The 57,671-nt window shown below is 72.2% G+C and carries 46 protein-coding genes (1 of these 46 running past the window's edge); 20 read left to right on the plus strand and 26 right to left on the minus strand.

Features of this window, described 5'->3' with window-relative positions:
* The 5 genes from IE107_RS30480 to IE107_RS30500 all read right to left on the minus strand — a co-directional run.
* Positions 1–2,797, minus strand: a 2,797-nt coding sequence (locus tag IE107_RS30480; protein WP_189547597.1) for a non-ribosomal peptide synthetase, incomplete at its 3' end; no start/stop codon positions are given.
* Positions 2,798–2,911: 114 nt separating this feature from the next.
* Complete coding sequence (locus tag IE107_RS30485) at positions 2,912–4,180, minus strand: glutamate synthase-related protein (protein ID WP_189547598.1); 1,269 nt, start codon at positions 4,178–4,180, stop codon at positions 2,912–2,914.
* Complete coding sequence (locus tag IE107_RS30490; RefSeq protein WP_189547599.1) at positions 4,177–5,193, minus strand: asparagine synthetase A; 1,017 nt, start codon at positions 5,191–5,193, stop codon at positions 4,177–4,179. The genes IE107_RS30485 and IE107_RS30490 overlap by 4 nt, the downstream gene beginning before the upstream one ends.
* Positions 5,190–6,596 carry a methylaspartate mutase gene (locus IE107_RS30495; protein WP_189547600.1) on the minus strand — a complete coding sequence of 469 codons (1,407 nt, stop codon included), beginning with the start codon at positions 6,594–6,596 and terminating at the stop codon, positions 5,190–5,192. Before IE107_RS30495 ends, IE107_RS30490 begins: the two co-directional genes overlap by 4 nt.
* On the minus strand, positions 6,593–7,045 hold the full coding sequence (locus IE107_RS30500; RefSeq protein ID WP_189547601.1) for a cobalamin B12-binding domain-containing protein: 453 nt from the start codon (positions 7,043–7,045) through the stop codon (positions 6,593–6,595). Before IE107_RS30500 ends, IE107_RS30495 begins: the two co-directional genes overlap by 4 nt.
* Before the next feature lie 261 nt (positions 7,046–7,306).
* On the opposite strand from IE107_RS30500, the gene IE107_RS30505 reads away from it, so the two are divergent.
* Positions 7,307–7,588, plus strand: a complete 282-nt coding sequence (locus tag IE107_RS30505) for a hypothetical protein (protein ID WP_189547602.1) — start codon at positions 7,307–7,309, stop codon at positions 7,586–7,588.
* Between the two features lie 142 nt (positions 7,589–7,730).
* Positions 7,731–7,943: an MbtH family protein gene (locus IE107_RS30510; RefSeq protein WP_093549323.1), complete on the plus strand. Its 213-nt coding sequence runs from the start codon at positions 7,731–7,733 to the stop codon at positions 7,941–7,943.
* Positions 7,944–8,197: 254 nt separating this feature from the next.
* Here the strand turns inward: IE107_RS30510 and IE107_RS30515 are convergent, their stop codons facing one another.
* Both IE107_RS30515 and IE107_RS30520 read right to left on the minus strand, forming a co-directional pair.
* A complete protein-coding gene (locus IE107_RS30515) occupies positions 8,198–9,124 on the minus strand; it encodes an ornithine carbamoyltransferase (protein WP_189547603.1) in 927 nt (308 codons plus the stop codon).
* A gap of 162 nt (positions 9,125–9,286) precedes the next feature.
* Positions 9,287–10,651 (minus strand): helix-turn-helix domain-containing protein, encoded by a 1,365-nt coding sequence (locus tag IE107_RS30520; RefSeq protein WP_308434266.1) that lies wholly within the window; start codon positions 10,649–10,651, stop codon positions 9,287–9,289.
* Positions 10,652–11,247: 596 nt separating this feature from the next.
* Between IE107_RS30520 and IE107_RS30525 the strand changes: the two genes are divergently transcribed.
* Complete coding sequence (locus tag IE107_RS30525; RefSeq protein ID WP_308434267.1) at positions 11,248–13,941, plus strand: BTAD domain-containing putative transcriptional regulator; 2,694 nt, start codon at positions 11,248–11,250, stop codon at positions 13,939–13,941.
* Positions 13,942–14,078: 137 nt separating this feature from the next.
* Here IE107_RS30525 and IE107_RS30530 read toward each other — a convergent pair whose 3' ends face one another.
* On the minus strand, positions 14,079–14,357 hold the full coding sequence (locus IE107_RS30530) for a hypothetical protein (RefSeq protein ID WP_189547606.1): 279 nt from the start codon (positions 14,355–14,357) through the stop codon (positions 14,079–14,081).
* Between the two features lie 139 nt (positions 14,358–14,496).
* A complete protein-coding gene (locus IE107_RS30535; protein ID WP_189547607.1) occupies positions 14,497–14,883 on the minus strand; it encodes an ATP-grasp domain-containing protein in 387 nt (128 codons plus the stop codon).
* Between the two features lie 323 nt (positions 14,884–15,206).
* Here IE107_RS30535 and IE107_RS30540 point away from each other — a divergent pair, with 323 nt between their 5' ends.
* From IE107_RS30540 to IE107_RS30570, 7 genes are read left to right on the plus strand one after another with little or no spacing between them, the layout of a single operon-like run.
* Entirely contained in the window at positions 15,207–16,553 is a 1,347-nt protein-coding gene (locus tag IE107_RS30540; RefSeq protein ID WP_189547608.1) for an MFS transporter, read from the plus strand.
* Positions 16,537–20,061: a non-ribosomal peptide synthetase gene (locus tag IE107_RS30545; protein WP_189547609.1), complete on the plus strand. Its 3,525-nt coding sequence runs from the start codon at positions 16,537–16,539 to the stop codon at positions 20,059–20,061. Before IE107_RS30540 ends, IE107_RS30545 begins: the two co-directional genes overlap by 17 nt.
* On the plus strand, positions 20,046–21,098 hold the full coding sequence (locus IE107_RS30550; RefSeq protein ID WP_189547610.1) for a MupA/Atu3671 family FMN-dependent luciferase-like monooxygenase: 1,053 nt from the start codon (positions 20,046–20,048) through the stop codon (positions 21,096–21,098). Before IE107_RS30545 ends, IE107_RS30550 begins: the two co-directional genes overlap by 16 nt.
* Before the next feature lie 53 nt (positions 21,099–21,151).
* Positions 21,152–25,804: a non-ribosomal peptide synthetase gene (locus tag IE107_RS30555; RefSeq protein WP_189547611.1), complete on the plus strand. Its 4,653-nt coding sequence runs from the start codon at positions 21,152–21,154 to the stop codon at positions 25,802–25,804.
* The gene (locus tag IE107_RS30560) at positions 25,801–29,754 is read left to right on the plus strand and encodes a non-ribosomal peptide synthetase (protein WP_189547612.1); all 3,954 of its coding nucleotides are present in this window, start codon (positions 25,801–25,803) and stop codon (positions 29,752–29,754) included. The genes IE107_RS30555 and IE107_RS30560 overlap by 4 nt, the downstream gene beginning before the upstream one ends.
* A 5-nt stretch (positions 29,755–29,759) precedes the next feature.
* Positions 29,760–33,056 carry a non-ribosomal peptide synthetase gene (locus tag IE107_RS30565; RefSeq protein WP_189547613.1) on the plus strand — a complete coding sequence of 1,099 codons (3,297 nt, stop codon included), beginning with the start codon at positions 29,760–29,762 and terminating at the stop codon, positions 33,054–33,056.
* Positions 33,053–35,095: a type I polyketide synthase gene (locus IE107_RS30570; RefSeq protein ID WP_189547614.1), complete on the plus strand. Its 2,043-nt coding sequence runs from the start codon at positions 33,053–33,055 to the stop codon at positions 35,093–35,095. The genes IE107_RS30565 and IE107_RS30570 overlap by 4 nt, the downstream gene beginning before the upstream one ends.
* Positions 35,096–35,183: 88 nt before the next feature.
* On the opposite strand, the gene IE107_RS30575 is transcribed toward IE107_RS30570, so the two are convergent.
* From IE107_RS30575 to IE107_RS30585, 3 genes are read right to left on the minus strand one after another with little or no spacing between them, the layout of a single operon-like run.
* Complete coding sequence (locus IE107_RS30575) at positions 35,184–35,936, minus strand: thioesterase II family protein (protein ID WP_189547615.1); 753 nt, start codon at positions 35,934–35,936, stop codon at positions 35,184–35,186.
* A 60-nt stretch (positions 35,937–35,996) separates the two neighbouring features.
* Positions 35,997–36,485, minus strand: coding sequence for a hypothetical protein (locus IE107_RS30580; RefSeq protein WP_189547616.1), 489 nt, complete (start codon positions 36,483–36,485; stop codon positions 35,997–35,999).
* Between the two features lie 19 nt (positions 36,486–36,504).
* A complete protein-coding gene (locus IE107_RS30585) occupies positions 36,505–36,738 on the minus strand; it encodes a hypothetical protein (protein ID WP_189547617.1) in 234 nt (77 codons plus the stop codon).
* A 52-nt stretch (positions 36,739–36,790) separates the two neighbouring features.
* Between IE107_RS30585 and IE107_RS30590 the strand changes: the two genes are divergently transcribed.
* Entirely contained in the window at positions 36,791–37,066 is a 276-nt protein-coding gene (locus tag IE107_RS30590) for a hypothetical protein (RefSeq protein WP_189547618.1), read from the plus strand.
* A gap of 9 nt (positions 37,067–37,075) precedes the next feature.
* On the plus strand, positions 37,076–37,900 hold the full coding sequence (locus IE107_RS30595; RefSeq protein ID WP_189547619.1) for a hypothetical protein: 825 nt from the start codon (positions 37,076–37,078) through the stop codon (positions 37,898–37,900).
* Between the two features lie 36 nt (positions 37,901–37,936).
* On the opposite strand, the gene IE107_RS30600 is transcribed toward IE107_RS30595, so the two are convergent.
* Positions 37,937–38,317, minus strand: a complete 381-nt coding sequence (locus IE107_RS30600) for a YunG family protein (RefSeq protein ID WP_229867370.1) — start codon at positions 38,315–38,317, stop codon at positions 37,937–37,939.
* Positions 38,318–38,544: 227 nt separating this feature from the next.
* On the opposite strand from IE107_RS30600, the gene IE107_RS30605 reads away from it, so the two are divergent.
* Positions 38,545–39,000 (plus strand): Rieske (2Fe-2S) protein, encoded by a 456-nt coding sequence (locus tag IE107_RS30605; RefSeq protein WP_189547621.1) that lies wholly within the window; start codon positions 38,545–38,547, stop codon positions 38,998–39,000.
* A gap of 175 nt (positions 39,001–39,175) precedes the next feature.
* On the opposite strand, the gene IE107_RS30610 is transcribed toward IE107_RS30605, so the two are convergent.
* Entirely contained in the window at positions 39,176–39,829 is a 654-nt protein-coding gene (locus tag IE107_RS30610) for a cysteine hydrolase family protein (RefSeq protein WP_189547622.1), read from the minus strand.
* A gap of 113 nt (positions 39,830–39,942) precedes the next feature.
* Between IE107_RS30610 and IE107_RS30615 the strand changes: the two genes are divergently transcribed.
* A complete protein-coding gene (locus IE107_RS30615; RefSeq protein WP_189547623.1) occupies positions 39,943–40,419 on the plus strand; it encodes a pyridoxamine 5'-phosphate oxidase family protein in 477 nt (158 codons plus the stop codon).
* 109 nt (positions 40,420–40,528) lie between these two features.
* Here the strand turns inward: IE107_RS30615 and IE107_RS30620 are convergent, their stop codons facing one another.
* From IE107_RS30620 to IE107_RS30635, 4 genes are all read right to left on the minus strand, one after another.
* Entirely contained in the window at positions 40,529–41,167 is a 639-nt protein-coding gene (locus tag IE107_RS30620; protein ID WP_189547624.1) for a response regulator, read from the minus strand.
* Positions 41,164–42,384 carry a sensor histidine kinase gene (locus IE107_RS30625; RefSeq protein ID WP_189547625.1) on the minus strand — a complete coding sequence of 407 codons (1,221 nt, stop codon included), beginning with the start codon at positions 42,382–42,384 and terminating at the stop codon, positions 41,164–41,166. Before IE107_RS30625 ends, IE107_RS30620 begins: the two co-directional genes overlap by 4 nt.
* Positions 42,385–42,389: 5 nt before the next feature.
* Positions 42,390–44,579, minus strand: a complete 2,190-nt coding sequence (locus IE107_RS30630; RefSeq protein ID WP_189547626.1) for an MMPL family transporter — start codon at positions 44,577–44,579, stop codon at positions 42,390–42,392.
* Between the two features lie 123 nt (positions 44,580–44,702).
* The gene (locus IE107_RS30635) at positions 44,703–45,611 is read right to left on the minus strand and encodes a LysR family transcriptional regulator (RefSeq protein WP_189547627.1); all 909 of its coding nucleotides are present in this window, start codon (positions 45,609–45,611) and stop codon (positions 44,703–44,705) included.
* Positions 45,612–45,685: 74 nt separating this feature from the next.
* Between IE107_RS30635 and IE107_RS30640 the strand changes: the two genes are divergently transcribed.
* The gene (locus IE107_RS30640; RefSeq protein ID WP_189547628.1) at positions 45,686–46,687 is read left to right on the plus strand and encodes a DMT family transporter; all 1,002 of its coding nucleotides are present in this window, start codon (positions 45,686–45,688) and stop codon (positions 46,685–46,687) included.
* Here IE107_RS30640 and IE107_RS30645 read toward each other — a convergent pair.
* On the minus strand, positions 46,678–48,009 hold the full coding sequence (locus IE107_RS30645; protein ID WP_189547629.1) for an aminotransferase class I/II-fold pyridoxal phosphate-dependent enzyme: 1,332 nt from the start codon (positions 48,007–48,009) through the stop codon (positions 46,678–46,680). The genes IE107_RS30640 and IE107_RS30645 overlap by 10 nt on opposite strands.
* Before the next feature lie 35 nt (positions 48,010–48,044).
* Here IE107_RS30645 and IE107_RS30650 point away from each other — a divergent pair, with 35 nt between their 5' ends.
* Positions 48,045–48,740 carry a pyridoxamine 5'-phosphate oxidase family protein gene (locus tag IE107_RS30650; protein ID WP_189547630.1) on the plus strand — a complete coding sequence of 232 codons (696 nt, stop codon included), beginning with the start codon at positions 48,045–48,047 and terminating at the stop codon, positions 48,738–48,740.
* A 137-nt stretch (positions 48,741–48,877) separates the two neighbouring features.
* On the opposite strand, the gene IE107_RS30655 is transcribed toward IE107_RS30650, so the two are convergent.
* Positions 48,878–49,906 (minus strand): EamA family transporter, encoded by a 1,029-nt coding sequence (locus IE107_RS30655; RefSeq protein WP_229867371.1) that lies wholly within the window; start codon positions 49,904–49,906, stop codon positions 48,878–48,880.
* Between the two features lie 134 nt (positions 49,907–50,040).
* On the minus strand, positions 50,041–50,604 hold the full coding sequence (locus tag IE107_RS30660; protein ID WP_189547631.1) for a Clp protease N-terminal domain-containing protein: 564 nt from the start codon (positions 50,602–50,604) through the stop codon (positions 50,041–50,043).
* A 244-nt stretch (positions 50,605–50,848) separates the two neighbouring features.
* Here IE107_RS30660 and IE107_RS30665 point away from each other — a divergent pair, with 244 nt between their 5' ends.
* Both IE107_RS30665 and IE107_RS30670 read left to right on the plus strand, forming a co-directional pair.
* Complete coding sequence (locus tag IE107_RS30665; protein WP_189547632.1) at positions 50,849–51,070, plus strand: hypothetical protein; 222 nt, start codon at positions 50,849–50,851, stop codon at positions 51,068–51,070.
* A gap of 61 nt (positions 51,071–51,131) precedes the next feature.
* Entirely contained in the window at positions 51,132–51,563 is a 432-nt protein-coding gene (locus IE107_RS30670; protein ID WP_189547633.1) for a type II toxin-antitoxin system Rv0910 family toxin, read from the plus strand.
* 82 nt (positions 51,564–51,645) lie between these two features.
* Here the strand turns inward: IE107_RS30670 and IE107_RS30675 are convergent, their stop codons facing one another.
* The 3 genes from IE107_RS30675 to IE107_RS30685 form a co-directional block, all read right to left on the minus strand.
* A complete protein-coding gene (locus IE107_RS30675; RefSeq protein WP_189547634.1) occupies positions 51,646–52,272 on the minus strand; it encodes a PadR family transcriptional regulator in 627 nt (208 codons plus the stop codon).
* Between the two features lie 54 nt (positions 52,273–52,326).
* On the minus strand, positions 52,327–52,590 hold the full coding sequence (locus IE107_RS30680) for a hypothetical protein (protein WP_189547635.1): 264 nt from the start codon (positions 52,588–52,590) through the stop codon (positions 52,327–52,329).
* Between the two features lie 76 nt (positions 52,591–52,666).
* Positions 52,667–53,323, minus strand: a complete 657-nt coding sequence (locus IE107_RS30685; protein WP_189547636.1) for a maleylpyruvate isomerase N-terminal domain-containing protein — start codon at positions 53,321–53,323, stop codon at positions 52,667–52,669.
* A gap of 225 nt (positions 53,324–53,548) precedes the next feature.
* Here IE107_RS30685 and IE107_RS30690 point away from each other — a divergent pair, with 225 nt between their 5' ends.
* On the plus strand, positions 53,549–54,370 hold the full coding sequence (locus IE107_RS30690; protein ID WP_189547637.1) for a PhzF family phenazine biosynthesis protein: 822 nt from the start codon (positions 53,549–53,551) through the stop codon (positions 54,368–54,370).
* Positions 54,371–54,415: 45 nt separating this feature from the next.
* Here the strand turns inward: IE107_RS30690 and IE107_RS30695 are convergent, their stop codons facing one another.
* Complete coding sequence (locus IE107_RS30695) at positions 54,416–55,195, minus strand: CPBP family intramembrane glutamic endopeptidase (protein ID WP_189547638.1); 780 nt, start codon at positions 55,193–55,195, stop codon at positions 54,416–54,418.
* Between the two features lie 184 nt (positions 55,196–55,379).
* On the opposite strand from IE107_RS30695, the gene IE107_RS30700 reads away from it, so the two are divergent.
* Complete coding sequence (locus IE107_RS30700) at positions 55,380–57,170, plus strand: substrate-binding and VWA domain-containing protein (RefSeq protein ID WP_189547639.1); 1,791 nt, start codon at positions 55,380–55,382, stop codon at positions 57,168–57,170.
* 73 nt (positions 57,171–57,243) lie between these two features.
* Here IE107_RS30700 and IE107_RS30705 read toward each other — a convergent pair whose 3' ends face one another.
* On the minus strand, positions 57,244–57,671 hold the final stretch of the coding sequence (locus IE107_RS30705; protein ID WP_189547640.1) for a glutamate-cysteine ligase family protein. The gene runs 1,078 nt beyond the window's last position; the window shows 428 of its 1,506 coding nt (coding positions 1,079–1,506); the start codon falls outside the window, past its right edge; the stop codon is at positions 57,244–57,246.

The raw sequence follows: 57,671 nt of genomic DNA on the forward strand, positions 1-57,671 counted from the left end.
GGAAACTCGGGTCACCGCTGGTGTCCGTGCGCAGGACCAGAGTGTTGACGAAGAAGCCGACGAGGTCGTCGAGCGCCTGGTCCGTTCGGCCGGCGATCGGCGAGCCCAGCGGGATGTCGTGGCCCGCACCCGAGCGGGAAAGCAGCGTGGACACCGCCGCCTGGGCCACCATGAACACCGAGGCACCCGACTCGCGCGCCAGCTCGGCGAGCGAGGAGTGCACGTCCTCGGAGAGGTGCACGGTGTGGGTGGCGCCCCGGTAGGAGGCGACGGCCGGCCGCTGCCGGACGGCGGGCAGGGTGACCTCCTCGGGAAGGCCCGCCAACGTGCTGCGCCAGTAGTCGAGTTGGCGGGCGGCGACGCTTTCCTGATCCGCCGGGTCGCCGAGCACGTCACGGTGCCAGAGCGCGTAGTCCGCGTACTGGGCGGGCAGCGGCTCCCAGGCGGGGCGCTCACCGCGCGAGCGGGTCGCGTAGGCGGTGCTCAGGTCGCGCATGAGCGGCTGGTAGGACCAGCCGTCGGAAACGATGTGGTGCATCACCACCAGAAGTACGTGGTCCTGCTCGCCCAGACCGAACAGCCTTGCGCGGAAGGGCAGATCGGCCGACAGGTCGAAGAAGCGCTCGGACTCCTCGATGAGCAGCGCGGCGACGCCTTCCTCGGTCGCCGGAGTGACCGGCAGCTCCACCCGGACGCTGTCGGCGGGCAGGATCCGCTGGTAGGTCTGCCCCTCGGCCTGGCCGAACACGGTGCGCAGGCTCTCGTGCCGCCCCGCGACATCGGTGAACGCGGACTCCAGGGCGGCGAAGTCCAATTCACCCCGAACCCGGACGGCGAGCGGGATGTTGTAAGTCGCCGACGGTCCCTCCAACTGGTCGAGGAACCAGAGGCGTTGCTGCGCGGCCGAGAGCGGCAGCGGCTCCGGGCGCTCCTGGGCGGTCAGCGCCGGACGGGCGGACTCGCCGCCGCCGGTGGCGACGTACTCGGCGAGCAGTGCGACGGTCGGGTACTCGAAGAACTGTCGCAGCGTCAACTGGATGTCGAGGACGGTGCGCACCCGGCTGACCAGCCGGGTCGCCAGCAGCGAGTGGCCGCCGGAGGTGAAGAAGTCGTCGTCGATGCCGATCGACGGCAGGCCGAGGGAGTGGGCGAACAGGCCGCAGAGGACCTCCTCGACGGGGTTGCGCGGGGCCCGGCCGCCCGGCGTCGCGCCGACCCGGGGGGCGGGCAGTGCACGCCGGTCCAGCTTGCCGTTCGGGGTCAGCGGCAGGGTTCCCATCGGGACGACCGCCGAGGGCACCATGTACTCGACGAGCTCCTCAGCCGCGTGGCGGAGGAGTTCCGCCCCGTCCAGGACGCCTTCCTCGGCGGGTACGGCATAGGCGACCAGGCGCTTGTCGCCGGGCCGGTCCTCGCGGACGATGACGGCGGCCTGGGCGACGGAGGGGTGGCGGACCAGTACGGTCTCGATCTCGCCGAGCTCGATGCGGTTGCCGCGCAGCTTGACCTGCTGGTCCGCGCGGCCCAGGAACACGATCTCGCCGTGCTCGTTCCAGGCGGCCAGGTCGCCGGTGCGGTACATGCGGCTGCCGGCCGGTCCGTACGGGTCGGCGGTGAAACGCTCCGCGGTCAGGGCGGGCAGCCGGCCGTAGCCCTGGGCGAGGTGCGGCCCCGCGACGTAGAGTTCGCCGGTCTCGCCCGGGGCGGTGTGGCGCAGCTCGGCGTCCAGGACGTACATGGCGGTGTTCGCCATCGGGATGCCGAGGTGCAGCCGGTCGAGGGTGCGCACCTCGGGGGTGAAGGCCTGGTAGCTGCAGAAGACGGTCGCCTCCGTGGGACCGTAGACGTGCACGAACGTGGTGTCCGGGCAGTGGTCCAGGGCCCGTTGGAGGGCGGTGGCGGGCAGCACGTCGCCGCCGGTCCAGATCTCGCGCAGCTGTGTGAGGGCGTCGATCGCCTCGCTGGCCATGGCGTCGAAGAGGGCGGTCGTGAAGTAGGCGGCGGTCGCCCCGTAGCGGATGATGGCGTCGGCCAGCTCGCCGATGTCGACCTTCGGGGCGGACAGCACGACGGCCAGTCCGCCGCGCAGCAGCGGCACCCACAGCTCGTAGGTGGAGGAGTCGAAGGGCAGCGGCGAGTAGGCGAGCACCCGCTCGTGGGCCGCGGCGCCGAAGCCCGGGTCCAGGGCCAGTTCGACCACGTTCCGGTGCGTGTTGACGACGCCCTTGGGGGTGCCGCTGGAGCCTGAGGTGAACATCATGTACAGCGGCTGGTCCGGGTGGACCGTGACATCGGGTGCGGTGGTGGCCGTGTCCGCCGTGGCGCTCGTGTCGTCGAGCCGCAGGGCGGGCAGCTCGCCCGCGAAGCCGGTCCCGTCGGCCGGGCGGTCGGTCACCAGGAGGGTGGCCCCGGTGTTGCCGAGGATCCAGCCGAGGCGCTCCTCGGGCTGGCGGGGGTCGAGGGGGACGTACACCCCGCCGCTCTTCATCACGGCCAGGACGGTGATGACGTAGGCGAAGGAGCGGTCGAAGAGGAGGCCGACCGCGTCGCCGGGCCGTACGCCCTCGGCGACGAGCCGGTGTGCGAGGGCGTTGGCCGCGCCGTCCAGCTCCCGATAGGTCAGACGGCGGTCCTCGCGGACGAGGGCGACGGCCTCCGGGGTGCGGGCGGCCTGCGCGGCGAAGAGAGCGTGCAGTGCGCCCACGGGCAGGTTCTCGGCCGTGTCGTTGTACGCGGCGACGTGCGCGGGAACGCCGACGCCGGGGGAGAGAACTGGATCGGTTTGCGGCTGGAACATCTCGACACCTTCTCGGTAGCTCGGATCTCGTGGTCTCGCGGCGTGCCGGGAGACCGACGGAGCCACGGTGGATGACGTGCAATGGGTGCGAAGCGGAGTGGTGGAGCGGGGGGATCAGCCGGTTCGGGAACCCGTCGCGGCGTCGGCCGGCAGCAGGACGTCGTCCGCTTCCAGGGCGTTCACGTGGTACTTGCCGACGGAGCTGATCAGCAGCCGGATTTCGAGGGCGATGGACTCGGCCAGCCGGACCAGTCCGGCCTCGGCGTCCTCGTCCACGGCGAGCAGTGCGGCCCGGCCGAGGCCGACGGCGCGGGCGCCGAGCGCCAGCGCCTTCACGGCCCTGCTGCCCTCCCAGATCCGCCCGCTGGCGAGCAAACAGTGATCGGTGCGGCCGATGCGGGTGAGGCACTCGCCGAGCGGGAGCCCGACCTGGCCCAGGAAGGCCGTCGGCGCCCAGGCGGTTCCGCCCTCCGCGCCGTCCACGGTGACGGAGTCCGCGCCGGCCGCCCAGGCGGTGGCTGCGGCAAGGGCGATGTCGCGCCCGGGGTGCAGCTTCACCCACACCTTCACACGGGGGAAGTTGTTCCGCATCAGCCGGATCTGCTGGCGCAGGATCTCCTCGGTGAAGGTTCCGGGGCTGCTGATCCGCAGCACCGAGTCGCTGTCGGCGCCGAACACCTCGTCCATGGCGTACTGTTCGGCGACCCGGTCGCCGGCCTCGCGGCCCAGGACGGTGAGACCGCCGAGCCCCGGCTTGGCACCCTGGCCGACCTTCAGCTCGAAGGCGAGCCGGCCGGTGGCCAGCAGCGGCTCGGAGACCGGGTCGCTGTAGACCAGGTTCCACACCTCGGCGTCCGCGTCCTCGGTGGACTGCTGCACCACCACACCGCCGTGCTCGTCGTCGGCGGCGGCCGTGTAGGCGGCGATGCGGCCGAGCAGTGGGGAGACCGCGGCGTCGGCGGCGGCGCGGTAGCCGTTGACCGGCACCACGTTCTCCCCGATGACCATCGGGATGCCGAGCTGTCCGGCCTGGCGTCCGGCCGCCTCGCCCAGGTCGTGGCTGGCGACCTGGGTGGAGCCGAACGCGGACACGTAGAGCGGCAGCCGGGAGGTGAACCCGCCGAGCAGTGTGTCCAGTTCGACGTCCGGGTACAGCGGTTCACGGGCCAGCTCGATGAGCTTCTTCAGCCGCTCCGGCATGAACACCGGAGGTACGATCCTGGCGCGTTCCAGCAGGTCGTACGGGTCCTGGCCGGCCGGGACCGCGCCCAGCACGCTGCTGCCGTAGGACTCCAGCGCGGGGAAGACCGCGGCCGCTCCGGCCCTGGCACGGTGCCGCACCTGTTCCTCGGGGAAGCCCGCGGCGCTCAGTACCGTGCTCATGCCGACATCACTCCGGGGAGCTTCGGGTAGGCGCTGGCCTCCCAGGCGGCGGTGCGGCCGGTGACGTACCGGGTGAAGCGCTCCAGGCCGATGCCGAAGCCGGAGCTGGCAGGGATGCCGCGGCGGGCCAGGTCGAGGTACCAGCCGTACTTCGCGGGGTTCTCGCCCGTCTCGCGCATCCGGGTGACCAGGGCCGCGTAGTCGTGCTCGCGCTCGCTGCCGCTGGCCAGTTCGCCGTAGCCCTCCGGGGCGATCAGGTCGAAGTTGCGCAGGACGCCGGGGCGGTCGGCGTCCTCCTGGTCGTAGAAGCCGCGCGAGCCCTTGGGGTAGTCGACGACGAAGAACGGGCGGCTGGTCTTCGCGGAGAGGATCTCCTCGCCCTCCCAGTCGATCTCGGCGCCCGGGTCCTGCGGGTGGCCGAGCGCCACCAGGCCGGCGGTGGCCTCCTGGTGCGTGGTGCGGTCGAACGCCCCCTGGACCACCTCCCGGAAGGCGTCCCGGTCGCGGCCCAGGAGCTCCAGGTCCCCCGGCATCTCGCGGACCACCTCGTCGACGACGTGGGCGACGAGCCGCTCGGCGAGCTCCATCGCGTCCTCGCGGCGGGCGTCGCGGATCTCCACGTCGATCTGGTGGAACTCGGCGAGATGGCGATGCGTGACGGCCGTCTCCAGTGGTTCCAGGCGGACGTTGGGCGCGATGTAGAAGATCTTGTCGAAGGCCAGCAGCGATGCCTGCTTGTAGAGGATCGCGCTGGTCATCAGCTTGTACTTGTGGCCGTAGAAATCGACGTCCACCTGTTTGGAGCCCCGGATGCCCGGGTCGGTGACCGGTCCGATGACCGGCGGCAGCAGCTCCTGGAAACCCTGCGCGGTCAGGAAGGCGCGGGTCGCCGCGAGCATACGGCTCTGCACGCGCAGTGTGGCACGGGTCGGCTCGGCGATCAGGTGCTGGTCGGGAGAGGCCGGGAACGAGGGCGCGACGCGGCCGTGGGACTCGGCGATCGTGCTGGTCATGATGCTACCTCCTGGGTGTGCTGCCGATGGGCTGCCGGGAGACGGGCCGCCGTGGGGAGCGAGGGGCGGGAAGCGGACGGGGAAACGGTGCGGTCGTGCCGGCGCTGTACGAACGACAGGGCGTCGAACAGCCCGGCGGCGGTGAGCCGCCGGCCGCGGTCGCGGACGGGCCCGAGAGGCATCGCCCCGATCTCGGACCAGGTGAGGCGGCCGGACCCGTCGATGTGGCTCCGGGTGCGGCCTGCGTTGTCGGGGTGCAGGCAGTAGGGGACGTCCAGGTATCCGCGGGCGAAGGCCTTCAGCAGGGCCTGGCCCAGGTCGTCGTCCAGGTTCAGCACGGCGTCCACCAGGGCACGGGCCTCTGCGTAGACGGCGTTGTCCGCGGGGTCGGTGTGCGGGACGGGGGCGCTCCCGGAGCGGTCGCCGATCGCCGAGCGGTGCCGGGCGGCGGCCCGCGCGGCGACCCGCAGGGCCTCGACGTTCTCCGCCACGGTCGGGATGCGGTGCGCCTCGGCCGCGGTCTTGACGATCAGCCGGGCCGCCCCGGTCTCCACGGCCAGTTCGGCCGACCGTTCCAGGAGCTCCAGCGAACCCTGCCGGGTCTGCGGGTAGAGGCCCATGTAGGTGTAGAGGACGATGTGCCAGTCGGTGTCCGGCAGGAATTCGCCGGCCAGGCGGTGCAGTGCGCGCATCGCGTCGCGGTCCTGGTCCGCGTTGGTCTGCTGGGCGTAGCTGAGCGAGATGCTGCGCAGCCCCGCCCGGTGGAAGAAGAGCGCCTCCAGCGCGCTGATGGCGACGAGCAGTCCGGGCGGGCAGAGCTGGCCGAGCATGCAGCCGCCGAAGGTCTCCAGGTGCGGTTCCGCGCCGGTGCCGCGCAGTGCGGCCAGGACCTCGCAGGCCTCCTGCCAGTTGCGTACGGAGTCCAGGAGCGGGGTGCGTCCGTAGGGCAGGCAGTAGGAGACCGGTCCGCCCTCCGTCGCGTCCAGGCCGAGCCGGGCCAGCGCGGACACGATGCGCTGGGGGCGGGCCGAGCCGTGCCGGATCTGTACCGGGAATCCGGCGTCCCGGACGCCGTCGAGGACCCAGCGCGAGGTGTGCGGGCTGTAGGAGGTGATGGGGAATCCGTTGAGCGGGACGCCGCCGTTCAGGGCGCGGGCCGCGGACGCCTCGTCGTTGACCCGGGTGTAGCTGTCGATCGTCATGGTGCCGACGACCGCGTCGGCCGCTCCCTTGGTGGCCAGCAGGCCGGCCCTCATCAGCGCGGGGTCGGAGAATCCCATGCGGGGCTGGACCACGAGTGTTCCGCGGGCCCGCGCCCCGGCGACGAAGCGGCCGAAGGAGAGCGGTCGCCGGTGCACCGTGGTGCGGCTCCCGGGGGCCGCCTCCTGGACCGGCGCGGTCATCGTTCCACCTCCTTGGGGAGCGAGTCGACGTAGGACTCGAAGGCGGCGATGTCGACGCCGTCCTGGAAGACCGCGTCGAACCCGGCCCTCATGAGGGCGTCGGCCTCTTCCTCCCCGTCTCCGGACACGCCGAGCTTGCCGCCGATGACCGCGGGCAGGCCGGCGAGCTCCCAGCGCGAACGGATGGCTCCGATCAGCGGCTCGGCGTCGTGGAAGCCGTGCCCGTTGACGCTGCTGACGACCAGCAGGTCGGGCTGGAACTTGCAGCAGGACTCGACGATCTCGTCCTCGGGCACACAGGAACCCAGATTGACGACCTTGTGCCCGAGGTCTTCGAGCAGCAGTTGGATGTAGATGAGATTCCAGGTGTGCGCATCGGATTGCAGTCCGGTGACAACAACATCCAGCGGCCCGGATCGATGACGAGCCGCCCATTCCGCAGGCTTCATTGTTCGCTTCGTCCACATCATTGGATGACAAGGGGAGAAAGAGATCCAGGCTTTCCCGGAACTCCCTTTCGGCCACAACCGTAGATTCGCTCCGGAGGCGTTTCCGGCGTGAGCGGCGGCAACTGGGCGGCAGCAGAGGAGCAGTTGACCGCGAGCCCGGTGCCGGGCGGCCGGCGGGGCGTGAGACTGGCGGCACTGCACCCGCAGAATTCAGCGCCCGGCCCCGTGTACACCGCCGGCGAACGACCGAGGAGTCATGACATGGCAGAGACCGGCCACAGCGTCCGTGCGGCGGATGTGCTCGCGGACGTCCTGGCGGAGGTACGGGAACGGGTCGACCGGCGGGAGGCGCTCGGCGAGGCCCAGGTCGCCGTGCTCGAAGCCGCGGTGAACATCGTCCGTGCGGGCCAGCCCGGGTTCGAGGTGATGCCGGTGGAGCGTTCGGAGCTGGTGCGCGAGGCGCTCGGCGCGGTGCGCGCGGCCACCGTGGCGACCGGGGTCGCCCTCACCTACGCGCACCGGACGGCCCGCGTACTCACCTGAAACCGCGGTCCGGGATGCCGCCCATCTGCCTGGACTTCTGCCCGGTGGACCGGCCCGCGGCTCCTAGCATTTGATGCAGCCGAAACACTCAGAAGCACCTGACGACATTCACGTACGACATCGTCCAACCGAGGTGGAAATCATGGCAACCAACCCGTTCGAGGACTCCCAGGGCCGCTATGTAGTGCTGGCCAACGAAGAGGGTCAGTATTCGCTGTGGCCGGCCCGGATCCAGCAGCCGGCGGGCTGGGAACTGGTGAAGGACGAGGGCAGCAAGCAGGAGTGCGGAGAATTCATCGAGGCGAACTGGACCGATATGCGTCCGCGTTCGGTGGTTGCGGCCATGGGTGGCTGACCCCATCGGTTGTCCCGTCCCCCGGAGGGCGGGTGCGAGGCGCAACGCATACGCCCCGCACCCGCTCTTTTCCGTGCCCGCCTCCTTCGTACAGGGAACGGGGCGGCGTCCGTACGCCGGATAGCAAAGGCTCCTGGCGGACATGGTGTCTCGGCATGAACCCATGTCTGCCAGGAGCCTGTGCTGCGGTGATCAGGTGATGCCGGTGGCCGCGGTGAGGGCCATGAGGCGTGCGGGCGGCCGCGGTGCGGGGATCAGTCCTGGATGCCGCGTACGCACCACTCCAGGACGGCCGCGGCGGCGGTCATCTTGTGGTGGGCCTGCCGCCAGGCCCGGCTCGACGGGCCGTCGAGCACCTCGTCGGTGACCTCCTCGCCGCGGACCGCGGGCAGGTCGTGCAGGAAGACGGTGCGCGGGCCCGAGAAGCGGTCCAGGAACGCACGGTCGATCCGGAAGCCGTCGAAGTCCTTGAGCCAGTCGGGGTTCTCCTTCGTCACCCCCATGGTCTGCCACCGGCTGGTGTACACCGCGTCGACCGGCCCCTCGACCTCGTCGGCTGTCACGACCTGGCTCACCAGGGCCTTGCCGCAGCTGAGTTCGGCCGCCAGGTCCAGGGTCTCCTTGGGCACCTCGTATCCGGCCGGGCACAGCAGGGTGAGGCGCAGGCCGGGGGTGAGGGCCGCGGCGAGCGCGAGGGCCGCGCCCGAGCTGTTGCCCTCGCCGACGGCGAGCAGGTGCAGTCCGTCGAGCGATCCGAACTCCTCGGCCAGGGTGGCGAGATCGGCGATGGCCTGGGTCGGGTGCTCGTCCAGGCTCAGGGCGTTGACGACGGCCAGGTCCTCGCTGCTGCCGAGCCGGCGGATCTCCTCCACGTCCCCGTTGGTGCGTACGACGAGGGCGTCCAGGTACTGCCCGAGCACCCGGGCGGTGTCCTCGACCGTCTCACCGGTGGTGAGCTGAAGCTCGTTCGGGCCGAAGGTGATCACATCGGCGCCGAGCCGGGTCGCCGCGCTCCAGAAGGACGTCCGGGTCCGCGTCGAGGACTTGCGGAAGTAGAGACCTACCTGGCGTCCGGCCAGCGGCTTCGGCACGATGCCGTCGCGGCCGAACGTGACGGCACGCCGGACGAGGTGGTCCAGCTCGGCGGGCGTGAGGTCGGCGAGGGAGATCAGGTTGCGCATGGGTGAGGTGCCTTTCACGAGGACGGGAACAGGGTCGGGCGACAGAGCGGGAAACGAGAGGCCCCGGGTGACGCGGTGGGGCGGGAGGGACACGGAGGGAGGCGCGAGGGATGCCGGCCGGGAAGCGCGCGAGCCTGCCCGCACATCCCGGCGGGCCGGTCGTCATTCGGCCAGGGCGGCGGCGAGAGCGGCGGGCGCCGTCTCCTGCTCCGCGTCGAGCACCGCGCGGACCAGGTTCAGTACGGTGAAGCCGACCGGGTCGCCCGCCGTCGTGGGGAGCCGGCGGATCAGGCCGCGGACCAGCAGGGCGTGCACATCACGGGCCGTCTCGGCCAGGGAGGTGCCACAGGCCCGCGCGGCGCCGTCCACCGTCCACGGGTCCTCCAGCGTCGCCAGTGTGCGCAGCAGATCGGCGGCCTGCGGGTCGAGCCCGGTCACGGCGGCGGTGAGCCGCTCGCCCAGGGTGGGGCCGGCGGCGGGATCGGCGGGTGTGACCCCGTCGAGCAGGACCAGCGGTGTGGTGCGGGCGATGTCCAGGAGCTGCTGCGGGGAGTACAGCAGCAGCCACGAGGCGGCGGCCTCCAGTGCCTGCGGCATGCCGTCCAGGGCCCGGCAGATATGGGCCACGGTGGTGACGACGGAGTCGGTGGGGAGGAAGTCGGGCCGCATGTAACTGACGTGGGAGAGCGTCAGCTCCAGGGCGTGCCGGTCCGCGACGAGGGAGCCTCCCACCGGCTCGGCGGCGAGATCGGCGGCGGTCGGCACCGCGAGCGGAGCCAGTGGCAGCAGCCTGCCACCGGGCAGCTGGACCGGCCGGTCGGTGGTGGTGAGTATTTTCAGGCGCTCGCAGGCACGCAGCAGACTCAGCAGGCGAGGGGTGACAGATGGTGACGCATCGTGACCATCCAGCACGATCAAGGTCGCCTTGGACCCTATGAGCGCGGCGAGTTCCTCGAATTCCTCACCGTCGCGGACGAGTGCGCGCACCCACCCGGTCACGGTCGCCTGCGGATTGTTGGGGTCCGCCGCGGCGGTCTCGGCGGTGTCGTCGAGGGAGACCCACAGCACCGGAACCCGGTCCCGGGCGTGAATCACCGAGGCGGCCTCCTGGGCGAGCCGGGACTTTCCCACTCCCGGCAGACCCACCAGGGTCAGCAGCCGCTCGTGGTCCGTGCGCAACCGGGCCGTCAGCGCCTCCAGTTCGGGGCGCCGGCCGATCAGCGGGCGCAGCGGAGGCGGTGGTGTGGCGAGGTCCGTTCCGTAGATGTCCTGGAAGACGCGCCCCGCGGCCTTTGCATCGACGGCGAGTTCCAGCTCGACACGCCGCGCGTCGCTCAGCCTCATGGCATTGGCGAGCAGCTTCAGTGTTTCCCTGCGCGGGTGCTGGACCCGGCCGAGTTCCAGGTCGCGAATGGCTCGCACGCTCACTGTGGAAAGTCCGGCGAGCTGTTCCTGAGTGAGTCCCGCCCGCCGGCGCGCATTCTGCAGCAGAAAGTCGAGCCCGGGTGCGGGCTGGGAATTCATCATTGTCTCCTCGGTCTCCACATGCTCAGAAAACGCAATGGCCGGTTACCCGACCGCCCGTGACTGTCCGGAACGCATGGTCCGGGCCAGGTTCTTTCCGGTCCGCTCACGCTCCGTACGCTCCGCACTGTCCGTGGCAGCGAAGGCCTGCCGTCGATGAACAGACTCCATCGAGCCATTCCCGAACTCTTCCCGGTGCAGTACCGCCAGTTCCTCCCGCAGCGGATACGATCGCTTCGCGCTGGTGAAGCGCTGCGGCTGCGCAGAGTTGAGGGGGAGGATGCGTGTCAACTGCAGAAGAGTTTCGGCTGCGCTTCAACATTCTTGGCCCGATAGAGGGGTGGTCCAACGGGACGCGTCTTCGACTCGGCGGTGTCATACAAGAGCGAGTTCTGGCCACTCTGCTTCTGGAGCCCGGAAAAGTGCTTCCGGTTTCCCGGCTGGTCGAGGCGGCCTGGGACGAGGAACCTCCGACGACCGCACCCCACCAAGTACGCAAGGCAGTCGCGGATCTCCGAAGACGGATACCCGGAGGTGCCGATGTCCTCGTCACCGACGGGCCGGGCTATCGCGTGGCCCAGGAGCAATGCGAAATCGACGTGGCCGAATTTGGCCTGCTGATACGTGAAGCCAAGCACGCGGCGTCCGAGGGCCGCACGGCCGAAGCCGCCGAAATACTGCGCGGCGCCCTCGCGCTCTGGCGGGGCCCCGTCCTTTCGGGCGGCGGCGGGCCGGTCATCGAAGCGGCTTCCACCTCCATCGAGGAGCGCCGGCTGACCGCGGCGGAGCAGCTCTTCGAACTCCAGCTCTCGCTCGGCGACGCCGCCGAACTCATCGTGGAAATGCGGGAACTGGCCCAGCAGCACCCCCTGCGCGAGTCACTGCGCGGCCAGTTGATGCTCGCCCTGTACCGGTCCGGGCGGCAGGCCGAGGCCCTGGACGAGTACGGCAAGGTACGCGAACTCCTCGCCGAGGAACTGGGCATCGACCCCGGCCCCAACCTGACCAAGCTGTACGAGGGAATCCTGCGGGAGAGCCCCGAACTGGCCGGTCCCGATCCGGCCCCCGCCGCCCCCGTCGTCGCCGTGGCGCTGCCCGCCGAACCGCCCAGCACCCTCCCCTACGACCTCACGGACTTCACCGGGCGGGACCGGGAACTGGCCGAGATCCTGCGGGGCGCCGGGAGCGGCGGCGAGCAGGGCCCCCAGATCGTGGCCATCGACGGCATGGGCGGCTGCGGCAAGACCTCGCTCGCGGTGCGTGCGGCGCACCGCCTCGCCCCGGACTACCCGGACGGCCAACTCCACATCGACCTGCGTGGATACACACCGGGCGACCAGCCGGTGACCGCCGGAATCGCGCTCGACACCCTGCTGCGGGCGGTCGGTGTGCCGGGCAACCTCATCCCCGACGACGTGCCCGCCCGCACGGCCCTGTGGCGTGCCACCCTGGTCGGCAAGCGGCTGCTGATCCTCATCGACAACGCGGGCGACGCCGCCGCCATCCGTCCGCTGCTGCCGCTCTCCCCCGGCTGCCTCGTCGTGGTCACCAGCCGGGCCCGTCTGGTCGATCTGGACGGCGCGCAGTGGATCTCCATCGGGGTGATGGAGCCCGAGGACAGCGCGATGCTGGTGGCCGAGACGCTCGGTGCCGAGCGCGTCGCCGCCGAGCCCGAGGCGGCCGTGGAGCTCGCCCGGCTCTGCGGCCACCTCCCCCTCGCCCTGCGGATCGCCACCGCCCGGCTGCGCAACCGCCCCCGCTGGACACTCCAGTACCTGGCGGAACGGCTGCGCGACGAGACCCGGCGGCTCGACGAGCTCAGCTCGGGGGCCCGCAGCGTCTCCGCCACCCTGCGCCTGTCCTACCAGGCCCTGGACGAGGAGTGCCGGAACGCGTTCTCGACGCTGGCCCTGCACCCGGGCAGCGACATGGACGTCCACGCGGCCGGTGCGCTGCTGGGCTCCTGCGCCCGGGACGCGGAGGACCTGCTGGAGATGCTGCTCGACGTCCACCTCGTGCAGCAGCCGGAGATCGGCCTGTACACCTTCCACGACCTGGTCCGCAGCTTCGCGCAGAGCCTGCTCGTCGAGGCCCCGGAGGACTCCGCGGCGGTGGAGCGGCTGCTGGGCTACTACCTGACGGCCACCGAGGTGGCGTGCGATCTCCTCTACTCCGGGCGGCGTCGGCGCAGTACCGGGATCGAGCCCTCCACGGCCGAGCTGCCCGACCTCTCCGCGCCCGAGCAGGCACGGAAGTGGTTCCTGCGCGAGCAGACGTCGCTCCTCGCGGCCGTCACGCTCGCCGAGCGCAGGGGTCACGACCGCTATGTGGTGTGTCTGGCCCGCAATCTCGTCTTCCAGCTCAACGACCTCGGACTCCTGGAGGAGTTCGGCGAGCTGAGCCGGGTCGCGGTCGCCGCCGCCGGCCGGTTGGAGGATCTGGCACTGCTGGGGGTGAGTCTGTCCAACCTGGGCGTCGCCTGCTGGAAACTCGGCCGTCTCTCCGAGGGCCTCGAAGCCGCCCGCAAGAGCCGGGACGTCGCGGTCCGGCTCGGTGACCTGCACACCCAGGCGCACAGCGAGAGCATCCTCGGCCAGTTCAACAGCCTGCTCGGCGATTTCTCCGCGGCCCTGGGCCACATGGAGACGGCGATCGCGCACGAACGCGACCTGGACATGCCCCGAGCGGAGGCCGAGAGCCTCACCATCCTCAGCACGCTCTACGAACAGTGGGGACGGTACGAGGAGGCGCGGGACGCGGCCCAGCGGTCGGCCGAACTGAGCCGAAAGCTGGGGCAGCACGAGGGACTGCCCGGCGCCATCACCGATCTCGCCTTCGCCCACGTCGGCCTGGGTGCTTACGAAGAGGCCGACCGCTGCCTGACGGAGGCCCGCGCACTGTACGGGGACGCGGGCAACGAGGTGAACCTCGCCCTGACCCTGGCGCTGTCCGCCGATGTGGAGAACCGGCTGGGCCGGCCGCCCCGCGTACCGGACCAGGCGGAGCTCGCCCTCGACATGATGCGGACCAACTCCTCGCCGCTGCGCCGGGCCAAGGTGGAGAACGTGGTGGGCCGGCTGCGCCGCCGGCAGGGCGACGCGACGGGGGCGCTCGCACTGCACACGCATGCGCATGAACTCGCCTCGTCCCTCAGCTACCGCATCGAGCAGGCCTACGCGCTCGCGGGCATGGCCGACGCGCTCGGGGACACGCCGGACGCGACCCGTTACCGGGCGGAGGCCGAACAGCTCTTCACCGACATGGGTGTGCCGGCGGAACACCGGCGCAGCTGACGACCGCCCGCGCCCGACGTACGCCGGAACAGTACGTCTGCACCCGCGGCCGCCCGGCCGGTCCGCCGTCCCTGGACGCACAACAGCGAGCCCCGCACCGTGACTCCGGTGCGGGGCTCGCGTGCAGGGGCGAGGGATCACATGACGGGGGACGTCGGGCCCTTGTCGTCGTCGGTGCCCAGCGTACCGACGACGGTCGGGCCCTTGTCGTCGGCGAGCACGTGGGTACCGATCACCGTCGGGCCCTTGTCGTCGTCGGTGCCCTGCGTGCCGATGACCGTGGGGCCCTTGTCGTCGGCGACAACCTGCTGAATGCTCCGGGAGTCGTTCGACTGCCCCGCCTCGACCGCCGTGCCGATACCGAAGGCCAGCGTCGCGGCGGCGATCCCGAAGATTCCAGCAAGCTTGCGTCCCATGTCCCGCCCCTAAGTGGTGTTTGTGAGGTTTCGCGGTGTTCCGCTTCCTGACACCACTGATGTTGCTGATCGGCGTTCCCGGTCCGTTCCTGCCCCGATACCGCCGCTGGGAACTGCCGCGGGAACGGACCGGCAACGGCTATTCCACGTCGAGCTGACAGGCGGCGACCCGCGGCCCGAGGGGGGTGAGCACCACACGCGTACGGGCCGTTCCCGACTCGTGACCGGCCAGGTCGAGCAGCGATCTGACGAGGGAACGGAGCACCGCGCGTTCCGTCTCGTCCAGGACCGCCGGGCCGGTGCCGGCACCGGGCGGCCACTCCACGATCCCGGCCACCGTGTGCATGCCGTTCTCGGTTCTGGTCTCGACGCTCACCTGGGGCCCCTCCCAGGACTCCGGCGCGGTGTACGGATGGGACTGGACACCGGACGCCACACGCTCGGCCCACCGTTCCACGGTGGACAGGTCCTGGAAGGCCTGGCGGAGTTCCGTCCCGTCGGGCGAACGATCCCTGGGGTCCTTCACGTGAGTACTCCTTACTGCAGACAACTACGGAACGAGCCTTGCCTGTCCGGCTCCCGGTTCCCTCCCGTTCCGTTCCCGCTCTCTTCCCGTTCCCTCGTTCGCCAGGGGAACGCAGCGGTAATCGATGGCCGCATGATGACCCCCGTTCGACTCAGGCAGGGATCCGTGGTGATCCGCAGAGGATGCGACATGCTGGGGGATTGAGGCGTGGCAACCAATCGATTCGACGGCTCGGGCACGATGTGCCGGATGCCGGTGCACAAGGGATCCGGATCCTGATGGGCACCCGGATATCAACGGACATTCCCGGTCGCTTCTCGGGAATGGGGCCCTTCCTCCTCGTCTGGTCCGGTCAGGCGGTGTCCCTGGCGGGCAGCGCAGCGGTGCGGTTCGCCTTCATCGTCGAGGTGTGGGCGTCCGGCGGGAAGGCGACCGCCGTCACCGTCCTCTCGCTCTGCGCCATGCTGCCGCAGGCCGTGTTCAGCCCTATTGCGGGTGCGATCGTCGACCGGATACCCAAGCGCACCGCGCTCCAACTTGCCGACGCCGGCGGGCTCCTCGTGGTGGGCACGCTGGCCCTGCTCCACTACCTCGGCGCATTCCACGCCTGGCAGGTCTATCCGGCCGCCGTGCTGCTCGGAGTCTGCGCCGCCTTCCAGTTCCCGGCCCTGTCCTCCGCCGTTCCTCTGCTGGTCCGCAAGGACCAACTGGACCGCACCAACGGACTGTTGGCCGGAGCGAAGAGTGCCGCCGGAATCGGCGGCCCCGCGCTGGGCGGTCTGCTCGTCGCCCTCTTCGGGATCGGCCCGACGCTCCTGGTCGATGTGGCGAGCTACGCGTTCGCCCTCATCGGCATCCGGATCGTGCGGTTCAACGGCGACCGGGTGACGAAGGAAGCCGGCGCACCGCGCAGGCGGATCACCGCCGATGCCGTCGAGGGGCTGCGCTATCTGTTCCGGGTGCCCGGCCTGCGTGATCTGATCGTCAACTTCTGCGTCGTCAACCTCGTCATGGTCTTCGGTTTCGCCCTCATCTCGCCGATGGTGCTGATCCGGGACGGCAACGGGGCGCTCGCCGCGGTCAATACCGCGGTCGGCATCGGCGGAGTGGCCGGCGCCCTGCTCATGGCGGCCTGGGGCGGGCCCGCGAACCGGGGCCGGGGCATGATGCTCGGCGTGGTCGGCATGTGCCTGTCCGCCCTGGTGGTGATGAGCCTGGTGGACGGGGTGACCGGCTGGTGCCTGGCCATTCTGGTCGGCGCCCTGCTCATGACGGTGGTCAATGCCTCGATGCAGACGATCGTGCAGACCAAGGTCCCGCACGAATGGCAGGGCCGGGTCTTCGGCGCGGTGATGTTCCTGTCGCAGATCTCCGTGCCCGTGGCCATGGCGGTCTCCGGACCGCTCGCCGACCACGTCTTCGAACCGCTGGCCGCCCGGGGCTCCGGGCTCTTCACCGTGCTCGGTCCCCTCGTCGGCGACGGTCCGGGCAGCGGCATGGCGGCCATGTTGTTCCTCGCCGGCATCGGCGGGACCGGGGTCGCCCTCTGGGGACTCGCCAGCCGCTCGATCAGGAACATCGACGACCTGCTGCCCGACCTCGACGCCCCGCAGGAGCCGGCCGGGCAGAGCGAGTGCCGAGGAGGTGAGCGCGATGAGGTGCGTGCATGAACTGTTCGAGGAGCAGGTGGCACGGACACCCGGCGCGACGGCGCTGATCCACGAGGACGAACGGATCGACTACGCCGGACTCGACGAGCGGGCGGCCCGGTTGGCGGGTCTGCTGGCCGCGCGGGGCATCCGGGCCGGTGACACGGTCGGGGTGTACCTGGAGCGCTCCACCGCGCTCGTCGTGACGGTGCTCGGCATCCTCAAGGCCGGAGCCGGCTACGTGATGCTGGACCCCGGCTTCCCCGCCGAACGCCTGCGCGTCATGGCCGAGGACGCGAAAGCGGCCGTGGTCGTCTCGGCCCGCGACGCCGCACCCGGGATGCTCGACATGGCGCAGGTGCACATCGAGGACGTCCACGGGGCGCAGCCGCTGCCGCGCGGCGCGGTCCCGGTCCGGCCCGACGACATCGCCTGCGTGATGTTCACCTCCGGGTCAACCGGTCGGCCGAAGGGCATCGCCTCGTCGCACCACGCGATCGCGTCCACCCTCACCGGGCAGACCTTCGCCACCTTCGGCCCCGGCTCGGTCTGGCTCCAGTGCGCTCCGCTGTCCTGGGACGCGTTCGCCCTGGAGCTGTGGGGGCCGCTCATGAACGGCGGGACCTGTGTCCTGCACCCCGGACAGCGCCCCGAACCCTTCGTGATGGCACGGCTCGTCGCCGAGCACGGCATCACCTCCATGTACTTGTCGGCGTCCCTGTTCAACGTCGTCGTCGACGAGTACCCGCGGGTGATGGACGGACTGCGGGAGCTCGTGGTGGGCGGCGAGGCCCTGTCCGCGCCGCATGCGGCCCGAGCCCTGGAGCGCCGGCCGGCGCTGCGGCTGAGCAACGGCTACGGACCCGTCGAGTGCATGGTCTTCCTGACCGTCCACCCGGTGGCCCTCGCCGCGCTCGGCGAGGGCCCGGTGCCGATCGGCCGTCCGCTGGCGGGCAAGCGGCTGTACGTCCTCGACGAGGAGCTGCGTCCGGTTCCGGACGGTCGCACCGGTGAGATCTACGCCGCCGGGGCGGGCCTCGCCCGCGAGTACCGGGGACGTCCCGCGCTGACCGCCGAACGCTTCGTCGCCGCCCCGTCCGGTGAGCGCCTCTACCGCACCGGCGACCTCGGGAGACGGCGTGCCGACGGAGTCCTCGAATACCTGGGCCGGGCCGACAGCCAGGTGAAGATCCGGGGCTTCAGGGTGGAGCCGGGTGAGGTCGAGAGCGTACTGACCCGGCACCCCGGCGTCGACCGGGCGGCGGTCGTCGCCCATGAGCACCCGGCGGGCGACCGGCAGCTGACCGCGTACGTCGTACCGAGCAGCGGTGCCCGAGGGGGCTTCTCCGAAGCGGAGTTGCGTGCCTACGCCCGCGGTGTGCTGGCCGACTACCTGGTCCCGGCGGTCTTCGTACCGCTGGACGCGCTGCCGCTCACCCCCAGCGGAAAGCTGGACCGGGCCGCCCTGCCGGAGCCCGGAGCCGCAGCGGCCCTTCCCGGCCGGGCAGCGGCGAGCAGTACCGCGGCCGCGTTGTGCGAGCTGTTCTCCCAGGTGCTGCGCACCGGTCCGGTCGGCCCGGACGACGACTTCTTCTCCCTCGGCGGCCACTCCCTGCTTGCCGCCCGGCTGCTGGGCCGGATCCACACCGTGCTCGGCGCCGAGATCGACATCCGCGGGCTCTTCGAGGCACCCACCCCGGCACTGCTGGCCCCGCTCGTCGACACCGCTCCCCCGGCTCCTGCCGCGACTCCCGCCGCGCCCGGCACCGCCTCCGGCGCGCTCCCGGTGTCGCACGCGCAGCACCGGCTGTGGTTCCTGGACCGGATCGGGGCGGGCGCCGCGTACAACCTGCCGATGCTGGTCCGGCTGCGCGGCACGGTCGACGCGGACGCGCTGGAGGAGGCGCTGGCCGCGGTGGCCGGCCGGCACGAAGTGCTCCGCACCGTCTTCGGGGAGTCCGACGGCGCCCCCGTACGACGGGTAGTGAGCGGGGAGGCCGCGCGGCCTCCCTTCCGCCACCTGAGGGTCGCCGGGGACTCGATGCAGCAGGAGATCGAACGTGAGGCCCGTCGCCGCTTCGACCTGCGGGCCGAACTCCCGGTGCGGGCCACGCTGTTCACCAGTCAGGAGCGGCCTCAGGAGCATGCGCTGCTGGTGCTGGTCCATCACATCGCCGGGGACGGGTGGTCCCTGCGGCCGCTCTTCCGCGATCTGTCGCGCGCCTACCGGGCGCGGGTGAGCGGCGCGGACACGGCGGGGCTCGCCCCGCTCGCCGTCCCGTACGGGGAGCACGCCCGGCACCAGCTCGACCGGCTCGGCTCACCGTCCGATCCGCACGCGCTCGCCGCCCGCCAGCTCAGGTACTGGCGCAAGGAGCTGGACGGACTGCCGGCCGGCGGTCCGTTGCTGCCCCGCCGTGCCGGGCGCCCCGCCGTGCCCGGTCCGGCCGCGCGGGTGGTGGTCCGCCGGCTCGGTGCGGCGGCCCACGCCCGGGTGGTCGAAGCGGCCCGCGCCCGGGGCGCCACCCTCTTCATGGCCCTGCACGCCGCGCTGGCCACCGTGCTGGTGCGGGCCGGGGCGGACGAGGACCTGGCGATCGGCGCCCCGGTGGCCGGGCGCGCCGCAGACGGCAGCGTCGAGGACGTCGTCGGGTTCTTCGTCAACATGCTGGTGCTGCGCACCGATCTGTCCGGCGACCCCACCGCGGCCGAATTGCTCACCCGGGTACGGGAGACGGACCTCGCCGCGTTCAGCCACCAGGACGTGCCGTTCGAGGACGTGGTCGACGGCCTCAACCCGCCCCGCTCCCCGGGCCGTCAGCCGTTCACCGATGTGGTCCTGGCGCTCCAGAACAACGCGCGGGCCGAGGTGACGCTGCCCGGTGCCGAGGACGGCGTCGAGATCGTGCGCACCGGCGCCGCCCGGTTCGAACTCCTGGTGGACGTCACGGACTCCACCTCGGAGCTGGGCGCGCCGGACGGGCTGACGCTGACGTTCGAGTACCGCGAGGAGGCGCTGGAGGCGGACTTCGTCCAGTGGCTCGCACACGCCCTCCCCGAGGCCCTGGAGGCTGCCGCGGCCGCCCCCGGCACGCCCTTGTCCCAGCTGAATCTCACCGCGCCGCCCCGGCGGGCCGGCGAGGACGACCGGATCGCGGCACCCAGCCGGCGCCGGGGCGCCGCCCAGCGCCCGATGACCGCCCTGGAGCGGGAGATCGCCGCGGTGTGGCGCGAGGTCCTCGGCGTACCGGTCACCGGCCCGGACGACGACTTCTTCGCGCTCGGCGGCAACTCCCTGCGCGCGGTGCGGACCGTGGCCCGGCTCGGCGCCGACAGACCGGCAACGGTGGCCCAGCTGTTCGCCGCGCCCACGGTCGCCGCCTTCGCCGCCGAGCTGGAACGGGCGGTCGCCCGGCCCGCACCGCCCTCCGTGTCCGCCATCCCGCGCCGCCCCAGGGTGCCGCGCCGTCCGCAACCCCAGACCCAGCCCAGCAGAAAGCAGGAGGAGTGGCAGTGGACCTCAGTGTGATGTTCTTCGGTGCGGACAGCACCACCGGCGGCGGGGCCCGGCACACCGAGACCTACGAGGACATCCTCGCCGTGGCCAGGACCGCCGACCGGCTCGGCTTCCACGCCGTCTGGACCCCCGAGCGCCACTTCCAGCAGGTGGGGCAGGTCTTCCCCAGTCCGCCGGTACTCAGTGCGGCGCTCGCCGTCGCCACCGAGCGGATCGGGATCCGCGCGGGCAGCGTCGTCCTGCCGCTCCACCACCCGCTGCGGGTGGCGGAGGACTGGGCCGTCGTGGACAACCTGTCGCACGGGCGGGTGGGTCTCTCCGTCGCCACCGGCTGGCACTCCAAGGACTTCACGCTGGCCCCCGGGAGTTACGCGGACCGCCGGCGGACCGCCCTGGAGACGATCCCGCGGCTGCGGTCGCTGTGGGCGGGCGAGGCCGCCGAGTACCCCGACGGCACGGGCACCCCGGTCTCCGTGACGCCCCAGCCCCGGCCCGTACAGGACACCCTGCCGCTGTGGCTCACCACGTCCGGCAATCCGGAGACCTGGGAGGCGGCCGGACGGATGCGCGCCGGGGTACTCGGCGCGACCGTCGGTCAGAGCCGCGACGAGCTGGCCGAGAAGATCGCCCGCTACCGCGCCGCCTGCGCGACGGCCCCCGACCAGCGGGGCACCGACGCACACGGCCGGGTCACTCTGATGGCCCACACCTACGTCGGCGCCGACGACGCGGAGGTCCGCCGGATGGCAGGCGCGCCGCTCAGGACCTATCTCGCCTCGTACGTCCGCCAGACCGCGGCGAACCGCTCCGCGGACGCCACGACGGCGGCTCTCACCGACGAACAGACCGCGATGCTGGCCGACTTCGCTTTCGAGCGCTATCTCGGCTGGGGCAGCCTGCTCGGCTCCCCCGGCCACTGCGCCAAGATGCTCGCCGATCTGGCCGAGCTGGGCGTCGACGAGGTCGCCTGCTTCATCGACTTCGGCATCGGACGCGACGACGTACTGGCCGGTCTGCACCGGTTGGCCGAACTGAAAGAGAACCTGTGATGAGCGCCCCCACCGTTTCGCGCCCCGTCCCGGGTGCCGCGTCCCCTTCTTCCATGGCCGACCGGTTCGGCGCACTCGGCAGGGAGCAGCGCATCCGTCTGATGCGCCGTCTGCTGGAGGCCGGGCGGGCCCGCGAGATACCCGCCGTCATACCCCCGCGCGACCCTGCCCGCCGGGTGCCGCTGAGCCCCGCGCAGCACGACCTGTGGGTGTACGACTCGCTGTATCCCGGCACTCCCGCGCTCAACCTGTGCGCGGCGTACCACTTCGATCAGCCCGTCGACCCGGCGCATCTGGAGGCGGCGCTGTCGCTGATCCAGCGTCACCACGACATCCTGCGGACCCGGATCGTGACGGACCCGTCGGGCGAGCTGCACGTCGAGTTCCACGACGAAGCGACCTTCGACCTGGAGCGCGAGGATCTGCGGGGCACCGCCGGGACGATCGACGAGGCCTTCGAGACCTTCCGCAGCCGCCCCTTCGCCCTGGGCCGGGACAAGCTGATCCGGGCCCGGTTCGTCCGGGTCGACGAGCAGCGTTCGACGCTGATGCTGAGTCTGCACCACACCATCAGCGACTGGTGGTCGTTCGACGTGCTGCAGAACGAGTTCGCGCAGGCGTACGGCGCCCTGCGCGACGGCCTGGAACCGCCACTCGTCCGGCCCGCCGTCCAGTACGCCGACTTCTCGTCCTGGCAGAGCGAGCTGGAGGAGTCCGGGGTCTTCGCGAGCCGCCTCGACTTCTGGCGCCGCTATCTCGCCGACCCGCCCGGCCCGCTCACCGTGCCGGGCGGCGCCGCCGCCGTCACCGAGGGCGACGGGATCGCGCAGGTCCCCTTCCACATCGACGCGCCTACCACGGCCGCCGTGCGGGCCCTGGCCCGGGAGCGCGGTGCCTCCGTCTACGTCGTCCTGATGGCCGCCTTCGCCGTGCTGGCCCACCGGGTCAGCGGCGCCGACGACCTGGTGCTCGGCACCCCCATCGCCAACCGCGCGGCCAAGGGCCTCGATCAGGTCATCGGGTACGTCATGAACGCCGTGCCGACCCGCTGGAAGGTGACACCGGAGCGGTCCTTCGCCGATGTGCTCGCCGCCTTCGCCGTCGACTTCCCGGATCTGATGGCCAACTCGGACGTGCCCGTGGGCCGGATCGTGTCGGCCGCCGCTCCCGAGCGCAGCGCGGGCCGGGCGCCGCTGTACCAGTGGGTGTTCATGCACCTGACGCAGCAGCCCAGCGTCTCGGTGATGAAGGAGTTCGCGGAGCCCGAGCGCATCCACACCGGCGGCGAGCACGACCTCGTCGGCGTGGTGAAGGACAGCGGTGACGGCATGGAGGGCAGCTTCGGGCTGCGTACCGATGTCTTCAGCCCCGAGACGGTGGCCCGCTGGACCCAGTGCTACGTCGAGCTCCTGCGGCGGATCACCGCCGACCCCACCGCGCTCATCGGGGACATCGACCTGGTGCCGGGTGCCATGCGCGACGAGCTGCTCGCCGGATCCGCCGGGCCCGCCGCCCCCGCCCCTCTCTCGCTGCCCGAGCTGGTGGCGCGGCAGGCGGCCCGCACACCGGAGGCACCGGCCGTCGAGTCCCCGGGGCAGACCCTGAGCTACGCCGGACTGGACGACCGGGTGGCCCGGTTGGCGGGCAGGCTGACGCGGCTCGGTGCGGGCCCCGGGCAGGTCGTGGCCCTCGCCCTCGCCCGGGGCAGCGACTGGCCGGTGGCGGCGCTGGCCGTCCAGCGGGCCGGCGCCGCCTATCTGCCCCTCGACCCCGCCCACCCGGCCGAGCGGCTCCGCCGGGTCCTGGCCGAGGCCGCGCCCGTGCTCCTCGTCACCGAACCCGGCGCCGCTCCCCTGGAGACCGGACTGCCGACCCTGGTCCTCGACGAGGACGCCTGGGCCGGGGAGCCGCTGCCGCCCGGCGGCCCGGCCCCCCATGATGTCGCCCACGTCATCCACACCTCCGGCTCCACCGGCGCCCCCAAGGGCGTGGTGGTCACCCATGCCGGGGTGGCCGCGCTCACCCGGAGCCTGGTGGACGGCATCGGGCTGGACGCCGACAGCCGGGTGCTCCAGCTCGGGCCGCCCTCCTTCGACATCTCCGTCGGCGAGCTGTGCCTGGCCTTCGGCTCGGGCGGAACCCTGGTGCTGCCGCCCCCGGGTCCGCTCGTGGGCGAGGCCCTCGGGACGGTGCTGACCGAGCGGCGGATCTCCTGCGCGTTCGTCCCGCCGTCCGTGCTCGCGACCGTACCGGCCGGAGCCCACCCGGATCTGCGGGCCCTGGTCGTCGGCGCGGAGGCCTGCCCGCCGGAGCTGGTGGCCCGCTGGGCCACGGCGGGGCGGCGCTTCCACAACGTCTACGGGCCGACCGAGTCGACCGTCGTCTCCACCGTCTCGGGACCGCTGGACGCCGACGGCACGGCGCCGCCCATCGGCGCACCGGTGGCGGGCACCACCGCCTATGTCCTCGACGAGCGGCTCCGTCCGGTGCCGGCCGGGGCGGGCGGCGAGCTGTACCTGGCGGGTGCCGGGCTCGCCCGTGGCTACCTGGGCCGTGCGGCGCTCACCGCCGAGCGGTTCGTCGCCGACCCCTACGGTCCGCCCGGCAGCCGGATGTACCGCACCGGCGACCTCGCCCACCGCGACGACCACGGCCGGACGTACTACCTCGGGCGCGGCGACGAGCAGGTGAAGCTGCGCGGGCTGCGGATCGAGCCGGGCGAGGTCGCCGCCGCGCTCGTGGAACACCCCACCGTGGCAAGGGCGGTGGCCGTCGTACGCCGCGACCGGGCCGGCAGCGCACAGCTCGTCGCCTACGCGGTGCCCGCGCCGGGAGCGGAGATCGACGAGGACGCGCTGCTGCTGCATGCCTCCGGGCGGCTGCCCGCGGCCATGGTCCCGGCCGCCGTGGTGGCGCTGGACGCACTGCCGCTGTCGTCCCACGGCAAGCTCGACCGGGACGCCCTGCCCGCGCCCGCGCCACGGACCGCGGACACCGTCCGGCTCCCCGGATCGGCGCGTGAGGAGATTCTCTGCGGGCTCTTCGCCGAGCTCCTGGAACTCGAACAGGCCGGTGCCGACGACGACTTCTTCCGGCTCGGCGGCGACAGCATCATGGCGATCCAGCTCGCCGCCAGGGCGCGGGCGGCCGGTCTCGTGCTCTCCCCGCACGACGTGTTCACCGTGCGCACGCCGGCCCGGCTGGCCGTGCTGGCCCGCACGCCCGACGGAGACGCTCCGGAGCGGGAGGACACCGGAACCGGGCGGCTGCCCCTCACCCCGGTGATGCACTGGTGGCGCGAACAGGTCCGGGACACCTCCGTGTTCACCCAGTCCATGCTGTTCCCGCTGGCACCCGGCACCGGACTCGCGGCGATCCGGGCGGCCGTCGCCTCGCTCGTCGAACGGCACGCCGCGCTGCGGATGCACCTGGTGCGCGGGGACGACACCGGCTGGGAGCTCCAGGTGCCCGAGCAGAGCCCGCCCGCCGAGGCGGCGGCCGTCCGGCTGGCCGTGCCGCCGGACGCGGATCTGCAGTCCCGGGCGACGGAGCTGGCGCGCACCATCGCCCTGCGGCCCGAGCACGGCGAGATGGTGCGGGCGGTCTGGCTCGACCCCGGGCCCGGCCGGCCCGGCGCCCTTCTGCTGACCGTGCACCACCTGGCCGTGGACGGCTACTCCTGGCGGGTGCTCGGCCAGGAGCTCGCGGCGGCGCTGGACGGCGACGCCGAGGGCGACCCGGCGCCCGCCCAGAGCGCCTCGTTCACCCGGTGGTCCCGGCTGCTCTCCCAGGAGGCCGGGCTGCGGCTCGGTGAACTCCCCTGGTGGGAGCGGCAGCTGGCGGACGACACGGCGAGCCTGGCCGACGGCCTGGGGTCGGACGGGCAGCGGGAGACCTTCACCTTCGAGCTGGACCCGGGGCTCACCCGCGGTGTGCTCGTCACCGTGCCGGGCGCCTTCAACTGCCGTCCCGACGCGGTGATGCTGACCGCGCTGACCGCGGCGGCCGTCCAGCGGCGGGGCACAGGCTCCGCGCTCGTCGTCCATCTGGAGGGCCATGGGCGCGAGGCCGTCTCCGCCCAGGTCGATGTGTCCGGCACTGTGGGCTGGTTCACCACGCAGTACCCGGTCCGCCTGGACCTCGGTGCCGCCCCGGTGACGCCCGGCGGCCGCCCCGGAGAGGCCCTGAAGTGTGTCAAGGAACAGCTGGGCTCGGTGCCTTCCGGCGGACTCGGCTGGGGTCTGCTGCGCTACCTCGACCCCAGGACCGGCCCGGCGCTCGCCGCGCTTCCGGTCCCCGACGTCCGCTTCAACTATCTGGGCCGGTTCGCCGCGGGCGACGCGGCGGGCGGGCGGCTGCTGGAGCCGGGCCCGGACGCCGTACCGCTGGCGCACACCCTGGAGGTGGACGTGCTGGCCCGTGAGGGGAACGGCGAGCCGGTGCTGGAGGCGAGCTTCTCCTACCCGTCGGGGGTGCTCACCGAGGACGAGGTGCGGGCCCTGGCCGGGGCGTGGACCGAGGCGCTCGGCGTCCTCGCGGACCACTGCGGGCCGGACGGCGGAGCCGTCCACGATCCGGCCGACTTCCCGCTCGTCGACCTCACCGGCGACCAGCTCGAACTGCTCGGGCAGGACATGGACTTCGGCGACCCCGACGCCGGCTTCGACGGTGCCGGCTCCGCCGACGGCGAAGGGGAACGACGATGAACGCGCGCATCGCGGACGTGCTGCCGCTCTCCCCGCTCCAGGAGGGCCTGCTCTTCCAGGCCGCCCGGCAGACCGAAGGGCCCGACCCCTATCTGGTGCAGGCCCGGTTCCTGATCGGCCCCTCGGTCGCCGCGGAAGCGGTACGGGCCGCGGTCAGCGCTCTCCTGGACCGGCACCCGAATCTGCGCGCCTGCTTCCGGCACGAGCGCCTGGACCGGCCGGTCCAGGTCGTACCGAAGGCGGTCCGGGCACCGTGGACCGAGGCGGACCTGACCGGTCTCGCCCCGGACGCGGTGCGCCTACGGACCGACGAGGTGCTGCGCGAGGACGCGGCGCTCCGCTTCGACCTGGCCCGCCCGCCCCTGGTCCGTGCCACGTTCCTGCGCAACGACACCGGCGCCGAACTGATCGTCTCCTTCCACCACATCCTGCTGGACGGCTGGTCGATGCCGGTCGTCGAACGGGACCTCGACGCCCTCGTGACCGGCCGGCCGCTGCCGCCCGCCGCGCCCTACCGGGACTACCTGGTGTGGCTGGGCGGCCGGGACCGGCACAAGGCGGAGGCCGCCTGGTGCGAGTCGCTGGAGGGTCTGGAGCGGCCCGCGCTGCTGGCCCCCACCGGACCGGACACCGCACCCGACCGTTCGCAGCTGTGGCTGCCCACCGGCCTCACCGAGCTGCTGGTCCGGCGGGCCGCCGCGACGGGCGTCACCCTCAACACCCTGGTGCAGGTCTCCTGGGCGCTGGTCCTGGCCGGGCTGACCGGCTCCCGCGACCTGGTCTTCGGCGCGGTCGTCTCGGGGCGCCCGCACGACCTGCCGGGCGTCGAGTCCATGGTGGGCCTGTTCATCAACACTCTGCCGGTCCGGGTACGGCTGCGGGACGGCGAGCGGGTGGAGCAGCTTCTCCTGCGGATCCAGGAGGAGCAGTCCCGGCTGCTGGAGCACCACCACGCCCGCACCGCCGAGGTGCAGCGCGCCGTGGGGGTGGGTGAACTCTTCGACTCGGTCATCGCCTTCGAGAACTTCCCCAGGGGTGCCGGGAGCGACAACGGCGCCAGCGCCGTCCGCCTGACAAGGGTGACGGACGCGACGCACTACCCGGTCACCGTCGCCGCGGTCGCCGAGGACCGGCTGCTGCTGTCGGTGAGCTGCCGCCGCGGTATCTCCGCCGACGCGGTCACCGAGCGCCTGGCGCACGTACTGGAGCAGCTGGCCCGCTCGCCGCGGACACCGGTGGAGGACATCGACGCCCTGCCCGCGGCGGAGCGGCGGCGACTGCTGGCGCTGGCGGACGGCCCGACCCGGGCGCCCGCCGCACCCGCCACCCCGGCCGGGCGGTTCGCCGCCCAGGTGGCCCGTACCCCGGACGCACCGGCCGTCGACACGGACGGCGAACTGCTCAGTTACGCCGGGCTCGACGCCGCGTCGGACCGGCTGGCCGGCCGTCTCGTCCGGGCCGGTGTGGCACCGGGTCACACCGTGGCCCTGATGCTCCCCCGATCGGCGTCCGTGGTCGTGGCCCAGCTCGCGGTCCTCAAGGCAGGTGCCTGCTGGCTCCCCCTCGACCCGGCGCAGCCGCCGGAGCGGCTGGCCCGGCTGCTGTCGGCGGCGGCCCCCTCGCTCGTCCTCGCCTCGGGGACGGGCCCGGCTGCCGCCCGGCTGCCCGCCGGCACGCCGGTGCTCGACGTCACCGAGGAGTCCGGGGCCGCGCCCTTCGAGGCCGTTGCCGCCGATCCCGGGGCCGCCGCCTGCGTGATCCACACCTCCGGCTCCACCGGGGAGCCCAAGGGGGTGGTGGTCCCGCAGCGGGCGATCACCGAACTCGCCGCCGACGCCCGCTTCGCGGGCGGTGCCCACGACCGGGTACTGCTGCACAACCCGTACACCTTCGACGCCTCGACCTACGAGGTGTGGGTTCCGCTCCTGAACGGCGGGACGGTGGTCGTCGCCCCCGCCGAGGCGGTCACCCCCGACCTGCTGGAGCGGGTGGTCCGGGAACGGCGGGTCACCGCGCTCATGCTCACACCCGAACTGCTGCGCACCGTCGCGGAGATCGCGCCCGGGGCACTGTCCGGGCTCCGCGAGGTGTGGTCCGGCGGCGACGTTCTCGCACCCGACACCGTGCGCCGGATCCGGGAACACTGCCCGGACACGGCCGTCGTCAACGGATACGGCCCCACCGAGACGACCGTCTTCGCGACCGCGCACACCGCGTCGCGGGATGCGGCGGGGCCCCCGGGCGCCGTTCCCATCGGGCGTCCCCTGGACAACACCCGCGCCCATGTCCTGGACGCCCGGCTGCGCCCCGTCCCGGCGGGCGCCACCGGTGAGCTCTACATCGGTGGCAGCGGGCTCGCCCAGGGCTACCTCGGGCGGCCGGTCCCCACCGCGGAGCGGTTCGTGGCCGATCCGTACGGGCCGCCGGGCAGCCGCATGTACCGCACCGGGGACCTGGCCCGCTGGACGCCGGACGGTGTGCTGGAGTTCGCGGGGCGGGCCGACGACCAGGTCAAGGTGCGCGGTTTCCGGGTGGAGCCCGCCGAGGTCGAGGCCGCACTGGCGGGCTGTCCCGGCGTGGCGCGGGCCGTGGTCGGTGCCCGGCGGGACGCGTCGGGCGGCAAGCTGCTGGCCGCCTGGCTGGTGCCGGCCGAACGCGAGGACGGGGAGGAGCAGTGGCAACGGACCCTCGCCCGAGTGCGGGAGCAGACCGCCGCGCAGTTGCCGGCGCATCTGGTGCCTTCCCTGTGGGTCCGGATCGACGAGGTACCGCTCACCCGCCACGGGAAGGCCGACCGGGCCGCGCTGCCCGAGCCCGGACCCGCCCGGGAACCGGCGGCCCACCGGGCGCCGCGCACCGCGCGCGAGCGGGAGCTGTGCGCGCTGTTCGGCACGGTGCTCGGCGTCCCCGCGGTCGGACCCGACACCGACTTCTTCCTGGCGGGCGGCCATTCACTGACCGCGCTGCGCCTGAAGTCGAAGATCGAGACGGTCCTCGGCGTACGGATCCCGGTCTCCGCGCTGTTCGACTCGCCGACCCCGGCCGCTCTCGCCGCCCGGCTCGACGCACCGCAGGCCACGAACGGCCCCGCTCCCAGGACACCGCTGCGCGCCACCCGCGAGCATCCCGCGACGGCGTCCGGCGAACCGCACCACAACAGCCTGGAACCGGTGCTCACCCTGCGCACCGGCAGCGGGCGCACCCCGCTCATCTGTGTGCACCCGGGGCTCGGTCTCAGCTGGTCGTACGTGAGCCTGCTGCCACATCTCGATCCGGCCCGCCCCGTGCACACCCTGCAGAGCCCGGCACTGCTGAACGGTGTCGGTCAACTCCCTTCCACCATGGGCGAGATGGCGGATCAGTATCTGCACCGGGTGCGGGATCTCCAGCCGCACGGACCGTATGTGCTGATCGGCCGGTCCTTCGGCGGCCCGCTCGCCCACGAGCTGGCGGTGCGGCTGCGCCGGGCCGGTGAGGAGGTCAGGATGCTTGCCGTCGTGGACGCCATGCCGATGCCGGAGGAGATCAGACGCACCCCGCTGGACCCCGCCGCGGTGGAGGACGAGATGCTGCGCATCCTGCTCCACTCCCACGCCCCTGAACTTGCGCCCCCGGCCGGGAGGTTGGAGCGGTCCGCAGTGTTCGCCATGGCCCGCGAAGGGGCCTTCGACGGCCTTTCCGCCGCGCGTCTGCACCACCTCGTCGACGCCGGGGCGCACCACACCAGACTCGTCCGGGAGTGGCGCCCGTCCCCCTACGACGGCCGGACGACGCTCTTCTCCGCGACGCACGACGACTGGCCGACCACGGCCGAGAAGACCGCGGCCTGGCAGCGCGTGACCGCAGCGCTCGATGTGCACGAACTGGACTGCGGTCACAGCGACGTACTCACCCCGGGCCCGGCGGCGGAGATCGCCGCGGTCCTCGAAACCGCCCTCCGAGGGGACTGAAACCCATGACCGTCGACGCCGTCGATCTCATCGACCTCTACGCCGCGGAGGGTGCCGGGAACGAGGAGTACGAGTTCCCCGCCTCCGACGCCCAGAGCCGCCTGCTCGTCCTCGACCAGCTGAATCCGGGCTCCCCCCAGTACAACGTGCCGGTCGCCTTCGCGGTGCACGGGCCCTTCGACACCGCCGCGTTCGGCCGCGCGCTGGACGCGCTCGTCGACCGCCACGAGGCACTGCGCACCGTCTTCCGGACCGCCGAGGACGGCACCCCTGCGCAGCGCGTCTCGGCCGTCGGACGGGTACCGCTCACCGTCCGGCGGGACGTGCCCGCCGACCGTGCGGACGCCCTGGTGCGCGCCGAGGCCGCCCGTCCCTTCGACACCGCCGAGGGGCCGTTGCTGCGCTGCACCGTGTACGCCGTCGACGACGGCAGCCACCGGGTGCTGCTCGTCGCCCATCACCTGGTCTGCGACGGCTGGTCGCTCGGCCTCATGCTGGAGGAACTGTCCGAGGGGTACCGGCACGAGGCCGGGGGCCGGGCCCACCGGCCGGCCGAACTCCCGCTCCAGTTCCCCGACTACGCGGCCTGGCAGCGGGAGCGCGCCGCGGACGGGGCGTTCGAGGCGTCCGTGGAGCACTGGGTCGACCGGCTGCGCGGCGCGCCCACCACCATGGAACTGCCGCTGGACCGCCCCCGCCCGCCGGTCCGCACGGCCGCCGGGGGCACCGAACGCTTCCTGCTCGGCGCCGAGGTCAGGGAACGCCTGGCCGAGGTGGCCGCGGCCTCGGGCGCCACCCCGTTCATGACGATGTTCGCCGCGTACGCCGCGTTCCTCTCCCGCCTCTCGGGCGGCGAGGACCTGGTCGTCGGCTATCCGGCTTCGGGACGCGAGCGGCCCGAACTCCAGGAGATGGTCGGGATGCTGACCAATACCCTGGCGATGCGCGTGGACCTGTCCGGCGACCCCTCGCTCGACGAACTGACCCGCCGGGTCCGGGCCTCGATGCTGGCGGCCCGGCCCTACCAGGACGCGCCCTTCGAGGCGGTGGTCGACACCCTCGCCCCGGTCCGTGAGACCAGCCACGACCCGGTGGTGCAGGTGGCGCTCAGCTACGAGGACGAGGCCGCGCCGGAGCTGGCGCTGGCCGGCGCGACGACCGAACGGCTCCCGCTGACCCTGGACACCGCCAAGTTCGACTTCCACCTGTTCATGGAGCGGTGGGGCGCCGGACTCGCCGCCCAGTTCATCTACCGCAGCGACCTGTTCGAGGCCGCGACGGTCCACCGCTGGACGGAGAACTTCCGCACACTGCTGGCCGGGCTTCTCGCGGACCCGTCCGCGCCGCTGTCCACCGTGGAGCTGGTCCCGGCCGGGGAACGCCGCCGGATCATCGCCGGCGCCGACCGCCTCGACCAGGCCGCGCCGCTGGACCGCCTGGTGCCGGACCTGATCGCCGACCGGGCCGCCGAACGCCCCGATGCCACGGCCCTGGTCTGCGGGGATCTCCGCCTGAGCTACGCCGAGCTGCTCGCCAGGGCCGACGCGCTGGCCGCCCGGCTGCGCGCCGCCGGGGTGCGGCCCGGCTTCCGGGTCGGTCTGCTGCTGCCCCGCTCGGCGGACCAGGGCATCGCGGCCCTCGCCGTCCTGCGGGCGGGCGGCGCGTACGTACCGCTGGACCGGGCCCACCCGGAGGCCAGGCTCCGCCACATGGTGGGGAGTTCGGGCACCGGACTCCTCCTGACCGCCCGGGAGACCGCGGAGAAGGGGGAGAGCCTGGCGGTGCCGTGCATCCGGGTCGACCGCCCCGCCGTCACGGACCCCGTCGCACCGGGGGCCGTCACGACCGGTGGGGCGCCGCGTCCCGAGGACCTCGCGTACGTCCTGTTCACCTCGGGCTCCACCGGCGTCCCCAAGGGCGTCGCCATCGAGCACCGGGCGCTGGTCAACCTCACCCGGGCGGTGCGGCACTCCTTCCCGGTCGATGCCGACGACCGGGTGCTGCAGTTCGTGTCGTTCGGCTTCGACGTCGCCGTGTCCGACCTCTTCTTCCCCTGGGTGGCCGGAGCGGAGCTGCACATCCCGCGCGAGGACGAGCGGATCGGCGAGGCTCTGCTGGAGCGGCTGCGCGACTCCCGCATCACCTACGTCTTCCTGCCGCCGTCCGCCGCGATGCTGCTGCCCGACCTGACCGGACAGCTGCCCGAGCTGCGGACCGTCGCGGTCGGCGGCGAGGCGTGCCCGGCCGAACTGGTCGAGCGGCTCAGCGCTCCCGGACGCCGGATCGTGAACGCGTACGGCCCCAGCGAGGTGACCGTCTACGCCACCACCGGGGACCTCACCCCCGGCGAGCCCGTAGTGCTCGGCGGCGCCGTGGCCGGGGCCCGGGTCTACGTACTCGACGAGCGGCTCCGGCCGGTCCCCGCCGGGGTCGCCGGCGAGATCTACGTGGCCGGTGCCTCGCTGGGGCGCGGTTACATCGGCCGGCCCGGCCTGACCGCCGAACGGTTCGTCGCCGATCCGCACGGCGCGCCGGGCACCCGGATGTACCGCACCGGCGACCTCGGCCGGATCGACGCACGCGGTCTCATCCACTACCTCGGGCGCTCCGACCTCCAGGTCAAACTGCGCGGCGTGCGCGTCGAACTCGGCGAGATCGAGACGCTGCTGGCGGGGGCGCCGGGCGTCGCCCTGGCGGCGGCCACCGTCCGCGGCACGGGTACCGCCCAGCGGCTCGTGGCGTATGTGGTGGGCCGGGACGGAGCGGCGCCGCCGGACGCGGAGCTGCGCGCCCATCTCGCCCGGCGGCTGCCGGGGTCCATGGTCCCCGAGGTGTTCGTGCGGCTGGACGAGATGCCGCTCAGCAGCAACGGCAAGGTCGACCGGGCCCGGCTCCCGGAACCCGCCACCGTGCGGTGCCGGCCGGACGGCTCGACCACCGTCGCGGGCACCGCCACCGAGCAGTTGGTGGCCGCTCTGTGGGCCCGGGTGCTCAATCTCGAACTCGTCGCCGTCACCGACCACTTCTTCGATCTGGGCGGCAATTCGATCCGGTTACTGAGCGTCCTGTCCGCCCTGCGCGAGCTGGGGACGTACGGCGAACTCAGCCTGGTCGACCTGTTCCGCCACCCGACCGTCAGCTCCCTCGCCGCCTTCCTCGACCGGGCGGCCGCCGGGACCTCCGCCGGGGCTCCGGCCATCGAACCCCCCGCCGGCACGGCCGCCGCGCGCGGCGGTGACCGGCACGCACGACGCACCGCCGCTGCCCGACGACTCAGCTACCGGAAAGGCTCCACACGATGACCGAGAACGCCAGCGCCGCCGAGCCCCTCGCAGCCGACTCCGCGATCGCGGTCGTCGGGATGAGCGGCCGTTTCCCCGGCGCACCCGACCTGGACACCTACTGGAAGAACCTGCTCGGCGGGCGCTGCTCGGTGACCGATTTCACCGAGCAGGAACTGATCGCCGACGGCGCCGACCCGCAGGAGGTGCGCGGTCGCGACTACATACCGGCCAAGGGCCATCTTGCGGACGCGGACCGCTTCGACGCGGAGCTGTTCGGCTTCAACCGCACCGAGGCGGCGGCGCTCGACCCCCAGCACCGGCTGCTCCTGCAGACGGCCTGGTCCGCGCTGGAGGACGCCGGCCGCAGCCCGCGCGGCGGCACGGCGCGTACCGGCGTGTACGTCGGTGGCGGGCCCACCGAGCACATGCTGGCGGCGCAGACCGACCCGCGGCTCGCCGCGTCCATCGGGGCGCTCCAGGTGCGCATCCTCACCGACCGTGAGTTCCTCGCCCCGTGGATCTCCTACCGGCTGGGCCTTCAGGGCCCGAGCCTGACGGTGCAGACGGCCTGCTCGACCTCGCTGACGGCGGTGCACCTCGCGGTGCAGTCCCTGCTGCTCGGCGAGTGCGACACGGCCCTGGCCGGAGGGGTCGCCGTGGACACGGTACGCAAGCGGGGCTACGTCCACCAGCAGGGCGGCATCTACTCGCCGGACGGCCGCTGCCGCCCCTTCGACGAGCGGGCCGGCGGCACGGTGCCGGGCAACGGGGTGGGCGTGGTCGTGCTGCGCCGGCTCTCCGACGCGCTCGCCGACAACGACCCGATCCGGGCGGTCATCCGGGGCAGCGCCGTCACCAACGACGGCGCGACCAAGGTCGGGTTCACCGCGCCCGGCGTCGACCAGCAGACCGCCGCGATCGTGGAGGCGTGGGCGGCGGCCGGTCTCGACCCGGCCGACGCCCAGTATCTGGAGGCGCACGGCACGGCCACCGCCCTCGGCGACCGCATCGAGGCGGCGGCGGCGAGCGCCGCGTTCAAGGGTGCGCTCGGCACCGGGCGGATCGGGATCGGCTCGGTGAAGTCGAACATCGGCCATCTGGACGCCGCGGCGGGGGTCGCCGCGCTGATCAAGTCGGTCCTCATGCTGGAGCACGCGACCCTGGTGCCGAACGCCGACGCCGGCCGCCCGCACCCGGAACTCGGCTTCGACGACTCGCCGTTCCACCTGATCGAGCGGCCGGCCGCCTGGCCGGAGCCCGAGCACGGTCCCCGGCGGTCCGGGGTCAGCTCGGTCGGCATCGGCGGCACGAATGTGCACGTGGTCCTGGAGGAGGCGCCCCGGCGCACCGATGCCGGGGCGCCGGACGCCCAGGGCGCGGCGGAGGTCCTGCTGCTGTCCGCCCGCACCCGGGAGGACCTCTCCGCGCTGGCCGGCCGGCTGGCCGGGGCGCTGCGGGCCGCGGGGGCCCCGTCCCTCGCCGACACCGCGTACACACTGCACCAGGGCCGCACCCCGATGGCCGTGCGCGGATATGTGCGGGCCGCGGACCGGGCGGGGGCGGCGGAGCTGCTCGCCGAACTGGCCTCGGGCGGTGGTGCGGTGGGGCTGGGCGGGCCCGACCCGCTCGGGGAGGCCTGGCTGGCGGGTGAGCCGGTGGTGCGGGAGGGCGGCGGCCGGCGGGTCTCGCTGCCGTCCTACCCCTTCGCGGGCGAGAGCCACGGCGCGTACCGCCTCGGCCCGGTCGCCCCGGTCGAGGAACAGCCGGAGCAGGGCGGCGGTTTTGCCGACCTGGAGCAGGGCGTACGGGCGCTGCTCGCCGAGGCCCTGGGCCTGGCGGACGCCGACGATCCGGAGATGACGTACTTCGCGGCCGGCGGCGACTCCCTGACCGCCGTCCACCTGGTCGGCTGCCTCCGGGACGACTTCGGTCTCGACGTTCCCATCACGCTGTTCCTGGAGCAGCTGACGCTGCACGAGATGGCCCGCCGGATCGTGGCGGCCAAAGAGGGCGACGACTCCCTGGACGCCCTGCTCTCGGAGTTCGAGGCGGAGTGAGTTTCGAGGCGGAGTGAGTGAGGCCGCGACACAGGGCTTGGGCCCCGACCCGGAAGGGCGGGGCCCAAGCCCTGTGCGGTGTGTGCTCTCAGGCGACCGTGCGGGCCGTTCGACCGGGCGCATGCGCGGCGACGAGCTCCGCGACGTACGGCAGGTGGTCACTCAGGAAGAAGTGGCCGCCGGGCAGTACATGCCGCTCGAAGGTGCCTTCGGTCTCCCGCTCCCACGCCTGTACGCCCTCGACGGAGACCCGGGGGTCGCTGTCACCGGTCAGCGCGACGACCGGGCAGTGGAGCGCCGGCCCGGGAACGTAGGTGCGGGCGGACAGCATGGCGTAGTCGGCGCGCAGCGGCGGCAGTGCGAGTTCGAGGATCTCCGGGTGGGTCAGCAGCGACTCGTCCGTGCCGGACAGCAGTCGCATCTCCCCGATCAGGTCGTCGTCGCTGGGCGGTTCGGGCAGCCGCGAGCGGCGCGGCAGCGAGGGGCCCTCGCTGCCCGAGACGAACAGCGCCGCAGGCGCCCGCCCTTGGGCTGCGAGCCGCCGCGCCGTCTCGAACGCCAGGAGCGCGCCCATGCTGTGTCCGAACAGCAGGAGCGGCCGGCTCCCGCTCGGGGGGAGCGAGGCCAGCACCGCGTCCACGACAACGCCGAACCGTTCGGCGAACGGTTCGGCGATGCGGTCGTGGCGCCCGGGGTACTGCACGACCAGTGCCTCCACCGTCCCCGCGACCTCGGTCGCCAGCGGGATGTAACCACTGGCCGAACCACCTGCGTGCGGGAAGCACAGCATCTGCGCGCCGGCCATGGGGTCCGGGCGGAAGCACCTTGTCCAGTTGTTCACGACATCCCTTCTCTCGTGATTCTCGGTCCGGTCCGTGACCGAATCCGTGAACGTCTCCGCTCACCGTTCGGCGGCGATCCAGCTCTCCAGCTGTTCACGGGTGGTCGCCGGGTCCGCGACGAGAACGGCGAGTTCGTCGTCGCGGGGTTCCAGTGTCGTCAGGGCCGGGCAGCGGTGGCAGGCCTCGACACCGACCTGGTTCCACCACTTGCAGTGCGGGCGGAGGTGGCACCGTGGCACGGCCGCCGGACCGGGCTCGGCCGGTACGGTCGTGATCCGCTCGATCAGCCCGCAGGCCTCGCCGACCCGGTTCGCGCAGTCCGACACGCAGTGCGAGGCGAACCGGAGCACCCGGTTGGGGGCGATCCCCTCCGGAATGCTACCGAGAACATCGGCGGCGGGTACGGGTTCGGCCAGGTAGACGACCTGATCGTGCTCCCCGGACCGTACGCCGAGGACGACGGTCTCCGGGCGGCTCGCATCGCCGCTCGGGCACCATCTGAGGGGGCTTTCCCGCCCGTCCCGGGCGCGGTCCGCAGTGCTGTCCACGGTGCTCACCTCCGAATCGTCAGCAGGAACGCGGGGTTGACGAGTTGACGACCATGCCGCCGATGACTCCGTCGGTGACGGCCCCCTTCTGCTGCTCGGCGGCGACCGCCCGGGCGATGCTTCTGGCGAGCTGCTCCTGGCCGGTGATCCGCTCCGGACGCTCGGCGGCCGCGGCACCGGTGGTGCCGCCGACCGTGACGAGACCGGCAACGAGGGCTGCGGCAGCGGCCGCCGTACGCATGCTGTTGTTCATCCCTGTCCTCCATGGCGTCGGTCATTGCTTGCAGGAGCCGACGCTAGAGTCCGTGCGCCGACGCGATCGGCAGTTCCGGCGGCGGCTTCGGGGATGTATCCGCGACGACGTCCACCGCGGCGAGTTCCGCAGCGACGACCCGTATGCGGCGACGATGCAGATCCTCGTGGTCATCGACGGTCCGGGCGCACACGCCGGCACCGGGACCGGAAGCCACCCCGAGGTCGTCACGCGCATGGCGGTCAGCCCGGCCGAACGCGAACTCGGCCTGGAGAACGGCACACTGACCAGGCGTGCGGCCGCGCTCGGTGTCAGTGGTGCTTCATAGACTCCGGCCATGAGTGAACTCGTGAACGAGGATGCGTCGGACCGCACCGGATCCCGCACCGTGGTCGACACGCCGTTGCCCATCGACATGGCGGTGGCCCGCCGGGCCGCCGAGGCGATGCGGGCCGCCGCGTCCGAAGCCTGCGAGGCCGCCGGGGTTCCGGACACAAGCGGCTGGCTCACGGATCTCGTACGACCGGAGTTCGGCAGTTTCCAGGAGTTCGTCACCGAGCTCCGTGACGACGCCGATCCCGATCACGTGCCGCTGATACCGGCGTTGTGCGCAAGGATTCTCGGCGACGGCGCCCGTACGGACCGCACCCTGGCCGGTGACCAGCGGGTGGAGAACCCGTTCTTCCACCACGGGGATCTCGTGGTGCAGGGGCATCTGGACATCGCGGCCCCGTTCGTGGTCACCGGTTCCCTGACCGTCGAAGGCTGCCTGGCCGACTGCGGCCCCGACTCCGTCGTCGCGGTCGGTGACGACATGACGGCTCACGCCGTGCACACCGACGGCGAGATATCCGTCGGCGGCGACATCGCGGCCGAGGTGGTCTACGGCCACTACAACGACCAGACACTCCAGGCGGCCACCATCCGCGCCCGGCTGGTCATCGAGGACGAGCACTGCACGATCGCCGCGGTGGAGGCGGACACCCACTTCGACCTGGACGACTACCAGCAGGGTTACGGCGAGGGCGTGCAGGAGCGGCTGCGCGAACTGCTGGTGGACGAGGTGTTCGGCGACGAGGAGGACGAGGAGCAGTTGGACCGGAGCCTCCTGTTCGGCCGGATGCGCGAGGGGCTGCCGGTCTTCCGCGCCGACGACGCGTAGGGACGCGGCGGCTCGCCGGCCCCGGAGCGGTGGCGCCTACGGGCACAGCGCCGCCACGACTCTGCTGCGGAGCAGTTCGTACTCCTCGCGCAGCCGCACGATCTCCGGGGGCCGTACGATCACGTCGCCGCCGACGACCCGCTCCTCGGGGCCGAACTGCTCACGGGTCAGATCGACTTCGATCCCCATGCCCAGACGGTTCCACCAGTGGTAGTCCACTCGCTCGCCGTCGACATGGACCTCGCCGCGGATCAGATCACCGCCCAGCAGATCGTGCACCACCAGGGCGGTGACACCGCACTGGTCGCGTGCCGGATTGGCCGGAGTCCAGTCCGGACGGTGCTCGGGCGTCGTGGTGTCCGCGCCCCAGCCGTTGCGAATGGCCCGCTCGAGGTCATTGAAGCTGCTCAGTGTCATGGCACTCAGCCTCGCAGACGCCTCTGACATCTCCCCCCTCGACCGCTCATGCCGGTGCCCGGATCTGCCGATGACGGTGTGGTCGTCGTCCATCCGCCGTGGTACTCCGCCGCGGCACCGCCCAGGGGCTTTCGGGAGAAGTCTCCCGGCGTTGAACACCGGGGTCCCACCGCGCGTACCCCTGAACGACGACCGAAGTCGTGAACACTGTGGAAGGGAAAGCCGGTATGAGCACATCGCAGAACCACGAGGGACGTCCCGGGCGCCGGGCCGTCGTCGTCGCGGCCGGAGCGGCCTCGGTGGCCGCCGCACTCACCGCCTGCACCAACCAGGGGGAATCGGGCGGTTCGGATGTGGTCGAACCGGCCGCCGGCGACGGAACGGACACCCGCGGCACCGCACTGGCGAGGACCGCCGACATCCCCGAGGGCGGCGGGAAGGTCTTCGCCGACCAGGGTGTCGTGGTGACGCAGCCCAGGGCCGGTGAGTTCAAGGCGTTCTCCTCGAACTGCACCCACCAGAGCTGCGCGGTGTCGCGCGTCGCGGACGGCGCCATCCACTGCCCCTGTCACGGCAGCATGTTCGACGCGTCGACGGGCGCCGTGGCGCACGGTCCCGCCACCCGGCCACTGCCCGCCAGGAAGATCACGGTCACGGGCGACTCGATCACACTCGCGCCCTGACCTGCTCGTCACCGGGCAGTGCCCGGACCTCTGTCGACGAGCTGCCCGCGTGCGCCGGAAGGCGGTCCACGACACCGCCGTGGCAGCGTTCCTGGCCGCGGTCGACGCGCCGCGGCGCGTCGACCGCGCCCGGCGCAGGCGGCGTTGCGGCCGGGCGCCGTCTCCGGATCACACTTCAGGAACCGCCCCCGCTGGGCGTCCGGCCCAGCCAGCAGCGCAGTACGTCTTCCGTGTCCGCGATGGTGGCCACGAGGGCGAGCGTGTTGCGGATCATCACCGGGGTGTAGTCGGCCGGCACCCCCGCGATGGCGTCGGACGGCACCACGGCCGTGTAGCCGAGATTCACCGCGTCGAACACGGCATTGGGGACGGCCACATTGGCCGAGACTCCGGTGACGACGAGCGTCCGGCAGCCGAGATTGCGCAGCAGGGCGTCCACCTCGGTGCCGGCGATGGGCGAGAGGCCGTGCAGTCGGCGTACGACGAGGTCCTCGTCGGCCACTTCGATCGGCGCCGCGATCCGTACCGCGGCCGTGCCGGTGTGCTGCTGCACGGGCAACCGGCCGGCGGCCCGGAAGAGCCGGGCGTTGCCGCCGGCCCCCCGGCCGTCGGGGCGGCGTTCGGCCACCGCGTGCAGCACCTGGACCCCGGCCTCGTGGGCGGCGGCGACCAGCCGGGCGACACGGCCCAGCGCGCCGGACGACCTGGCCTCCTCGGCCAGTTCGGGCAGCGCGCTGCCGGGGCCGACGACCCCCTGCTGGCATTCGACCGTGAGAAGCACGGTGGTGGCGGGATCGAGCTGCTCGGCGAGCTGACTCCTCGACGGCACGGCTGCCCCTTTCTGCGGCGGACCGGGGCGCGAGAGGCTAACCGCCATTGCGTGACGAGGGAAGAGACCCCATGCTTTCTGACATACAGTCAGCAAACTGGAGGGGGCGCACGATGACCGCCACTCAGCGACGGGGCCGTCGGATCATGATGACGGACGCCGAACGCGACACCTATCTCACCGAGCAGCGCACCTGCCGGGTGGCGACCGTGGCCGAGGACGGCCGCCCGCACATCGGCACCCTCTGGTTCGCCTGGGACGGAACCTCGCTCTGGCTGTACTCGATCACCCGCAGCCTGCGCTGGTCCCAGCTGCGCCGCGACCCGAGGATCGCGGTGGTGGTGGACGACGGGGTGGAGTACGGGGAACTGCGCGGCATCGAACTCTCCGGTGAGGCCGTCCCGATCGGCGAGGCGCCCCGCACCGGCGAGCCGTGCCCAGGACTCGACGCACCGGAACGGCTGTTCGCGGCGAAGTACTTCGGCATGGACGCCATGCCGCACGACGGCCGACACGCCTGGCTGCGACTGACTCCGCAGGCCATCACCTCCTGGGACTTCCGGAAGCTCGCGGGGTCTTTCACAGCCTGAGAGACGCCCTGCGGCGTGCCCGGTCCAACCGCCGGAGCCGTTCACGGCCTGAGGCACGCCCCCACGCCCGCGGCCGGCCGGGCCGCGACGGGCGTGTTCGGCAGTGGCCTCACGGGCGCCTGAGCAGCCCGCGCTCCATGGCCACCACCACCGCCCGCGTCCGGTCGCTCACGTCGAGCTTGGCGAACAGGCGCAGGAGGTGGGTCTTGACCGTGGCCTCCGCGATGACGAGACGTCTGCCGATGTCGGCGTTGGTCAGGCCGTCCGCCACCGCGTTGAGCACATCGGTCTCACGGGCGGTGAGCGGCTCCTGGGCCGGGCGCCGCATCCGCGCGAACAGCTTCTCCGCCACCCGGGGCGCGAGGACCGTCTCCCCGCGCGCCGCCGAGCGGATGGCGTCGGCGAGCTGTTCGCGGGTGGTGTCCTTCAGGAGATAGCCGATGGCGCCCGCCTCCACCCCGCGCTCGATGTCCTGATCGGTGTCGTACGTGGTCAGGATCAGCACCCGGGTGCGCGGGTACCGGGCGACGATCTCGGTGGTCACCCCCACCCCGTCGAGCACCGGCATCCGCAGGTCGACCAGGGCGACGTCGGGGTCGTACCGCTCGACGAGGCCGAGTGCCTCCCGGCCGTCCCCCGCCTCCCCGACGATCTCGATCCCGTCCTCACCGGCCAGCAGGGCCACGACGCCCGCCCGCATGACGGTGTGGTCGTCCACCACGACCACCCTGATTCGTCCGCCGGTCATCGCGTCCCCTCGCTTCCCTCGTCGCTGTCGCCGGGCGCCGGTTCCAGCGGGATCACCCCCAGGATTCTCGTGCCGTCGCCCAACGAGCTGGTGACCGTGAGCCGACCGCCCAGTTCCGCCAGGCGTTTGCGCATCCCGTCGAGCCCGAAACCCGTCGATTCCTCCGGAACGAATCCGGCGCCGTCGTCGGTGACCTCCAGCTCCACCCCGTGGGGCCGGCGGCTCAGCATCACGCCGACCGTGGAGGCGCGCGCGTGCTTACGGACGTTGGCCAGGGACTCCTGCGTACACCGCAGCAGTGCGATCCGGGTCTGCTGGTCGCACTCGACGTCCGCCAGCTCGCCGGCCACCGTGAGCCCCGTGTCCTCCGCGAAGCGGTCCAGGATGCGGCGCAGTGTCCGTGCCACCGACCCGGCCGCCGCGCCGCCCTGCTGCTGGGCCGAGCCCACCAGTTCCCGTGCCTCGGCGAGGTTCTCCCGGGCCGTCGACTCGATCGAGCGCAGCTGCTGGGCGCTCCGTGCCGGCTCCGAGTCGAGTCCCGCCCTGGCCGCTTCGGCCAGCACGACGATCGACGCGAGGCCCTGCGCGAGGGTGTCGTGGATGTCGCGCGCCATCCGCTCCCGTTCGTCCGCCGCCCCCTGGCGCTGGTGCGCCTCGGACAGCTCCGCCTGGGTCCGTTCCAACTCGACGATCAGCCGGGCACGTTCGGTGCTCTGCGCGACCACCGAGTGCGCCCACAGCCCGATCAGTACCCCCACGGCGACGACGATCAGGGTGGACACCATGGTCTCGCCGAAGAACTGCAGCGACCAGCCCTGCCGGTACCAGCTCCCCGTCAGCGTCGCCGCCGTCGCCAGCCCCAGGAACCCCATCGAGGCCCTGGGAGTCCGCCCGAACATCCAGTAGTGCGGCAGTGTCACCATGAACAGCGCCGCGTAGCTGCCGCCCAGCTCGGCGAGCCCACCGAGCGCGAGCACCAGCACGGAGAGGTAGACGTGCGGCCGTACGACGGGGTTGCCGGGGAAACGGTCGAGGAGCGCGTAGCAGAGCACCACGCAGCCGAGCAGCACCAGCGCCGCGTACCTGCTCCCGACGGACCCGTCCATCGTGGCGAGCCCAACGGCCATAGCGACGAACAGCACCCAGCACACGGCGTTCCAACGGCGCAGCGATGTGGTCCAGAAGCCGTCGGCCGAGGGCCCGGCGAGAGCAGTCATGCCGATCAACGTACTTCGGCCAGTGGCTGGTCGCGGCGGGTCCGGTCCGATGCGGCCGGGACGGGACGCGACGGCCACCAGGTCGCCTCGCCCAGCAGGAGCAGTGCCGCCGGCAGGATCATGATGCGGACGACGAAGGCGTCGAGCAGTACTGCCACCGCGAGCACGAAACCGATCTGCTTCATCTCGATGATGTGCAGGAGGACGAAGCTCACGAAGACGGTCGTCATCACGACCGCGGCGCTGGTGACCACGCCCGCCGACGTGCGGATCCCGTCGAGGACGGCCTGCCGCGTGGGGACACCGGCGAGCACGGCCTCCCTGATCCGGCTCACCACGAACACCTGGTAGTCCATGGAGAGTCCGAAGAGGATCACGAAGAGGAAGAGCGGGACGCGCGACCCGATCGAGCCCGTGGAGTCGAAGCCCAGCAGCCCCTCGGCCCAGGTGCCCTGGAAGACCAGGACGAGCAGGCCGAGCGCGGCCGCGGCGGAGAGCAGGTTGAGTACGACCCCGATCAGGCCGAGCACCACGGAGCGGAAGGCGTACACGGTCATCGCGAAGGTCACCAGCAGCAGTGCCCCGAGGACGAGCGGAATCCTGCTGTTCTGATGGGCGGGATAGTCGGCGTACCGGGCGACGTCCCCGCTGACGCCGTACTCCGCGCCCTCGATCCGTCCGACGGTGGCGGGCAGATACGTGTCGCGCAGGTGGTCGAGGGAGTCGCGGGCCCGGGGGGAGTTGCCGAGGTGCGGCACCTTCAGCCGCAGCACGCTGATCCGGTGGTCGGCCGAGGTGTCGATGCGCGGGCCACCGGCGAACAGCGGGTCCTTGTCCGCAAGCCGGGCCAGTTCTCGCAGCGCACCGGTGACCTCCCGGCTGCGCGAGGCGTCGGCGCGCACAACGACGTCGTGCGTCACCCGCTGCTCGGGAAAGGCCTCGTTGAGACGGTCGTAGACCCGCATCGCGGGAATCTCCCGGGAGTGCGTGTCGCGGCTCATCTCCGTGATGTTCAGTCCGGTCAGCGGCAGGGCGAGCGCGACCAGGGCGAGGACCGGAACGCAGAGCGTGGCGAGGGGATGCCGGGCGGCGGGCCGCAGCAGTGCGGTCCAGATCCGGCCCGCGCCCTCGCGGCGGGTGCGGGGGGCGGGCTTCCCCCGCACCGCCCGGCGCCGTGAGCGGCGTTCCGCCCGCTTGCCGAGCACGGACAGCAGTGCGGGCAGCACGGTCAGGGAACTCGCCACGGCGACCAGTGTGACCACGATGGTGCCGGTGGCCAGCGAGGAGAAGATCACGTCGGATGCCAAGTACAGCGTCGCGGTGGAGGTGACGACCGCCAGCCCCGACACCACGACCGCCCGGCCCGACGTGGCCGCGGCCAGTTCCACCAGTACCTCGGTGCTCAGCCGGCCATCGCTGCGGGCCCGTTCCTCGCGTTCCCGCTTGAGATAGAAGAGCGTGTAGTCGACACCGACGGCGAGACCGATCATCAGGATGACGTTCGTGCCGACTCCGGCGTCCGGAGAGAGGTGCGAGACCACCATCGACAGGCCGATGGCCGCCGCGATCGACGAGAGCGCGAGCAGCAGCGGCACCGCGGCCATCACGACCGATCCGAAGACGACGAGCAAGGTGATCAGCGTGACCGGAAGGGTGATCTTCTCGGACAGGGCCAGGTCGTCGCCGCGCTGCTGGTCGACCCCCTTGCTGATGACGGGGCTTCCCGTCTCCTCCAGCAACAGCCCGGGCCGGGACTGCTGAACGGCCGCGGTCTGCGCCGCCAGTGCGTCGACCTTGTCCTTGGCGTCCCGTTCCTCGCCCTTCAGCGCCACCTCGACCATGAGGATCCGGCCGTCGCCCGACCACAGCGGCGCGGCCACGTCCGCGACCTGAGGCAGCCTTCTCATGCGGGCCGTGAGGTCCCGCGCGGCCGATTCGGCGGCCTGCTCGTCGGGGGCTCCCGACCGGGTGGATATCAACACCTGCTCGGTGGAACGGCGCTCCAGGTGTCCCTCGGCCGCCATGGCCTCGGCCCGGCCAGCCTCACCGACGCGATAGTCGGCCGTCCTCGCGTTGTTGGTGCCGACGGCTCCGCCGACGACCAGGCACAGCACCACGAACACCAGCCAGCCGACAACCGCCCGCCAGGGGTGCAGCGCGCTCCGGCGCGCCATGCGCACAGCGAATGAGTTCATGCCCGAAAGCCTTGTTGAACAGGGCAGTTGACGGACAGAGGTGTCAGGTTGAACCTCTCGTCCACCGATCGGTGGACCCAGGTGCTGGGGACAGCCCCCGCACGCCCCGCCGGCGCTCGTGGCTCACGGTGCGTCCATCTCCCGGCCGGCCGCGCGCAGCGCCCTCACCGCCGCCCTGATCGAGGGGCGCCGGTCCGCGTCGGTACGCCACACGGCGTGGACGTGGCGCCGCATCCTCTGCCGTACGGGAACGAGCCGCACCCCGTCGGGTACCGGTCCGCGGCCCAGCCTCGGCGCCACACAGACGCCCATTCCGGCGGCGATCAGGGCGAGTTGGGTGTGGTGTTCGCCCGCCAGGTGCGCGATGCGCGGTTCGATGCCCTTCGAGCGGAGGGTGAACATCAGCCAGTCGTAGCAGAACTCCCCCTCGGGCCAGGACACCCAGTCGTCGTCGGCGAATTCCTCCAGGTCCACCTCGGCCCGGACGGCGAGCCGATGACCGGCCGGCATCGCGATGTCCGGGGCGTCGTCCAGGAGTTCTGCCTTGGCCAGGCCACCGGGCACGGGCAGCCGTTTGTTGCTCCAGTCCAGCACCACCGCGAGGTCGGTGTCACCCCTGAGCACCGCGCGGATCCCGTCCTCGGGCTCCAGCTCCCGGGTATGCACGCGGAGTTCGGGGTGGTCACTGCGCAGCGCTCGGAGCACCGCGGGGAAGAGGCCGCGGGCCGCGGTGGGAAAGGCGGAGAGCCGGATCTCGCCCACCACCTCGCCGCGCTGCGCCTCGATGTCGGACTGGGCCAGCTCGACCTGGGACAGGATCCGGGCCGCATGGTCGGCGAGCAGCCGGCCGGCGTCGGTGAGCCTGACCCCGCGGCCGTTCTTGGCCAGGAGCTGCTGCCCCACCTCGCGCTCCAGTTTCGCCAGCTGCTGGGAGACCGCCGAGGTGGTCACGTGCAGCCCTTCGGCGGCGCCGCTCACGGAACCGTGCCGGGCCAGTGCGTCCAGGGTGCGCAGGCGCTCCAGATTCAACATGTAAGCAATGCTACGCAGACCTTCACACAAAGTCTCGCTTGTTCTAATTGGTTCGCTTCGTCATCGTTGGGCTCATGACCGTCGCCGCCACATCCAGGACCACACCTCCCGCCAAGCCCTCCGCCCCGGCTCCGGCCCCCTCCGCCCGCCCGGCGGCGGACTGGCGGATCCGGTTCGGCGCGCTCGCGCTCATCTGGGGGTTCAGCTTTCTCCTGATCAAGGTCGGCACCGAGGGGTACGCCCCGTTGCAGGTCACCCTCGGCCGCCTGCTGTCCGGCACAGCGGTCCTGGCCGTCGCGATGGCCGTCCGGCGCGAACGGCTGCCCCGCGGCGCCCGCACCTGGGGGCACCTGGCCGTCGCGGCGTTCTTCCTGAACGCGCTGCCGTTCTCGCTCTTCGCCCATGCCGAGCTGACCATCCCCTCGACACTGGCCGGCATCTGCAACGCGACCTCGCCCCTGTGGGGCATGGCCCTGTCACTCGTCGCACTCTCCGAGGACCGGCCGACCCGGCGCCGGGTCGCCGGACTCGGGCTCGGCTTTCTCGGCGTACTGACCGTGCTGGGCGCCTGGCAGGGCTTCTCCGGGCTGGACTTCGGCGGCACGGCCATGGCCCTGCTCGCCTCCCTCAGCTATCCCATCGGCTGGATCTATGTCCGCAGGACGCTGGCGGGCAGCAGCTCCTCCACGCTGGCACTCACCGGCAGCCAGCTCTTCCTCGGCACGGCGCAGATCGCCCTGGTGACCCCGTTGTTCACCTCGGCCCCGGACGGTTTCCCGCTGCTCCCGACGCTGGCCGTGGTGGCCCTCGGGGCGCTCGGCACCGGCCTCGCGGTCCTGATGCAGTACGGCCTGGTGGAGGAGGTCGGACCGACAACCGCGCAGATGGTCACGTACTTCATCCCGGTCATCGCGACAGCCGCCGGGGTGGTCGTGCTCGGTGAGCAGCTGAGCTGGAACACACCGGTCGGAGCCCTCGTGGTCCTGGCGGGCGCTGCACTCACCCAGAGCAGACCCCGTCCCGGCCGGACCTCCGGCGGCCGGGACGGCCGGGCCGCAGCCGGGGATCACCCGTAGTTCAGCGGCTTCACCGGTCCCACCGCTGCCGCCACCGCATCCGCCAGCGGCTCGATGTCGGCCTCGGCGAGCGTCGAGACGGTGAGCCGGATCCCCTGGGGCGCGGTCATCCGGAACCGCGCTCCCGGCGCCACGGCCCAGCCGGAGTGCAGCAGCCTCGCCACCGCGCCGGTCTCGTCACCCACCGGCACCCACACATTCATCCCGCTGCGTCCGTGCGCCTCCACGCCCCGCTCCGCCAGTGCCCGCACGAGACCGTCCCGCCGCATCGCGTACGCCCGCGCCACCCGGCCCGGATCGACAGCGCCCGAGGCCCACAGGTGCACCACGGCCCGTTGCAGCAGTCTGCTGACCCAGCCGGGGCCCAGCCGCTGCCGCCCCGCCACCCGGTCGGCCGTGACCGGGTCGCCGGTCAGCACGGCGACCCGCAGGTCCGGCCCGTACGCCTTGGCCACCGACCGCACGAAGGCCCAGCGGTCCGTGGCGCCCGCCAGCGGATGGAGCGGCAGGTCCACGATGCCGTGACCGTGATCGTCCTCGATCAGCAGGACGTCCCGGTGCCCGGCGAGGACTCCCTGCAACTCGAAGGCACGTCCGGCACCGATCGCCGCGCCGGTCGGATTCTGCGCGCGGTCGGTGACCACGAGCGCGCGGGCACCGGTGTTCAACGCGTGCTCGACGGCGTCGGGCAAAGGACCTTCGTCATCGACGGCGACGGGCACGGGGCGCAGCCCCAGCGCCGGTACGAGGTCCAGCAGGCTGCCCCAGCCCGGGTCCTCGATCGCCACCGCGTCACCGGGTCTGAGGTGCGCGACCAGCACGCGCTCGATCGCGTCCAGCGATCCGGAGGTCGCGACCACGGGCCCGGCCGGCACCCCGTCGGCGTCCAGCGCGGCACGGGCGAGCACGGCGAACTCCGGGTCCACCGGCGCCTGCCCGTACATTCCGGGTCGCCGGGCATACTCCCCCGCGACCGCCGCGAAGACTTCCCCCAACGCGGGCAGCAGGCCCGGATCAGGGTTGCCCGCCCCCAGATCCCGCACGCCGGCCGGCGCCTCGACCCGGAGCGAACCACGCGCCGTGCTCGCGGGGCGCGGCCGCACCCTGCTGCCCCGGCGCCCGGCCGTCTCGATCACTCCGCGCTCGCGGAGCGTGCGGTAGGCGGCTGCCACCGTATTCGGGTTCACCCGCAGCCGATCGGCCAACTCCCGCATGGGAGGCAGTGCTTGGCCCGGTTCGAGCTCACCGGAGCCGACTCCGCTCTCCACACTGGCGGCAATCTCCGATGCGCGCCGCCCGACAATCCGATACTCTCCTAGCACAAACGAGATTATGCACTAGAGCAATGGAGAACGCAATGTCGGACACCGCATCGCCGCAGACCACGGGCCCGGAAGCCGCAGCAGGATACGAGCCGACCGAGCGCACCGTCCCGACCCGCTCCCGGGAGCGGGCGGCCTACGACCGGGAGATGGTGCACTCGATACTCGACGAGGCGTACGTCTGCCACCTGGGCTTCGTCCGCGACGGCGCACCCGTCGTCCTGCCGACGCTCTTCGGCCGGGTCGGCGACCGGCTCTACGTACACGGCTCGACGGGCTCCCGGCCGCTGCGCGAGGCGGGCCGTACCGACCCCGGACTGCCCGTGTGCCTGACGGTGACCCATGTCGACGGTCTGGTACTGGCCCGCTCGGCCTTCCACCACTCGATCAACTACCGCTCCGTGGTGGTCCACGGCGTCGCGCACACGGTCACCGACCCGCAGGAGCGGCGGACCGCCCTCGACGCCATCGTCGACCACGTGGTGCCGGGCCGCTCCGCGGACTCCCGGCCCGCCGACGAGAAGGAACTGGCCGCGACCGCGGTGATCAGGCTGGACCTGCGGGAGGTGTCCGCCAAGATCCGCACGGGCGGCCCCAACGACGACCCCCGCGACCTCGCACTGCCCCACTGGGCGGGCGTCGTCCCGCTCGCCCGCGGATATGCGGCGCCGCTCCCCGCGGACGACCTCGCCCCCGCGATCGGGGTACCCGCCTACATCACCGAGCTCTGACGCGCCCCGGTGGCGGACGGATTCGCCACCGGACACCGAGTCCATGCACCTCGGCGGCCGACGCCGCGGCGCACCGCTCGGGCCGGTCTTCGTCGTCACGGCCGGCCTTCGCCCTCACATCGCAGCCGGTCCCGCCGTCACGTCGCGGCGCGCCCGGAGGACAACTCCCCCTCGGCATCCGCGCAGCCGTCGTCCGGCCGTTCGGCCACCCCCGTTCCCGGCCCCGAGGCGACGGGACCGGAGGGCGTCCGCGGCGTCGACGACTGGGCGATGAAGGCACCGATCAGCACCATGGCACCGCCGAGGAGCTGGGGCGCCGACAGGTGCTCGCCGAGCATCACCCAGGCGAGCACGGTGGCGATGACCGCCTCCAGGCAGGCGACCACGCCCGCGACCGCGGGAGAGAGCAGCCGCACCGAGATCACTCCGGTGACGTAGGCGATCACGGTCGCCAGCAACACGATCCAGACGAGCAGCAGCCAGGCCGGGACATCCGTGCCGTCCATGGCGGCACTGCCACCCAGGACCGACCAGTCCATGCCCCAGGGCTGTGCAACCGCGGTGAGCACGAGTGCGCCGATCAGCAGCCCGTAGGCGATGACACCGACCGGATTCGGCGGTTCGACACCGTCCGCCCCTTCAGTGCTCCCCTGGTCCGACAGGACGAAGTAGCCGACCTGACAGCAGGCGGCACCGAGTGCGAGCAGCAGTCCGACCACGTCGAAGCTCAGCCCCGACCAGACCTCGACCACGCACGTCAGCCCGCCCACGGCCAGCACCACGCCGACCGCGGCCCGCCTGGTGACCGGCCTGCGCTGGACGAACCGGACCCAGCCGAGGACGAGCGCGGGCGCCAGGTATTCGACGAGCAGGGCGACGCCGACGGGGACGCGCGAGATCGCCGCGAAGTAGAAGGCCTGCACACCCGCGACGGCGAGCAGCCCGAAACCGAGCAGCAGGACCGGCCGACTGCGCACCAGGTCCCGGTGGCGCCAGGCCACCGGCAACATGACCAGGGCCGCACCCGCCACCCGCAGCCACACGACATGGAGCGGATCGAGCCCCGCCTCGATCAGCGGCTTGGCCGCAACCCCTGAACCACCGAATGCGAACGCCGAGGCCAGGGCTAGTCCCAGGCCGGCGCTTCTCCCCTGAGACGCGTGCATCGGCCCATCATGACAGCTGCGGTCAGCAGCGTCACCCCGGTCACCCCTGACAGACTCGCCCGTGGGTATGCGGCTCCACCACGGCCTTCCCCGTCAGCTCGGGGAGCCGCTCCGGCCGCCCGTGCGTCGGTCGCTCAGCCCCCGATCTCCCCCACGGCCCGGCCGGAAGCATCCGCGAGCCGGGCGGCGAGCCGATCCGCGTCGATCCCGCCGCGTACCAGCACCTCGACGGCCCGGCACTCGTGATCCATGGCCAGCGCCGCAAACAGATCGAGCCCTCCGGCCCGTGCATCGCCGCGCTTCTCCGCCCGGTCGAGCGCTCCGGCCATCGCCGCGGCGGCCGAGGGCGACCAGCCCTCCGCCTCCCGAACGGCGGAATGCGGGTCCGGGACGACCGGGAGCGCGCCGGAGTCCTCCACCGAGCCCTGCCAGCGAAGCCCGTACCCGATACTGCGCTGGACGAGATAGCCGAGCACCCTGGCCAGTTGCGGCCCGCCCTCGAAGGCCGCCCGCACCGCGGGATCCGATTCGATGAGAGAGTGCAGCAGATGCGCGGTGTCGATCTGCCGGTCGCCGTCGCGCAGCGCACGTCTGCGGGCGCCCGTCACCACGGCGGCCAGCTCCACCGTGAGTCTGGCGTCGAGCTCGGCGCGGTTCGGTACGGGTTGCTGAGGAATCCGCGGCATCCGGTTGTGCACGCCTCCCACCCCATCAGGCACACAGCGCCGATGCATCCCCGCAACGACTCATCCAGGCATCCCACGCAAGTTGGGCACACCCGAACGGTTTCTCCTCCTTGCGGATGAGATCTCGTCATTTCCGGATCCGATCGGAGCAAGGGGCGCGCGCCGCCTTGCCACGCGCTCCCTCGGCAACCGGAATCCGTTCCCCTACGTCCCACACGCCATACCCACGCGACAACCGGAAAGGGAGACCGCGGACATGTCCTGGTTGGTCGCCCTGCAGGCACTTGACGGACGGGAGTACGTGTACCGGGTTCACGCACCGGCCGACGCACTGCGCGCCGACCTCTTCTGGGCCGCGTTCCACTGCCACGACGAGGGCCCTCACCCGCGCGCCTGCGACCGGTTCGACGCCGCCCTGATCTGGCGCGCGGGAGGGGAAGGAACCGACCAGATAGATCTGACGGTTCATCAGTATTGAATGTTCCGGCCACTGCGGCTACGTTCCGCAACACCGTAACCCGCCGAGAAGGGGTGGTCGCATGGCCGAAGTCAGCGCAGAGGCACGCATCGAAGCACCGGCCGAGAAGGTGTGGGCCCAGCTGACGGACTTCTCCGCGTACGGCCGGTGGAACGCCACCCACACCAGCTTCCCCAAGGGCGGCCCGGAGACGCTCGAACTCTCGGCCACCTACGAGGAGAACATGAAACTCATGGGCTTCCCGGCCGAGGTGACCTGGACGGTGACGGAACTGGAGACCGCGCGCCTGCTGACGACCAAGGGCAAGGGCCCGATGGGCGTCAACCTGGCCATGCGCTACTCACTGACCCCCGACGGGAACGCCACCACTGTCCGCATCGACGGGGAGTTCACCGGCGCCGCGGTCTCCCTGATGGCGGGAAAGCTCAAGGATTCGGCGACGGCCGCGCTCGTCGAATCACTGCGCAAGCTGGGCGGCCTCATCACCGCCTGACGCCACCCGCCCGACGGAAAGGGCCTCGCGGCCCGGCCGCGAGGCCCTTGTCACCTCACCCCCGGACACCGCGTCCACGGGCTCAGTGTTCGTCGGCAAGGATCAGGTACAGCTTCTTGCGGGCCTCATTGACGACCGAGAGAGCCTTCTGACGCTGATCGGCCGAGCCGGTCTTCCAGACCTGGCCGAACGCCTCCATCAGACCGAAGCCGGCCTGCCGGATCTCGTTGACGCTCTCCCAGTCGACGCCACGCCCGGCTTCCTCCCAGGGCGCCTCGGGCCCCGAATCCGCCTCGGTGCGGCCGCTGTCGGTGAGCGTGAACAGCTTCTTGCCGCCCTCGCTAGCACTGACGATCAGACCCTCGTCCTCCAGCAGCTGAAGGGTCGGGTAGACCGAGCCCGGACTGGGCCGCCAGACCCCACCGCTGCGCTCCCCGATCTCCTGGATCATCTCGTAGCCGTGCATCGGCCGGTCCTTGAGCAGCGCCAGGATCGACGCGCGTACGTCACCACGCCGCGCCCTCCCCCGGCCGCCGCCCCGGCCACGCCCGCCACCGAAGGGTCCACCCCCGAAGGGCCCGCCCCCGAACGGCGGCCCGAACTGCCCGAAGGCCGCCCGCCGCCCCTCGAAGTCGCCACGCCCCTGATGACCGGGCCCGCAGTGCCCGCGCCCATACCCGAACTCATGCTCGTGTCCATGTGAACGCATCGCCACACTCCTTCCATTATTGATCTGTCGCGATGCGTCAACGATATATCGGAATCAGTCGCCCGACAATCCCTTGTCCGGCAACCGCCTGCGGTCATGGGAGCAACGCACCTCTATGGACCGGTGCGGGGCCACCCCGGTGGCAAGCCGGATCAGCGCCGCTGCCTGGGCGACGGCCGCAACGGTCGGCACGGTGCCGCACACCCTCGGGCCCCAGGCGCCGGGGTCGTGGGCCATCTCGTCGTACAGACTCGCCGAGCCCGCCGCGCCGCTGGCCCCGTAGTCGCTGCCATTGGGCAGCAGCCGGTCGAGGCCCACCGCGTCCTCGGGGAGCCCGGCGGTGTTCCCCGCTCCTCGGCCCGCCCCCGCCGAAGGTCCCGTTCAGCGCGGAGGATCACCCGAGGTACAGCGGCAGCTTCGCGGCCAGTTCGCCCAGTTCGGCCATCTCCTCGTCGGTCGTGGCACGCCGGCCGGTGCCGACGAGGAGGGCGGCCCGGTCGGAGAACGACGCGGGAAAGGCGGCCCCGACGATCCTCTCCAGCATCTCGCGGGACCGGGCGAGTCCCTCCGCGGGCGGCCCGGCCGCGTCCGGGAGGTGTGCGACCAGGTCGAGGTGGTGCAGCGTCCACTCCAGGACGTATGCACGGAGGTAGTCCCCCGCGGTGAGCACCTCGCCCCGGGTGCCGACCCTGAGGCCGGGGGCGGCGAGTCCGGCAGCCCGGCCGGCGGCGGAGCCCACGTCGTCGAGGTGGAACTTGAGCAGTCCGGGCTCCTCGTACGCGGCAGCCAGCCGGACGGTCAGCGCGTCCAGCGGTTCGTCACCGGTCGGCGGTGTCGCGGCGATGTCCCAGTAGGTCACCGCGTCGCGGGTCGGTTCCGCTTCGGTCGGGGTCACGAGGGTGATCAGGACGTCCTGGGCATCGATGACCAGATGACACACCAGGTCCCGTACGAGCCAGCCGGCGCAGCCGGACGGCTTCGCGAAGTCCTCGTCCGGAAGCTCGGCGACCGCCGTGCGCACGGCCGCCCAGGATCGTGAGAAGAGATCCACGTCGGCAACGTAGTGCGGTGCCCGGGGACGGACAAGTACATCGGCACGGCCGGCCCGCGAGGACGGCGCCAAGGGCGGCCGGACCTCACGACGCCGCGGTCGGGGCACCGCCCGGACGCGGTCCGCACCGGGTTCCGGCGGCGCCGTTCACCCCTCGGCATTCCAGGTCCAGTGACACCGGATCGGCCTTGGCCCCCGGCTCCGCACCGTACGTAAGGTCGCGCCATGAGGATTCGTATCGTCGACACGTTCACCGACCGCCCCTTCACCGGCAACCCCGCGGGAGTCCTGGTCCTGGATTCCGACACCTTTCCCGACGCCGACCGGCTCCAGCGGATCGCCATGGAACTGAACCTCTCCGAGACGGCCTTCACCCACCCGCTGCCGCCGGGCGGCGAGGCGGAGTGGGCGCTGCGCTGGTTCACCCCGACCACAGAGGTCGACATGTGCGGGCACGCCACCCTCGCCACCGCGCACATCCTGCACACCACCGGCACGGCGAGCGGTACGATGCGCTTCGCGGCGCGGTGCGGGATCCTCACCGCGACCACCCGCCCGGACGGCGCCATCACCCTCGACTTCCCGACCGCCCCGCTGACACCGGAGACCGCCCCCGCCGGGCTGGCCGCCGCCCTGGGCGCGGAGCCGCTGTCCGTCCACGACACCGGCCCGCACATCGGCGACCTGGTCGTCGAACTCTCCGACGAGGCGACCGTACGAGGGCTGACCCCCGATCTCGTCACGCTGGCCGATGTCTCCCGGCGGGGCGTCGTCGCCACGGCCGCCGCGCAGGACCCGTCCCGCGGCTACGACTTCGTCTCCCGCGGCTTCTTCCCACGCGTCGGGATCGACGAGGATCCGGTGACCGGCAGCGCCCACACCGCGCTGGCACCCTTCTGGTCGGCCCGGTTCGGCCGCAACGAGCTGACCGGACTACAGGCCTCCGCGCGTTCCGGCCTGGTCCGGACCTCGCTGCGCGGCGACCGCACCCTGCTGACCGGCGAGGCCGTGACGGTCATCGACGGCGAACTGCTCACGACGCTCTGAGCCTGCACGCGGCGCGGGAGGCCGTACAGGCCTCCCGCCGCTCCCTCACGGCGTGGGCAGCCAGCCCACCTTCCCCGCAAGCAGGGCATATCCGACGAACGCCCCGATGTCCAGCAAGGCATGTGCCGCCACCAGCGGCCCGACCCGCCCCCAGCGCCGGTAGAGCAGCACGAAGACGACGCCCATCACCATGTTGCCGATGAAGCCGCCGATCCCCTGATACAGGTGGTACGAACCCCGCAGCACCGAACTGGCGACCAAGGCGGCCATCGGCGTGCACCCCAACTGTCCCAGTCTGCGCAGCAGATACCCGACGACGATCACTTCCTCCACGACGGAGTTCTGGACCGCGGACAGGATCAGGACCGGGAATTTCCACCACACGTCGGGCAGTGACTCAGGGACCACGGTCAGATTGAATCCGGCCGCCCGGACCACCAGATAGAAGGCGAGTCCGGCGCTTCCGATGCCCGCCGCGACCAGCGTGCCGCGCCCCAGGTCCGGCCACGGCCTGGTGCGGTCGAAACCGATGACCCTCAGGCCCGCACCTTCCCTTGTCAGCAGATGCGCGACCAGCGCGACGGGCACCAGGGCCGTCGCGATACCGAAGAGCTGCCAGGCGAGATCCAGCCATGGACGCCCTGGCGCGTACGAGCTGTTGAGCGTCGCGGCCTGATCCTTCAAACCCCCTGGTTTCGTCAGTGATCCGACAAAACTGATCAGGGCAGACACCCCGCTGGCACCCAATGAGAGAGCCAGCACGAGGACCGTTTCGGACCGCAGAATCCGTCGCGGAACAGCCTCTTGGGGGAAAGAATCAGCCATAAGCCCCGCCTCCACCTGTACACCTGCCTTCAGTTGTGCATTCGTGCCCCATCCTGCTCCCCGTCCGACTAGGGTCTCGAATGCAGGTACGAAAATCATGCGCGAGAGGCCGGGGGACAACCACCATCGCCGATGGTGCGGTCCCCCTTTTCCTTGTTCATCCTCAAGGAGGGGCACCACCGACATGGGACGTCACAGCTTGCCCGACGAGCACGCCGGAGACGGAAGCGGGGACGGACCACCGCCGCGCCGCCGGCGCACCGTCGCGATCGCGACCATGCTCGTGCTCGCGGTGGCGGCGGGAACGGCCGTCGCGGCCCAGGGCGGCCTGCTGTCGTTCTCGAAGAGCTGCGAGGACTCGGCCGTACGGCTGTCCATGATGGCCTCGCCGGACATCGCACCGTCCATTCGCGCCGTCGCCGACAAGGCGCGCAAGGACGAGGTGCGTTCCGACGGTCGCTGCCTGTACGTGACGGTGGTCGCCCGCGACTCCTACAAGGTCGCCGACGCCCTCTCCAGCAACGCCCGCACCCCGGACTTCCAGGTCTGGCTGCCCGACTCCGACCTCTGGGTCGACCGGGCCAAGGGTTCCGGTGACGGCGTCCCGGTCGCACCGGGCGATTCCGTCGCGTCCTCCCCCGTGACCCTGGCCATGGTGCCGTCCGCGGCCAAGAGCCTCGGCTGGCCGAAGAAGAAGTACTCCTGGGCGGAGTTGACGGCCGCGGCCACGGAGTCGGACAAGGTCCGCCTCGGCGCGGCCGACCCGGCCCGCAGCGCCACCGGCCTGCTGGCGCTCGCCAGCATCGGTGCGTCCTCCGAGAAGCAGGGAGGAGACAGCGACACCAGGGTCGCGGCGACCGCAAAGCTGCTCGCGCAGCGCATGTCGGACGGTGACACCCAGGTCCTGGAGACACTGGCACAGAGCGATTCGGGTACCGAACAGGGCAACCCGGTGCGCAACCAGGCGGTCCTCCTCTCCGAGCAGGCCGCGTTCGCCCACAACGCGGAGTCGACCGGCGGCGGAAAGCTCGACCTCTTCTACCCCGAGGACGGCACTCCGCTCCTCAACTATCCGTACACACTGGTCGACGAGAACCGGATGAGCACGTCCGAGGGCCGGGCGGCGCTGCGGTTCATGACACTGCTGAACGAACCCGGTGCGCAGGACATCCTGGAGAAGAACGGCTTCCGGGACATCGACGGCGCGGCCGGGGAGTCGGTGGTCGCGTCGGCGGGTGGCAGGAAACCCCAGCCGTATGCCACCGCGGCCGCCGCCGCACCGACAGCCGAGGCGCTCCAGCAGACGCTCGGCATGTGGACGATCACGGTGCAGAGCGCTCGGCTGACCACGGTCGTGGATACGTCGGGGTCGATGGCCACGATCGTCCCGGGACGCAATCAGTCACGGATGGACGTCACCAAGGCCTCCCTGATCCAGGCCCTCAACCAGTTCACCCCGAACGACGAGATCGGGCTCTGGGAGTTCGCCACCGCGCTCGACGGCGACAAGGACTACCGCAGACTGGTGCCGGCCACCCGGCTGGGCGCCCCGGCGAAAGGCGGCGGCACCCACCGCGAGAAGCTGGCCGCGGCCTTCGCGGCACTGAAGCCCGTGCCGGGCGGCGCGACCGGTCTGTACGACACCGTGCTGGCCGCCTACAAGGACGCCCAGGCGACGTACGTGAAGGGCAAGTTCAACGCGGTCGTGATCCTCACCGACGGATCGAACCAGGACGACCTCTCCATCTCCCGCAGTGCCCTGATCGCGGAACTGAAGCGGATCGCCGATCCGGAGCGCCCGGTGCCGCTGCTCGCCATCGCTGTCGGTCCCGAGGCGGACCGCGAGGAGGTCAACGAGATAGCGAAGGTGACCGGTGGCGGTGGCTACCAGGTCATCGACCCGGCCGAGATCCAGACGGTGATCCTGCAGGCCATCATGACGGCCGGCCAGAGCGGTCACGCCACCCAGGAGTAGCCCCCGGACACCGCCGGACCGGGAACGGCCGTACCGCACGGGGCGCCGGGCCACGGCATCCGCGGTGTCGGGGTCACGGCTTGGGAGCACCGGTCGGCCAGCTGTGCACGGGCTCCCCGCTGTGCATCAGTTCCGTGTACCGCCGGGTGGTCGCGGCGAGCGCCGCGTGCCTGTCGAACCCTGCCTCCCGAGCCCGGTGGTAGCTGTCCGCCTGCCAGGACGCCCCGTTCACCCGGCGCCTGCAACGCTCCTCGATGACCCCGAGATAGCGGTCGCGGTCCGCAGGCTCGATGTTCCAGGCGTCGAGCCCCGCAGCGGCCAGCGGCAGCAGCTCGTCCCGTACCAGCTTGACGGCCGGCACCCGGGTCAGTCCGCCCGCACGGCCGGGGCGCGGCCAGGTCAGCTCCGCGCCTATGCCCAGGCGGCACGCGGTGTCGAAGTTCTCCGCCGCCGCGGCGAACGGCAGCCTGGTCCACACCGGACGGGACTCCTCGGCGAGCG

Origin of the sequence: Streptomyces gelaticus, assembly GCF_014649535.1 — a bacterium.
Lineage (GTDB): Bacteria > Actinomycetota > Actinomycetes > Streptomycetales > Streptomycetaceae > Streptomyces > Streptomyces gelaticus.

Bases quoted from the DNA above. Each gene is read 5' to 3' on its own strand.
- IE107_RS30505 (WP_189547602.1), top strand. From the start codon at position 7,307: ATGGCAGAGACCGGCCACAGCGTCCGTGCGGCGGATGTGCTCGCGGAC.
- IE107_RS30620 (WP_189547624.1), bottom strand. From the start codon at position 41,167: ATGACCGGCGGACGAATCAGGGTGGTCGTGGTGGACGACCACACCGTC.
- IE107_RS30585 (WP_189547617.1), bottom strand. From the start codon at position 36,738: ATGAACAACAGCATGCGTACGGCGGCCGCTGCCGCAGCCCTCGTTGCC.
- IE107_RS30600 (WP_229867370.1), bottom strand. From the start codon at position 38,317: ATGACACTGAGCAGCTTCAATGACCTCGAGCGGGCCATTCGCAACGGC.
- IE107_RS30605 (WP_189547621.1), top strand. From the start codon at position 38,545: ATGAGCACATCGCAGAACCACGAGGGACGTCCCGGGCGCCGGGCCGTC.
- IE107_RS30670 (WP_189547633.1), top strand. From the start codon at position 51,132: ATGGCCGAAGTCAGCGCAGAGGCACGCATCGAAGCACCGGCCGAGAAG.
- IE107_RS30555 (WP_189547611.1), top strand. From the start codon at position 21,152: ATGGCCGACCGGTTCGGCGCACTCGGCAGGGAGCAGCGCATCCGTCTG.
- IE107_RS30500 (WP_189547601.1), bottom strand. From the start codon at position 7,045: ATGAAGCCTGCGGAATGGGCGGCTCGTCATCGATCCGGGCCGCTGGAT.
- IE107_RS30675 (WP_189547634.1), bottom strand. From the start codon at position 52,272: ATGCGTTCACATGGACACGAGCATGAGTTCGGGTATGGGCGCGGGCAC.
- IE107_RS30515 (WP_189547603.1), bottom strand. From the start codon at position 9,124: ATGCGCAACCTGATCTCCCTCGCCGACCTCACGCCCGCCGAGCTGGAC.
- IE107_RS30540 (WP_189547608.1), top strand. From the start codon at position 15,207: ATGGGGCCCTTCCTCCTCGTCTGGTCCGGTCAGGCGGTGTCCCTGGCG.
- IE107_RS30595 (WP_189547619.1), top strand. From the start codon at position 37,076: ATGAGTGAACTCGTGAACGAGGATGCGTCGGACCGCACCGGATCCCGC.
- IE107_RS30625 (WP_189547625.1), bottom strand. From the start codon at position 42,384: ATGACTGCTCTCGCCGGGCCCTCGGCCGACGGCTTCTGGACCACATCG.
- IE107_RS30665 (WP_189547632.1), top strand. From the start codon at position 50,849: ATGTCCTGGTTGGTCGCCCTGCAGGCACTTGACGGACGGGAGTACGTG.
- IE107_RS30655 (WP_229867371.1), bottom strand. From the start codon at position 49,906: ATGCACGCGTCTCAGGGGAGAAGCGCCGGCCTGGGACTAGCCCTGGCC.
- IE107_RS30650 (WP_189547630.1), top strand. From the start codon at position 48,045: ATGTCGGACACCGCATCGCCGCAGACCACGGGCCCGGAAGCCGCAGCA.
- IE107_RS30560 (WP_189547612.1), top strand. From the start codon at position 25,801: ATGAACGCGCGCATCGCGGACGTGCTGCCGCTCTCCCCGCTCCAGGAG.
- IE107_RS30545 (WP_189547609.1), top strand. From the start codon at position 16,537: ATGAGGTGCGTGCATGAACTGTTCGAGGAGCAGGTGGCACGGACACCC.
- IE107_RS30640 (WP_189547628.1), top strand. From the start codon at position 45,686: ATGACCGTCGCCGCCACATCCAGGACCACACCTCCCGCCAAGCCCTCC.
- IE107_RS30495 (WP_189547600.1), bottom strand. From the start codon at position 6,596: ATGACCGCGCCGGTCCAGGAGGCGGCCCCCGGGAGCCGCACCACGGTG.
- IE107_RS30570 (WP_189547614.1), top strand. From the start codon at position 33,053: ATGACCGAGAACGCCAGCGCCGCCGAGCCCCTCGCAGCCGACTCCGCG.
- IE107_RS30615 (WP_189547623.1), top strand. From the start codon at position 39,943: ATGACCGCCACTCAGCGACGGGGCCGTCGGATCATGATGACGGACGCC.
- IE107_RS30520 (WP_308434266.1), bottom strand. From the start codon at position 10,651: ATGATGAATTCCCAGCCCGCACCCGGGCTCGACTTTCTGCTGCAGAAT.
- IE107_RS30690 (WP_189547637.1), top strand. From the start codon at position 53,549: ATGAGGATTCGTATCGTCGACACGTTCACCGACCGCCCCTTCACCGGC.
- IE107_RS30565 (WP_189547613.1), top strand. From the start codon at position 29,760: ATGACCGTCGACGCCGTCGATCTCATCGACCTCTACGCCGCGGAGGGT.
- IE107_RS30485 (WP_189547598.1), bottom strand. From the start codon at position 4,180: ATGAGCACGGTACTGAGCGCCGCGGGCTTCCCCGAGGAACAGGTGCGG.
- IE107_RS30490 (WP_189547599.1), bottom strand. From the start codon at position 5,193: ATGACCAGCACGATCGCCGAGTCCCACGGCCGCGTCGCGCCCTCGTTC.
- IE107_RS30530 (WP_189547606.1), bottom strand. From the start codon at position 14,357: ATGGGACGCAAGCTTGCTGGAATCTTCGGGATCGCCGCCGCGACGCTG.
- IE107_RS30695 (WP_189547638.1), bottom strand. From the start codon at position 55,195: ATGGCTGATTCTTTCCCCCAAGAGGCTGTTCCGCGACGGATTCTGCGG.
- IE107_RS30700 (WP_189547639.1), top strand. From the start codon at position 55,380: ATGGGACGTCACAGCTTGCCCGACGAGCACGCCGGAGACGGAAGCGGG.
- IE107_RS30635 (WP_189547627.1), bottom strand. From the start codon at position 45,611: ATGTTGAATCTGGAGCGCCTGCGCACCCTGGACGCACTGGCCCGGCAC.
- IE107_RS30510 (WP_093549323.1), top strand. From the start codon at position 7,731: ATGGCAACCAACCCGTTCGAGGACTCCCAGGGCCGCTATGTAGTGCTG.
- IE107_RS30630 (WP_189547626.1), bottom strand. From the start codon at position 44,579: ATGAACTCATTCGCTGTGCGCATGGCGCGCCGGAGCGCGCTGCACCCC.